Origin of the sequence: Paenibacillus sp. LK1, from assembly GCF_002750415.1 — a bacterium.
GTDB classification, from domain to species: domain Bacteria; phylum Bacillota; class Bacilli; order Paenibacillales; family Paenibacillaceae; genus Paenibacillus; species Paenibacillus taichungensis.
On the sequence record NZ_PEII01000002.1, the window covers coordinates 1 to 57,671 of the forward strand.

Annotated in this window: 58 protein-coding genes and 3 pseudogenes (1 of these 61 running past the window's edge); 55 read left to right on the top strand and 6 right to left on the bottom strand. The window is 37.8% G+C overall.

Annotation, left to right across the window (positions count from 1 at the left end; genetic code table 11):
- The first annotated feature begins 278 nt into the window (after window positions 1-278).
- The 18 genes and pseudogenes from CS562_RS03780 to CS562_RS03860 all read left to right on the top strand — a co-directional run bounded on the left by CS562_RS03780 (window position 279) and on the right by CS562_RS03860 (window position 14,029).
- Entirely contained in the window at window positions 279-515 is a 237-nt protein-coding gene (locus CS562_RS03780) for a hypothetical protein (protein WP_099853728.1), read from the top strand.
- A 41-nt stretch (window positions 516-556) separates the two neighbouring features.
- A complete protein-coding gene (locus CS562_RS03785) occupies window positions 557-2,215 on the top strand; it encodes an AI-2E family transporter (RefSeq protein ID WP_099853729.1) in 1,659 nt (552 codons plus the stop codon).
- Window positions 2,216-2,226: 11 nt separating this feature from the next.
- On the top strand, window positions 2,227-3,390 hold the full coding sequence (locus CS562_RS03790) for a hypothetical protein (RefSeq protein WP_099853730.1): 1,164 nt from the start codon (window positions 2,227-2,229) through the stop codon (window positions 3,388-3,390).
- Window positions 3,387-4,505, top strand: a complete 1,119-nt coding sequence (locus tag CS562_RS03795; RefSeq protein WP_217504800.1) for an AAA family ATPase — start codon at window positions 3,387-3,389, stop codon at window positions 4,503-4,505. Before CS562_RS03790 ends, CS562_RS03795 begins: the two co-directional genes overlap by 4 nt.
- Before the next feature lie 20 nt (window positions 4,506-4,525).
- Window positions 4,526-5,194 (top strand): hypothetical protein, encoded by a 669-nt coding sequence (locus CS562_RS03800; protein ID WP_099853731.1) that lies wholly within the window; start codon window positions 4,526-4,528, stop codon window positions 5,192-5,194.
- A gap of 213 nt (window positions 5,195-5,407) precedes the next feature.
- Complete coding sequence (locus CS562_RS03805; RefSeq protein WP_099853732.1) at window positions 5,408-5,533, top strand: AAA family ATPase; 126 nt, start codon at window positions 5,408-5,410, stop codon at window positions 5,531-5,533.
- Between the two features lie 15 nt (window positions 5,534-5,548).
- Complete coding sequence (locus CS562_RS03810; protein ID WP_099853733.1) at window positions 5,549-5,809, top strand: hypothetical protein; 261 nt, start codon at window positions 5,549-5,551, stop codon at window positions 5,807-5,809.
- A 343-nt stretch (window positions 5,810-6,152) separates the two neighbouring features.
- The gene (locus CS562_RS03815; protein ID WP_099853735.1) at window positions 6,153-6,551 is read left to right on the top strand and encodes a hypothetical protein; all 399 of its coding nucleotides are present in this window, start codon (window positions 6,153-6,155) and stop codon (window positions 6,549-6,551) included.
- Between the two features lie 76 nt (window positions 6,552-6,627).
- Window positions 6,628-6,819 carry a hypothetical protein gene (locus tag CS562_RS32825; protein WP_125477234.1) on the top strand — a complete coding sequence of 64 codons (192 nt, stop codon included), beginning with the start codon at window positions 6,628-6,630 and terminating at the stop codon, window positions 6,817-6,819.
- 682 nt (window positions 6,820-7,501) lie between these two features.
- Window positions 7,502-8,272, top strand: coding sequence for an SDR family NAD(P)-dependent oxidoreductase (locus tag CS562_RS03820; RefSeq protein ID WP_099853737.1), 771 nt, complete (start codon window positions 7,502-7,504; stop codon window positions 8,270-8,272).
- A gap of 175 nt (window positions 8,273-8,447) precedes the next feature.
- Window positions 8,448-8,766, top strand: a pseudogene (gene trxA, locus CS562_RS03825) (thioredoxin).
- Window positions 8,767-8,835: 69 nt separating this feature from the next.
- A complete protein-coding gene (locus CS562_RS03830; protein ID WP_099853741.1) occupies window positions 8,836-9,492 on the top strand; it encodes an ArsR/SmtB family transcription factor in 657 nt (218 codons plus the stop codon).
- 526 nt (window positions 9,493-10,018) lie between these two features.
- Window positions 10,019-10,156, top strand: a complete 138-nt coding sequence (locus CS562_RS03835) for a thioredoxin family protein (protein WP_217504803.1) — start codon at window positions 10,019-10,021, stop codon at window positions 10,154-10,156.
- 201 nt (window positions 10,157-10,357) lie between these two features.
- Window positions 10,358-10,810, top strand: a complete 453-nt coding sequence (locus tag CS562_RS03840; protein ID WP_099853743.1) for a rhodanese-like domain-containing protein — start codon at window positions 10,358-10,360, stop codon at window positions 10,808-10,810.
- Between the two features lie 2 nt (window positions 10,811-10,812).
- Complete coding sequence (locus CS562_RS03845) at window positions 10,813-11,151, top strand: thioredoxin family protein (RefSeq protein ID WP_099853745.1); 339 nt, start codon at window positions 10,813-10,815, stop codon at window positions 11,149-11,151.
- A 104-nt stretch (window positions 11,152-11,255) separates the two neighbouring features.
- Window positions 11,256-12,350, top strand: a complete 1,095-nt coding sequence (locus CS562_RS03850) for a flavin monoamine oxidase family protein (RefSeq protein ID WP_099853747.1) — start codon at window positions 11,256-11,258, stop codon at window positions 12,348-12,350.
- A 224-nt stretch (window positions 12,351-12,574) separates the two neighbouring features.
- A complete protein-coding gene (locus CS562_RS03855) occupies window positions 12,575-13,345 on the top strand; it encodes an SDR family NAD(P)-dependent oxidoreductase (protein ID WP_099853749.1) in 771 nt (256 codons plus the stop codon).
- Between the two features lie 105 nt (window positions 13,346-13,450).
- Entirely contained in the window at window positions 13,451-14,029 is a 579-nt protein-coding gene (locus tag CS562_RS03860) for a TetR/AcrR family transcriptional regulator (RefSeq protein ID WP_099853751.1), read from the top strand.
- Between the two features lie 220 nt (window positions 14,030-14,249).
- On the opposite strand, the gene CS562_RS03865 is transcribed toward CS562_RS03860, so the two are convergent.
- Window positions 14,250-14,918, bottom strand: coding sequence for an ArsR/SmtB family transcription factor (locus tag CS562_RS03865; RefSeq protein WP_099853753.1), 669 nt, complete (start codon window positions 14,916-14,918; stop codon window positions 14,250-14,252).
- 410 nt (window positions 14,919-15,328) lie between these two features.
- Here CS562_RS03865 and CS562_RS03870 point away from each other — a divergent pair, with 410 nt between their 5' ends.
- The 17 genes and pseudogenes from CS562_RS03870 to CS562_RS03955 all read left to right on the top strand — a co-directional run bounded on the left by CS562_RS03870 (window position 15,329) and on the right by CS562_RS03955 (window position 30,792).
- Entirely contained in the window at window positions 15,329-15,616 is a 288-nt protein-coding gene (locus CS562_RS03870; RefSeq protein WP_099853754.1) for a hypothetical protein, read from the top strand.
- A gap of 108 nt (window positions 15,617-15,724) precedes the next feature.
- A pseudogene (locus CS562_RS33315) lies at window positions 15,725-16,076 on the top strand (FAD-dependent oxidoreductase); the annotation flags it as partial.
- 389 nt (window positions 16,077-16,465) lie between these two features.
- Window positions 16,466-16,807: a thioredoxin family protein gene (locus CS562_RS03880; RefSeq protein WP_099853758.1), complete on the top strand. Its 342-nt coding sequence runs from the start codon at window positions 16,466-16,468 to the stop codon at window positions 16,805-16,807.
- A gap of 256 nt (window positions 16,808-17,063) precedes the next feature.
- On the top strand, window positions 17,064-17,402 hold the full coding sequence (ytxJ, locus tag CS562_RS03885) for a bacillithiol system redox-active protein YtxJ (protein ID WP_099853760.1): 339 nt from the start codon (window positions 17,064-17,066) through the stop codon (window positions 17,400-17,402).
- Between the two features lie 114 nt (window positions 17,403-17,516).
- A complete protein-coding gene (locus tag CS562_RS03890) occupies window positions 17,517-18,074 on the top strand; it encodes an OsmC family protein (protein WP_099853763.1) in 558 nt (185 codons plus the stop codon).
- Window positions 18,075-18,229: 155 nt separating this feature from the next.
- Complete coding sequence (locus tag CS562_RS03895) at window positions 18,230-18,904, top strand: SDR family NAD(P)-dependent oxidoreductase (protein WP_099853765.1); 675 nt, start codon at window positions 18,230-18,232, stop codon at window positions 18,902-18,904.
- A gap of 125 nt (window positions 18,905-19,029) precedes the next feature.
- Window positions 19,030-19,761 (top strand): DsbA family oxidoreductase, encoded by a 732-nt coding sequence (locus tag CS562_RS03900; protein WP_099853767.1) that lies wholly within the window; start codon window positions 19,030-19,032, stop codon window positions 19,759-19,761.
- A gap of 27 nt (window positions 19,762-19,788) precedes the next feature.
- A complete protein-coding gene (locus CS562_RS03905) occupies window positions 19,789-20,841 on the top strand; it encodes an NADH:flavin oxidoreductase (protein ID WP_099853769.1) in 1,053 nt (350 codons plus the stop codon).
- Between the two features lie 166 nt (window positions 20,842-21,007).
- Window positions 21,008-21,274: a hypothetical protein gene (locus CS562_RS03910; protein ID WP_099853771.1), complete on the top strand. Its 267-nt coding sequence runs from the start codon at window positions 21,008-21,010 to the stop codon at window positions 21,272-21,274.
- Between the two features lie 830 nt (window positions 21,275-22,104).
- Window positions 22,105-23,067: a zinc-binding dehydrogenase gene (locus CS562_RS03915; RefSeq protein ID WP_099853773.1), complete on the top strand. Its 963-nt coding sequence runs from the start codon at window positions 22,105-22,107 to the stop codon at window positions 23,065-23,067.
- A gap of 149 nt (window positions 23,068-23,216) precedes the next feature.
- Window positions 23,217-24,350 carry an N-acetyl-alpha-D-glucosaminyl L-malate synthase BshA gene (gene bshA / locus CS562_RS03920; RefSeq protein WP_099853775.1) on the top strand — a complete coding sequence of 378 codons (1,134 nt, stop codon included), beginning with the start codon at window positions 23,217-23,219 and terminating at the stop codon, window positions 24,348-24,350.
- Between the two features lie 146 nt (window positions 24,351-24,496).
- A complete protein-coding gene (gene trxA / locus CS562_RS03925) occupies window positions 24,497-24,814 on the top strand; it encodes a thioredoxin (RefSeq protein ID WP_099853777.1) in 318 nt (105 codons plus the stop codon).
- A 140-nt stretch (window positions 24,815-24,954) separates the two neighbouring features.
- Entirely contained in the window at window positions 24,955-25,725 is a 771-nt protein-coding gene (locus tag CS562_RS03930) for an SDR family NAD(P)-dependent oxidoreductase (protein ID WP_099853779.1), read from the top strand.
- Between the two features lie 98 nt (window positions 25,726-25,823).
- On the top strand, window positions 25,824-26,924 hold the full coding sequence (locus tag CS562_RS03935) for a flavin monoamine oxidase family protein (RefSeq protein ID WP_099853780.1): 1,101 nt from the start codon (window positions 25,824-25,826) through the stop codon (window positions 26,922-26,924).
- Between the two features lie 36 nt (window positions 26,925-26,960).
- The gene (locus CS562_RS03940; RefSeq protein WP_099853782.1) at window positions 26,961-27,626 is read left to right on the top strand and encodes a carboxymuconolactone decarboxylase family protein; all 666 of its coding nucleotides are present in this window, start codon (window positions 26,961-26,963) and stop codon (window positions 27,624-27,626) included.
- A 640-nt stretch (window positions 27,627-28,266) separates the two neighbouring features.
- Complete coding sequence (locus tag CS562_RS03950) at window positions 28,267-28,722, top strand: rhodanese-like domain-containing protein (protein WP_306553644.1); 456 nt, start codon at window positions 28,267-28,269, stop codon at window positions 28,720-28,722.
- 633 nt (window positions 28,723-29,355) lie between these two features.
- Window positions 29,356-30,792 (top strand): MFS transporter, encoded by a 1,437-nt coding sequence (locus tag CS562_RS03955; protein ID WP_218966721.1) that lies wholly within the window; start codon window positions 29,356-29,358, stop codon window positions 30,790-30,792.
- A gap of 96 nt (window positions 30,793-30,888) precedes the next feature.
- On the opposite strand, the gene CS562_RS03960 is transcribed toward CS562_RS03955, so the two are convergent.
- A complete protein-coding gene (locus tag CS562_RS03960) occupies window positions 30,889-31,857 on the bottom strand; it encodes a LacI family DNA-binding transcriptional regulator (RefSeq protein ID WP_099853784.1) in 969 nt (322 codons plus the stop codon).
- A gap of 163 nt (window positions 31,858-32,020) precedes the next feature.
- Here CS562_RS03960 and CS562_RS03965 point away from each other — a divergent pair, with 163 nt between their 5' ends.
- The 9 genes and pseudogenes from CS562_RS03965 to CS562_RS04005 all read left to right on the top strand — a co-directional run bounded on the left by CS562_RS03965 (window position 32,021) and on the right by CS562_RS04005 (window position 42,684).
- Complete coding sequence (locus CS562_RS03965) at window positions 32,021-33,361, top strand: 6-phospho-beta-glucosidase (RefSeq protein ID WP_099853786.1); 1,341 nt, start codon at window positions 32,021-32,023, stop codon at window positions 33,359-33,361.
- 307 nt (window positions 33,362-33,668) lie between these two features.
- Entirely contained in the window at window positions 33,669-33,956 is a 288-nt protein-coding gene (locus CS562_RS03970) for a hypothetical protein (protein WP_099853788.1), read from the top strand.
- 255 nt (window positions 33,957-34,211) lie between these two features.
- Window positions 34,212-35,135, top strand: coding sequence for a thioredoxin-disulfide reductase (gene trxB / locus CS562_RS03975; protein WP_099853790.1), 924 nt, complete (start codon window positions 34,212-34,214; stop codon window positions 35,133-35,135).
- A gap of 53 nt (window positions 35,136-35,188) precedes the next feature.
- Window positions 35,189-35,677, top strand: coding sequence for an OsmC family protein (locus tag CS562_RS03980; protein ID WP_099853792.1), 489 nt, complete (start codon window positions 35,189-35,191; stop codon window positions 35,675-35,677).
- Between the two features lie 12 nt (window positions 35,678-35,689).
- Window positions 35,690-35,830: pseudogene (locus CS562_RS33785) on the top strand (thioredoxin); the annotation flags it as partial.
- 717 nt (window positions 35,831-36,547) lie between these two features.
- Window positions 36,548-37,837: an MFS transporter gene (locus CS562_RS03990; RefSeq protein ID WP_099853794.1), complete on the top strand. Its 1,290-nt coding sequence runs from the start codon at window positions 36,548-36,550 to the stop codon at window positions 37,835-37,837.
- 396 nt (window positions 37,838-38,233) lie between these two features.
- Window positions 38,234-40,093 (top strand): beta-glucoside-specific PTS transporter subunit IIABC, encoded by a 1,860-nt coding sequence (locus CS562_RS03995; RefSeq protein WP_099853796.1) that lies wholly within the window; start codon window positions 38,234-38,236, stop codon window positions 40,091-40,093.
- Between the two features lie 14 nt (window positions 40,094-40,107).
- Window positions 40,108-41,544 (top strand): 6-phospho-beta-glucosidase, encoded by a 1,437-nt coding sequence (locus CS562_RS04000; RefSeq protein WP_099853798.1) that lies wholly within the window; start codon window positions 40,108-40,110, stop codon window positions 41,542-41,544.
- 267 nt (window positions 41,545-41,811) lie between these two features.
- Window positions 41,812-42,684, top strand: coding sequence for a MurR/RpiR family transcriptional regulator (locus tag CS562_RS04005; protein ID WP_099853800.1), 873 nt, complete (start codon window positions 41,812-41,814; stop codon window positions 42,682-42,684).
- 122 nt (window positions 42,685-42,806) lie between these two features.
- Here CS562_RS04005 and CS562_RS04010 read toward each other — a convergent pair whose 3' ends face one another.
- Window positions 42,807-43,268 carry a hypothetical protein gene (locus CS562_RS04010; protein ID WP_099853802.1) on the bottom strand — a complete coding sequence of 154 codons (462 nt, stop codon included), beginning with the start codon at window positions 43,266-43,268 and terminating at the stop codon, window positions 42,807-42,809.
- A 531-nt stretch (window positions 43,269-43,799) separates the two neighbouring features.
- Here CS562_RS04010 and CS562_RS04015 point away from each other — a divergent pair.
- From CS562_RS04015 to CS562_RS04050, 8 genes are all read left to right on the top strand, one after another.
- A complete protein-coding gene (locus CS562_RS04015) occupies window positions 43,800-44,855 on the top strand; it encodes a TOPRIM nucleotidyl transferase/hydrolase domain-containing protein (RefSeq protein ID WP_099853804.1) in 1,056 nt (351 codons plus the stop codon).
- A 156-nt stretch (window positions 44,856-45,011) separates the two neighbouring features.
- Complete coding sequence (locus CS562_RS04020; RefSeq protein WP_099853806.1) at window positions 45,012-46,766, top strand: ATP-dependent nuclease; 1,755 nt, start codon at window positions 45,012-45,014, stop codon at window positions 46,764-46,766.
- On the top strand, window positions 46,763-48,154 hold the full coding sequence (locus tag CS562_RS04025; protein WP_099853808.1) for a UvrD-helicase domain-containing protein: 1,392 nt from the start codon (window positions 46,763-46,765) through the stop codon (window positions 48,152-48,154). The genes CS562_RS04020 and CS562_RS04025 overlap by 4 nt, the downstream gene beginning before the upstream one ends.
- A gap of 64 nt (window positions 48,155-48,218) precedes the next feature.
- The gene (locus CS562_RS04030) at window positions 48,219-49,364 is read left to right on the top strand and encodes an FRG domain-containing protein (RefSeq protein WP_180287020.1); all 1,146 of its coding nucleotides are present in this window, start codon (window positions 48,219-48,221) and stop codon (window positions 49,362-49,364) included.
- 926 nt (window positions 49,365-50,290) lie between these two features.
- Complete coding sequence (locus CS562_RS04035; RefSeq protein ID WP_099853812.1) at window positions 50,291-51,532, top strand: DNA polymerase IV; 1,242 nt, start codon at window positions 50,291-50,293, stop codon at window positions 51,530-51,532.
- Entirely contained in the window at window positions 51,529-51,894 is a 366-nt protein-coding gene (locus CS562_RS04040) for a YolD-like family protein (protein WP_099853814.1), read from the top strand. The genes CS562_RS04035 and CS562_RS04040 overlap by 4 nt, the downstream gene beginning before the upstream one ends.
- Window positions 51,878-52,246 carry a YhjD family protein gene (locus tag CS562_RS04045; RefSeq protein ID WP_099853816.1) on the top strand — a complete coding sequence of 123 codons (369 nt, stop codon included), beginning with the start codon at window positions 51,878-51,880 and terminating at the stop codon, window positions 52,244-52,246. Before CS562_RS04040 ends, CS562_RS04045 begins: the two co-directional genes overlap by 17 nt.
- Before the next feature lie 1,079 nt (window positions 52,247-53,325).
- On the top strand, window positions 53,326-54,165 hold the full coding sequence (locus CS562_RS04050) for a hypothetical protein (RefSeq protein ID WP_099853818.1): 840 nt from the start codon (window positions 53,326-53,328) through the stop codon (window positions 54,163-54,165).
- Window positions 54,166-54,212: 47 nt separating this feature from the next.
- On the opposite strand, the gene CS562_RS04055 is transcribed toward CS562_RS04050, so the two are convergent.
- Window positions 54,213-54,554 carry a helix-turn-helix domain-containing protein gene (locus CS562_RS04055; protein ID WP_099853820.1) on the bottom strand — a complete coding sequence of 114 codons (342 nt, stop codon included), beginning with the start codon at window positions 54,552-54,554 and terminating at the stop codon, window positions 54,213-54,215.
- Window positions 54,555-54,684: 130 nt separating this feature from the next.
- Between CS562_RS04055 and CS562_RS04060 the strand changes: the two genes are divergently transcribed.
- Window positions 54,685-55,011 carry a hypothetical protein gene (locus tag CS562_RS04060; protein ID WP_099853822.1) on the top strand — a complete coding sequence of 109 codons (327 nt, stop codon included), beginning with the start codon at window positions 54,685-54,687 and terminating at the stop codon, window positions 55,009-55,011.
- 61 nt (window positions 55,012-55,072) lie between these two features.
- Here CS562_RS04060 and CS562_RS04065 read toward each other — a convergent pair whose 3' ends face one another.
- The gene (locus CS562_RS04065; RefSeq protein ID WP_180287021.1) at window positions 55,073-56,110 is read right to left on the bottom strand and encodes a tyrosine-type recombinase/integrase; all 1,038 of its coding nucleotides are present in this window, start codon (window positions 56,108-56,110) and stop codon (window positions 55,073-55,075) included.
- Window positions 56,111-56,175: 65 nt separating this feature from the next.
- A complete protein-coding gene (locus CS562_RS04070; RefSeq protein ID WP_099853826.1) occupies window positions 56,176-56,430 on the bottom strand; it encodes a helix-turn-helix domain-containing protein in 255 nt (84 codons plus the stop codon).
- 132 nt (window positions 56,431-56,562) lie between these two features.
- Here CS562_RS04070 and CS562_RS04075 point away from each other — a divergent pair, with 132 nt between their 5' ends.
- The gene (locus CS562_RS04075) at window positions 56,563-57,237 is read left to right on the top strand and encodes a TnsA endonuclease N-terminal domain-containing protein (protein WP_180287022.1); all 675 of its coding nucleotides are present in this window, start codon (window positions 56,563-56,565) and stop codon (window positions 57,235-57,237) included.
- A protein-coding gene (locus CS562_RS04080) for a hypothetical protein (RefSeq protein ID WP_099853830.1) crosses the window boundary here: on the top strand, window positions 57,234-57,671 show its start. Its footprint extends 1,539 nt past the window's final position; only the first 438 of its 1,977 coding nucleotides appear in the window; it begins with the start codon at window positions 57,234-57,236; its stop codon lies off the right edge, out of view. The genes CS562_RS04075 and CS562_RS04080 overlap by 4 nt, the downstream gene beginning before the upstream one ends.

Genomic DNA, 57,671 nt, shown 5'->3' on the forward strand with positions numbered 1-57,671 from the left:
GTGAACGAATGTTAACTAAAAAGTAACTGCTAAAACAATGGCTCGTTAACCATCAACTGTATATATTTCTTTTCCGCCAGGAAACATGAATCTAGATAAAGCAATTATTCTTAAAACAAATAGAACAATTAGCAGTTAAAGGTAGCTTTAAAGATACTAATTATATCTTATATATTGTTTCTGAAATAGAAGGCATCGTACCAGTGTGTGTTGGGCGAAGTAATAACCCTCTCAATCTCTGGAAAGTTCATTTAAAAGGCCTAGCTAGGAGACAAGGCTTGTATAAAGAGTGGCGTACTCTGCTACTTGATGATGCTGGTATATTCAAATATAAAGTTGGCTTATTTATTGTTGCAGATTCCGTTTTATCTCATCTTCCAATCCCTGGGTTTCCTTGCACCATTGGTTCGGTTGAATATCAGCATATGAGTTTGATATCCGACACTTATCCAAATGGTCTTTTAAATCAATGGTTTAAATCATCGATCAGCCTGATTCGTGAGAAACCGATTTAATAAATTAATAAATATCTTATTTGGAAGGATTGTTTGAACCTGTGGCTAATAAAAATGCAAATCAAAATATTGAAATCGATATTACTGGAACTGACTTTGATCTTAAAGAAGTTGAAAGTTTCTTGTCAAAACAGTTAGAAGAAAGCTTTTCTGATTTAGATTTACTGGAGAAAGATAGAGAGAACATATCCGATCCCGATTCTTTAGGGGAAATAATTCTTGATGAAGTTTGGAAACAATTCGGAAATCAAATTGGTCTCGACATGACTAATGAGACATTAATTCAAAAATATGATAGAGAGCATTCTGTACAGTATAAGGATATTGCTGACTCAGTTATGCAAGATCAACGATACAAAGATGCCAATAAAGCAATGAAAGAGCAGCAACTAGCTGGGAATTTAAAGGATGAATACACAGGAAAACACTTTAAACATGGAGAAAAAGCGAATTTAGATCATGTTATTCCAAGAAAAGAGTTGTTTGAAAATCAAAGAAGGAAACAAGCTAATTTAGATGTAGCTGACATTGCTAATAAAGGAGAAAATCTAAAACCGACAAACGAATCATTAAATAAAAGCAAAGGTGCAAAGAGCAATAAAGAGTATTTAGAAACCCGTGAAACTAGGGAAAAGTCACTTATTGAACAAAACGAAAAGACAAATAAAAAGGTTGATGAGTCAAATAAGTCAGAAGCTGAAAAACGTTGGCAAAAAGAAGAAAATAATAAACGCTTGAACGATAAACTTGCTGCTGATAGCGATCGTATGATGAAATCTGATAAAGAAGCAAGGAAAGCAATTAATAAAGATATTCAAATGAATGCAACAAAAGAGGTTGGAAAAAAAGCTGGAAAAGATGCTTTGAAGACAATGGCTATCTCAGCACTTTTTACATTATTGAAAGAAATCATGAACGGTTTAATCCGTTTCTTCAAAGTGAAATCTAAGTCATTTAATAGATTTTTAACTGAAATGAGGCAATCGATGAAATCTTTCTTTTCCAAAATTCTAAGTATTTTTCAAACAGGAGCTTCAACATTAATTGGCACAATTATATCTGAATTTTTTGGTCCTATAGTAAGTGTTTTCAAGAAATTGGCAAGTTTAATCAAGCAGGGGATCTCTTCTGTGATTGATGCGATTCATTATCTTCGTGATAAAGAGAATAAGGACAAACCATTTAGTGTAAAGGTTGCACAAGTCGGAAAAATAGTAACAGTCGGAATAGTTGGCGGCAGTGCGATTTTCTTAGGAGAGATCTTTGAAAAAATCCTGTTAACAATTCCTGGAATGCAAATTGAGTTACCATTGATTGGTTCTCTTGCAAATATGATAGCACTATTTTTCTCAAGTTTAGTTTTTGGATTAGTTGGTGCAATAGTTTTAAATTTGATCGATAAGTTTATCTCCAAAAAGTTAAAAGAAGAGAATGACCAACGAATCATAGAGAGCAAAAATGAAATTATAAATCTTCAACATATGCAACTTTTTGTAGCTGAAAACCATGTACAAGTATTGAAAGAAAATGTTATGAGCGGAATTTCAGAGAACCATGCTTTAGCGAAAGACACAATGCAAACATCGCTTCTTAAGATATTTGGAGATAATAAGGGTAAAGATTCTAAAAACCATGACAATATTAGTAATAATCAGAGTGCTTTAGTGCAAATGCAAAATGATTTAGAAGATTTACTTTGAGGTGATGAGGTGTGTCGAATATAAAGCATAAAGAGCAAAGTTCAAATAAAGAACTTACAGGAGCCTTGACTAACAAAACCAATATTTTCAATGAAAAGAAAAATAGATTGAAGGCATTTAGCAAGAGTTTTCCTAATTCAGAAAGTTTGCCCAGTGTCCCGACTTCGAAAGGGTTATTCGGGTTGTTTGATTATAAGGTAACTGGTAGTGATCTAAATTCGCTCACTGAAAAAATTCAGGATAAAATGATTAAACAGAATCAAATTCTTGTTAAAACGATTCAAGAGTTTAACACTATTTATGACACATTTTCCGCATTAGATAAAGAGTATATTCGGGGGATTTTAATTTCACTGAAATCAGCTGAAGAGGCTAATGCAAAAGCTTTAAAAGGAATAAACGGCGTTAAAGAAAATCAAATAGAGATAACACAAATCATAGAGCAACAAAAACAAGTAATTCAAGTTCTGAAAAAATTTAAGGAAAAGATCGAGAAGATAGAACATTTAACTGATGTTGATACAATTTTTGGTGAACTTTCGACAATGCAAAGTAACCTTAAAGTCAATGAGACCAAGATTGAAACTCAAGACCTGAGATTAGTTGATTTGAACGATGAAATGAAATCATTGTTGTCTTCACTGTCAGTTTTTCAAGAAAATTTTAATTACTTTAAAGAAATTCAAGTTGAAAAATTTCAAACCGTTAAACAGCTCGTTTCAAATCAAAATGAAAATATATCTGAAATCGAATTAATAATTACTGATAATAAGACTAACATCGCAGCTCTAAATAAAGAAATTGTTATTCATGGAGAGAAACTTGGTGATTTAAAACAATTAATTCAAAATGATATCCAGATCTTATCTGAAAAAGTCACTCGAAACAATTCTGAGCTTGTTGCCAGACTGGTCTCAACTACTAACGAAGTTTCAACCAATAAGTTAAATTTTGAAAATGCTATTAAGGAACTGAACACTGGAATCGATCAAAAAGCAGAAAGCATGTCTGCATATCTTAAATCTGAATTATCAAAGGCCAATAACGAAATTGCAGAGCTTAGTCTCTTCACAAAAAGCTTATCAAAAGTGTTGAAGATTACCCAAGCTATTTCATTTACTAGTATTGCTATACTATGTATTCTAGTACTTTTGATAATAAGTGGGGTGTTATGATGATTTCAGAGAATTATAAGCACCAACTGATTAAAGAAACTAAGCAAGTAGATGTTTTATTAGGACAAACATCTACGTTTGAACAATTAGTTCGAGAAATAATTTATGAACAAAATGATAAAGCAATTCTAGAACTAATCAAAAACTTAGGCGTCTTAACTAAAATACAATCATTTCCTAACATGGAAAAAAAGCAAGAACAAATTTTTGAGTTGTTATATAAATATCTTGGAGCATCAAAAATTGATGAGCTCTTTCAGGATTTAAAAGAGTCATCCAATGTTTCATTAAATGCGTTCCTTAACCAATTAAATGAATTGGTCGGTCTTGAGAATGTGAAACAACAAGTTCGTGATTTGATTGATTATAATCAAATACAACATTTACGTGTGAAAAACGGATTGAAGAAGTCTAACAAAACTTTGCATATGGCTTTTCTTGGGAATCCTGGTACAGCTAAAACTACAGTAGCTCGTATTTTTGGGAGAATGTATAAAGCTATCGGATTACTAAGTAAAGGTCACTTCATTGAAGCGAGCAGGACTGATTTAATTGCTGAGTATCAAGGACAAACAGCAATGAAGGTGAAAAGGTTAATTAATCGTGCAAAGGGCGGAGTGCTATTTATTGATGAAGCTTATAGTATTACAGAGAATGATCATAGCGATAGTTACGGTAGAGAAAGTCTTACTGAGTTAACAAAAGCTCTTGAAGATTATCGCAATGATCTAGTTGTAATCGTAGCTGGATATACCAGTTTGATGGAGAAGTTTTTTGAATCCAACCCAGGTTTAAAGTCAAGATTCAATACTTTTATTTCATTTAGTGATTATTCACTTGATGAGCTTGTTCGAATATTCATTTATACGTGCAACCAAAATGATTATATTGTCCAAGAGGAGGCTATGGAAGAAGTCCGTAATGTGTTACAAACTATCATAAATGAAAAAGATGATCAATTTGCAAATGGCCGTCTTGTTCGGAATCTGTTTGATGATATAACGCTGCATCAATCGAAAAGGCTGTCTAAGTTGACGGAACATATAACTAAAGAATCCTTGATGTTAATTACCAAAGAAGATGTTCCTAAAAATTATACACTTAAAATTTTTTAACAGAAGGAGATAGTTCATTCATGTATACAATTAATTTGTTTGAATCTTCTATGCATTCTAATCATCTGAACAACAATACATACATAAAGTTTGATTTCGACTTAAGAATCTCAGAAAGCATCCAGTTTATTGACATTCAGATGTCGGATCAAACACACAGACTTCAAAACATCTTGGATATTCAGGTATCAGCAAAGGTTAACTCTACTTTCCTAAAGAAAGCTGTGGGTCAAGTCCAACCTAATATTCGTGTGTTCAATCAAGGCTCTGGTTATAGAGAATGGGATTGGATATTTGACTCAAACGATATCTCTACCATAGAAGGGGTTCGTTCTGGTGACCTGTATTTCACAATTGATGTAAAGGCGATTGTAGAAGTCATGGAGAACGGAAACAAAATCATTCCGATAACCGGCAACCAACAAATAAAGATATCAGAGTCTGATTGGATTCGGTTCATACATTATTACGGTTATTCCACTAAATACGGAGTAAGCCTTCCAGCAGCATTGTTAAACGACACAAGTTGGATTCAAGCCTATGAACAGCTTGATGATGCTCGTGAGCATATGAAACGAGGAAAGACCTACGATGCCCTTCGGCAATGTCTCTCAGTAATAGAATCTTATACTGACGTTGGCAATGGAAGAGGGGGACCATACAGCTCGAAAGTCTGGGAGGGTTCCTAAGTGATATTACGGAGCAGAAAAGAGATGGAATTACTGGATTATTAACCGGAGTATCGACCTACCTAAATAAGGTTGGGCATCATCGCAACTCAAAATTAAAAGACAACGGAAATCTACCTGCTGTTCCTGTTGACCAGTATGAAGCTGAGCTAATGATAAGCATATCTCATTTGGTAGTAGCTTATTTAGAACGGTTAAGTGGGGGAAATTCAAATGAAAATTAAAAAGGTGAAAATCCAAAACTTTAAGAGTTTTTACGGGGAATTCGTCTTAGAACTTAGTGAAGGAATGAACATCCTAGTTGGCAGCAACGAGGCAGGGAAAAGTACCATGATTTAGCAGAGGAGCGATCATATGAACAATGGCGATCAGTACGATATTCAAGAGGATTTATGCTACGCTCACATCGTGAACCGGCATGGTAAGGGAATGACAGCTACGGCAATGGTTCCGCTTGTCCTTGCTAAGCTTCAATCGGCAAACATTGTAACGAAACGAACACCGAATGCCGCTGCGCTTCACGTTAGCTTCATAAGACGCTTATTGGCAGGAAAGTGTTTGAAGTATCCTGCCAAGTATACCGACACAGTCATCGCTCAACTGAAATACGCATAATGATTAAAGCCCTAAGTCTCCAACTGGAGTTACTTGGGGCTTCTTTTCGGTTAGCCGCTCGTTGCAAACATCACGAAAAACAGCAGTTTTTTGAACAATCCGTATGAAGTCTTATTCTCTTTTCATATGGCAAACCGACAAAGAAAATGTTGTTAGAAAGCAACAGACAATCAGACCAAATGGGACGGAGATATTATAGATGACTGATTCAAATATACCATCAGGTAAAGTTCCTGTTGTAAACGCATGGCTTCATAAGCTCTGTATGGAACGAGCGAAGTAGTCGCTAAAAGATAACGGCGCGAAAAATCCAAAGGATGATGATGAAGGTCAGACCCACTTCGTGCATGGTGATAATGATGAATCAATTAAGATTATCGTCCGTTGGCATGATGAAGATAATGATGAAGAAATCGATGGAGCTACAGTTAATCCATCGAAGAATCTCCCTGCTAAAGTAAGCCATTTCTTATTGATTCGAACGTATTACACCCAAAAGGGATATGTTCCTGAATTCTGTTACTTTACTTTTATCCCGAGAGCATTAGCTGATAAACAACAAGTTGTGTCTTATGTAGAGTTAAAGAAGGATTTCAGTTATGAACTGATCCCGCAGAAGAGGTTTGAAACCTACCCCTACAGTAATCAAAGGTTGCAACAGGATACGATAATTGAAATGGAAGATACGGCTAAAGAAGTTGAGTCAGTTATCCGCTACTGTAAAGGAACAGCTTATCAATGAAGCTCGTAGCGGACAAGGCAAGTTCAAGCGAGACCTGTTGAAGTTGAGCGACAAATGCAGACTATGGAGTATTCGGATGAGCGGTTCCTTATTGGCAGCCTTATTAGACCTTGGAGTAAGTGTGATCTTTCGGACTAGCGGGTCGATCCGTATAACGGCTTCTTGCCCGACGTCCTCCGACACCTTTCATGTCAAGGGACAAGAACTTGTACCGATTGCCGGAATGGACAAGAACCTGTTCCTATTCCCGATTAGGGTGTATATCTAATCGCCATTTGACAGTTAATTCATTAAGCTAACGGCAGGTTAGTTTAATATCAAGGAGGTGCTTACTAAGTATATTGATATTTATATAGCGACACTACAGCCATTTATCGAGATGCAATATATAGGTGAGAGGAATTACCAGTATTAAGTGGTCATTTGCTTCTGTAGGCTGTAAACCTGACTTGAGTCGGGTGATTTGATCGAGGATGAAGAGTTGGAGGACAACTTGCGCATTTTGGAAATTTTCAGCCAAAGTAAAAGAACTTGTAGCGAATACCGTGAAACGTTCCACTTTTCATTCTCAACTTAATTCGGGATTTCGTATAAACCAAAAGTAACTTGCGAGCAGATTCAACAAAGATGCTACCAATATTGATTGCACTTAAGGATACTTTGTTACAGATCGCCGTGATGTCGTAAAACGCTCAAAATATGATATGGAGAGATGATTCAAAACACCTTCAAGAAAATGAGACCACGCCTTATGATATGGGACTATCTTGGAAGTGTTTTCAATTTGGCACGCCAAAAGTACATACTCAATGAGAGAATTCACGCTAATGATATAAAATAGCTCTTTTCCGATTTTCCTTCTTGAATGATTTGTTATTTAGATGCACATCCTTAGTAGGTATTTTGAAACAATACAAATGAAAATTAATGAGGCCGAGGAGATGCGTAAGATGAAATTTGAGAACAAAACCGTTATTGTTACAGGCGGAGGAACTGGGATCGGAAAAACGACAGCGAAAAGATTTTTTGAAGAAGGAGCCCATGTCATTATTAATGGCCGTCGTGAAGATGTTCTGAAAAAAACTGCTTTAGAGATTGATCCCTCAGGTAAAAAAGTGTTGCCCGTTGTTGGTGACATCAGTTTGCCGGAAACTTCGAAGAAAATAGTTCAAGTGGCCATTGAGACTTTTGGAGGGATTGATGTGCTGGTAAACAACACAGGTAAATTTAACCCGACTCCTTTTTTGGAACATACACCAGAGGATTTACAATCTTATCTGGATACCATAGTTAAAGGGACATTTTACCCTTCTCAAGCTGTTATTCCCGAAATGAAAAGAAGAGGGGGAGGGGCGATTGTCAATACAGGCTCGATGTGGGCAATTCAAGCGGTAGAAGCTACACCGTCTTCTGCATACTCGGCCGCCATGGCAGGCCGTCACGCTCTCACTCGAAATTTGGCAATTGAATTCGCTAGCGATCACATTCGAGTGAATACTGTAGCACCTGCCGTTGTAGAGACACCAATATACAACACCTTTATGAGTGAAGAGGAAGTAGCTAAAGTCCTTCCTGGTTTTAATGCATTTCATCCGATCGGACGGAACGGTACCCCGCGGGATGTAGCAGATGCTATCCTATTTCTTGCCAGTGACTCAGCTTCTTGGATCACAGGTATTATTATGCCATTAGATGGCGGAGTTACGGCTCGTTTGAGATAAGTTATTTGGGGCAATCACACTAAGATTGTTCCTATTTTTATATTGAGATGAATTAAACAACCTTTAAAAGTGTATTGGTCTCACACTTCATAAGAAAATAGACTTGACGAAACAGTTGAATTACAATATAGTTCAATCAATCAATTGAATACTTAATTAAAGGAAGGCCGTTCAACTGGGTGCAATAACACTAACAAAAGAAACATTTCTTAATGAAATTCAATCAGGGGTAACGTTGGTTGATTCCTGGGCACCTTGGTGTGGTCCGTGTAAAATACAGCTTCCGATCGTTGAGGAATTAGCTGGCGAGTTGAAGGGCCAAGCAACATTGCTAAAATCAATGTCGAGGAAGAAACCGAACTTGCCTCGCCATTTGACATTAGAAGCATTCCTACACTTCTTTTGTTTAGAAAAGGTTAATTAGTGGACACGATGGTGCGCATTAACCAAAAAACACACTCAAAGAAAAAATTGTGAAACTGACAGGAGAATAAAACGAATTAAATAGATTAAAAATCGGTAATGCTTTGATTTTTAATAATCTTTGGAAAGAAGGGTCTATTATGCTATCCCATTCGGAAGCGTCTATTAAAGAAAGACTGTATCAGCAGTATGCCCGGATCGGGAAATGTTTGTCCAGTGACAAACGGCTCGAACTCCTGGATTTACTTTCAAACGGTCCTAAATCAGTTGAAATCTTGGCACAACAGACGGGTATGAGTGTTGCTAACGTATCACGGCATCTTCAGGTTATGTTGGACTCGAGATTAGTCAAATTTCGAAAAGAGGGAACCTACGCCATCTATAACCTGGGAGATCCCGTTGTGTCCGAGTTTTTAATGGTCTTATGGAAGCTTTGTGAGAACAGGCTATCCGATATACCACGGATTAAAGAAGATCTGTTACAACAATATGAAGGTATGCAGACGATTGCAAAAGAAGAATTACTAGAAAGAATGGCTGCAAACAAAATTGTTGTTCTGGATATTCGGCCTAAAGACGAATATGAAGCAGGGCATATTGAAGGTGCAATCTCGGTACCGTTGGAGGAACTCGATACGTACCTTCAGACCCTGCCTTCGCATATCGAACTTGCAGCCTATTGTCGGGGCCCATACTGCGTGAATACAACGGAAGCTGTGGAACGCATACTGAAGAAGGGCTTTACTGCTTATCGAATTGATGAAGGGGTGCACGCGTGGAATTTGAAGCATGTGTGATTATCGGTACAGATAATAGAAGAAGAGTCCAGCATGAGGTAAAGAGATGCTTCAATAAGAGGTAGGCATACCTAACCTCTGCGTTCAATTAGATTTATGCCTCAGTATTAGAACGATCACAAGGTTTTGAAATTCTGCAGGTAAGCAAAAACCCAAACTTGACTTAGGGAATAGTCCGTTTTATTATTCAATTATTAGTTTGAATAATAAAACGGGAGAATGGAACTTGTATATGTCGGTTATTTTAGGATTAGGTCCTGCAGGAATGAACGCTTTTTATCAAGGGACCTTCAACATCACAAATGAACTGTCAAACCAAGAAAATGAAAACAATTTTAACACTAGCTTATAAATCGGTGGTGCGATTTCCCTAGCGATTATTACAGCAGGTCTTATCAGTTCGCTTGAATATTTAAATATAAATGAGGAGGATTAAATAGGGGGGCTGTATCTATAAAAATGTAAACTTTTGAAACAAATATGACGTTAGTCGATTTTTGGGATCAAACTTCCGATTGTAGATGAGCTGACGGATGAGTTAGCAGGTCAAGCAACAGTTGGTAAAGTTAACGTTGATGATGAACCACAATTGGCTGGAAAGTATGGAGTTAGAAGTATCCCTACACTACTGTTATTTAAGATGGTAGATTGGCAGAGACCATGATTACCATGATTGGAGTTACTCCATAAGATAGCCTTAGAGAAAAAAAATCTGGGATTGATAAATAATTAGCATTCATTATTTTATTTGTCAAATGAAGGATGGAGTAGATGATGAATAAATTAAAATTCCCCCTCATTTTCTTTGAAGGAAGATGCATCACTCAACTTTCAGGTTGCTTTGAACAACTGGAGGCAATAATCGATGTTTAGTATATTATTAGCATTTCTGCTGATTTACTGGCTTATCCAACATCTTCGGTTCCTACGAAGTGTTACAGTGTTATCTTTAAAATCAAACCAAAAGCAGTTTTCTGATGCTATTAAATGGCTTGATATTAGAGATGTATCCGACTTTGATAAAGAGCATGTTCCCGAATCCATTAATATATCCTTAGGTCGATTACCTTTTCTTTGGCAAAAGGAACTATCACAAGACGACTGTGTAGTCATATTAAGCGATCAATATTTAAAAGGAAAAAAGGCGACACGTATTTTACAAAAGAATGGATTTCATCACTTATATTTAGTAATAGGCCCAGTTTCTCAGCTAGTCGATTGGGTTCATATAAGTTCTTCAGAAGAACCTGATATTGAAAATTATGGGACCTGTAGACATACAGCTCCCTTTACCACATACAGTAAGGCAGGTGATTAGAGATGAATGTCCAAGAAATAACTTCTATAAAAGAAATAGATACGTTTATTCAAAATAATCGAATGAGCATGTTATATGTTTCGCAAGAGAATTGTAATGTATGCCATGCTATTTATCCTAAACTAAAAGAGTTGGTCAGTCAGTATCCAGAAATAAAACTTGCGCATATTGATGCTAGAAAGGTAAAAGAGGTTGCAGGAAAGTTTTTGATTTTTACAGTTCCCACGATTATGTTGTTTCAGGATCAGCAAGAATATCTACGCGAAGATCGCTTTGTTCAATTTGCACAATTAGAGCTAGGATTACAACAACTATACAATGCGATGTACCCAACGGATTAACAGAGAGTATGAAATATGACCTTAGTTCAATTTAGTTATCCTGTGTACCAAGGTTCAGTTTTGTCACGATATCTAAAATTTTTCTAAATGAATGGAGTACAGAAATGGAACATCCGGTGATTATTATTGGTGCGGGTTTAAGTGGTTTGCGAGCTGCCACTTTACTTACAGCACAAGGTATTGATTGTAAGATTTTGGATTCAAGAAGCAGAATTGGTGGTAGGGCTTTAAGTAGTTTGAATCCAAATGAACCTGAGCTGGGGAAATTCGATCTTGGACCCACATGGTTCTGGCCGAGATATGAGCGTACTATTGCGAAACTTGTTCAGGAGTTGCACCTCGAAACTTTCGATCAACACACGGAGGGAGCGATGTTATTTGAGCGGTATGATAACCAGGCACCTGAACGCCATATCCTTCCGGCTCACTCCCTGGAGAGATCTGTGCGATTTACAGGTGGCGTGCAATCTTTAATTGACGCATTGGCCCGTAAATTACCCTCTAATCTCTTTGAATTAGAAACACGTGTAACCACAATTAAATTAAACGATCAAAGATCCATCATTATAAGTGCAGATCTTGCAGATGGAAAAACAAAAGATTTTATGGCTCGTGCTGTTATTCTGGCGCTCCCGCCTCGTCTTGTTGCACGAGATATGACTTTTATCCCTACATTCTCTCCCGAAATGAACCTAAACCTAACCAACAAACCAACCTGGATGGCGGGACAAGCCAAAGCTATTGTTGTCTACGACGATCCTTTTTGGAGAAAAGATGGGCTTTCGGGATTTGCATCAAGTTGGGTGGGCCCTTTGCAGGAAATTCATGATGCATCTCCCCATACAGGTTCAGGTGCATTATTTGGTTTCTTTGGAATGTTACCGAAAGACCGCCAGCAGTTAGGGGAAAAGCAGGTTTTAGAGCAGGTGAAGGAACAATTAATTAGGCTTTTCGGCTCTCAGGCAAAAAAAGTAAGGACTATTCTTTATAAAGATTGGTCTGTCGATTTGGATACAGCTATTTCTGAGGATAGCATTCAACTTCAAAATTTCCCTAATTATGGTGAAATACCTGTAGTTGGTGAATGGGAAAACAAAATTGTATTCGCTGGGACGGAAACAAATTCAGAGTTTGGTGGGCATCTGGAAGGCGCCCTTCAGTCGGCTGAACTTGCAGTATCCATAATCGTAAATCGGTGAATAAATGAAGGTTATGGTCTCAGTAATCGAATGCATCTACACTCCAAATGCAAAATCGGCAATGACAATCGCTTGGTGTTGTTGGTTTTGTAGTGATGTAATGCCCATGCCTTAATTAATGATTATAAATAATCTTGACATCCTACCTTCTAGTAGGTAGGATTGAATTAATCCAGTAAGACACTTCTGGAATTAAAATAAAATGGATAAAGGAGATCTACACAATGAAATTTGAAAATAAAACAGTAATCGTCACTGGCGGAGGAACAGGTATTGGCAAGAAAACAGCACAACGATTTTTTGAAGAAGGCGCAAACGTGATCATCAACGGCCGCCGGGAAGATGTATTGAATCAAACTGCTTTGGAAATTGACCCTTCAGGTAAAAGAGTGCTGGCCGTATCCGGTGATATTAGTTTGCCTGAAACCTCGAAGAAACTGGTTCAGGCTGCTGTGGAAGCATTTGGCGGAGTTGATGTTCTTGTGAACAACACAGGTAAGTTTGTTCCAGCCCCTATGCTTGAGCACACACCTGAAGATTTGCAATCCTACTTGGATACGATCGTGAAGGGAACGTTCTATCCATCCCAAGCTGTTGTTCCGGAAATGAAAAAAAAAGGAGGAGGGGCTATCGTAAATACAGGTTCAATGTGGGCACTCCAAGCGGTTGAATCGACGCCTTCTTCTGCTTATTCCGCTGCAATGGCAGGACGCCACGCTTTAACTCGCAACATGGCCGTGGAGCTCGCTGGAGATAACATCCGGGTAAATGCTGTTGCACCTGCTGTAGTTGAAACACCAATCTACAACAGCTTTATGACAGAGAAAGAAGTAGCTGAAGTGCTACCAACCTTTAATGCATTCCATCCGATTGGACGTAACGGAACGCCTGCAGACGTAGCAGAAGCCATTTTGTTCCTTGCCAGTGACTCGGCTACTTGGGTAACAGGTATCGTAATGCCATTAGATGGCGGAGTTACAGCACGCTTGAGATAAGGCGTTTCTTATGGGTCAGTCACATCATGTGATTGGCCCTTTCTTAAACTGTAAAAAGGAGGTAGCTACCTTGACAGTATATTTACTGAATGGTAGATTGCTTTTATGAATACAAAAAAAAACACAATGCAAGATATTATGGATGTTGGGCTAACATTAGTCCAGGAAAGAGGCTATAACGGTTTTAGTTATGCAGATATTGCGGAAGCTATCGGTATTCGCAAAGCAAGTATCCATTATCACTTTCCCACTAAACAAGATTTAGTACAGGCTGTCCTTCTCCGATACCGCAAAGATTTTGTGGGCAGGCTTCAGGAAGTTAATGAACAACCATTTAGTTCATTGAAGAAAATTCAACACTTTTTTGGGTTATATCGAGAAACGTTGGAGAATAACACCAAGCTTTGTTTATGTTCAATGATGGCAGCCGAATTAAATTCTTTTCCACTGGAGATCCGCGAGGAACTTAATTTATTTTTTGATGCCAATACGGCTTGGTTAGAGCATGTTCTTGATGAAGGAAAGCAATCTGGAGCATTCACTTTTTCTAATGAGGCACTTGAACAAGCCAAAACCCTTATTGCATTCGTTCAGGGGGCGCAGTTACTATCTAGATCCTCAGGTGATATTGGGTATTATGACTCGCTCGTTACGAACTACATGTCGATTCTGCGCATGGGCTAATCTTTTATTCAAAGAATAGAACTTGTTCGAAATGAACAGGTTGTTTTTTAGGTGAATCCCTGCTGAGTGCGCTGCAATGGGTATACAGTAAAAAGACGACTTCAAAGCCATATAAAACCGGCCACGAAGTCGTCTTTTTTTAGCACTGAATTTAAAAGATGAATTGTGCTTTGTCTGAATGAGTATTTTAGAATCGAAATTGAGTTCTTGGTAATCAATATTAATGCAATTGAAAATGTTCCTGCCACTCGTTTATGCCTTCCTCCATGCGATAAGCGTTGAACCCCTCAGATTGTAATTTTTGTGCTGCCAGGGCTGAATATACACATAGTGGACCTCTGCAATAGGCTATAATTTCTGCGTCTTTGGGCAGTTCACGCATCAAAACGTCTAACTTTTCCATCGGCATGGAAATTGCTCCTTCAATATGGTCCATTTCATACTCTTCTTTAGGACGTAAATCGATGAGAACCATAGAGGAATTATTAAGTTTCTCCATTACCTCATCCATCGTAAGCGTTTGGACATCATCGAGATTGTTCAAGAAATCCTCTTTCATTCTACCGATGTCCGGAAGTTGCTTCTCACTGATTCGCCATAAGGACGAAAGAAATTCTATAATTTCAGGATCAGCCAATGAGTAAATCACGTATGTCCCTTTTTTGGTAAATTTAACGAGTTTTGCATCGAGTAGAACCTGAAGATGACGAGATACATTCGCAATATTCATCTCAGTGCAAGTGGCTATTTTTTCTACGGTTTTAGACCCATTGGATAACACATTCAAAATTTCAAGACGCTTGTCACTGGATAAACATTTTCCAATTCTGGCTAATTGTTTATACAAATCTTCCTTAAAGATCTTTGCAGAGTTCAGCATTCCCTCCATTAAGATCAACCTCAATTCTTTTTCATATTTTAAAGAAAGAAATTCTATTTGAATAGGTTTCTGTATAGCACTCTGCGTTCAATGATATGACCTAACTATATATTCAAAAGTTGACATTGCTAAGCAAAAAAAAGAATTTTAAGTGATTCAATTGATTACTAGAATTTTAACATGTACAGAAGCATAGTCAAGTAGAAAAAATGTAATTTGATGAAGTTACTAGGAATAGCTCGGGTTGCAAGGTGTCAACAAATTTCATTCTGTTGAACATTAGGACATCCGGTACTGACTTGACGAGCCCAAGAAGATTGTTTATAATTCAATTTATCGATTGATTATTTGATTTTATTGATCGATTATTTGATTTTATTGATCGATACATGATTTAAATAACTGGAGGTGCACATCTTATGCAAAAAGCTTATCTTCAAATTACATTGAAAGTGAATGTATCCGAACGCGAGGCAGCAGCTAATGTTTATACAACCTTTAAAGAGCCTTTCCTTTCCGGCATCTCTGGTGCTTTGTCAAAAGAATTACTGGTACGTGATGAAGACGTTCAAGTTCTCCACGGCTTCAGTAGTGAATCCGACGCTAAAGCCTACCTGGAAAGCGATCTATTCAACAAGGATGTCGTCGTAGGTCTGAAAGATTTGCTTCAAGCTGAACCCGAAATTCGTATCTATAGCGCATTCTAAGAAGTAAGTATTATGTAAAAGTTGCATTTCAAAATGCAATACAACTCATACGAAAAATCAACTCTCTTGAGAAAGTCGACACTGCAATATTGCTTTGTCGACTTTTTTACCAAACTTGAGTGGGCGTTGAACAAGTCTCCCGTTGAAGTTGTTGCAGAACCAAGTGGCATGACCAGATTGAAAGTCCGAAACTATGGTCTCGGGCGAAGAGGAAATCCTCCCTGCACATGGTGTATTTGTAGCTATTGGTCACTATCCGAATACCAAATTTTTGAAAGGCCGAATTGAAACGGATAAAGACGGCTATATTGTGACCGTTCCGGGTACATCCATGGCAAACATTTTCAGGGTGTTTGCTTATGGAGATGTACAGGATCCTCGCTATCGTCAAGCCATTACTGGTGCTGGAAGTGAAGTTATGGTAGCCATAGATAGTGAGAAGTTCATTGAGAAGGAGGAAGTGGAGGTGAACCCCAGCAACACCTCATATCCTCAGCTGTCGCTTGTTATACGACGACACTGGCATACATGCTCGATCGCAAAAGGTACCCGTTGCCGGATCCTTTATGGCTAAAACGGGCAATATAGCCAAAGGGATCATTTAAGTATCACACATCGTCCGCACGTTTTGTTGTCTTGGGGATCATCCACGATTGTCATTAGGGCAGAAGTCTTGATTCTACAAGTTGAAAAAGACTGCCATATAGGTCAAACGCTTGTAAAAGATGGTGTTCCTGTTGGCATCTAGGGTAAGTGACGATTGATTCCGGAGATGATATGACAAGCAATTATACTGAAGAACATCAACTGCAATGGTAACTAGATCATTTCTAAAAAGGAGATAATAACATGGAAAAAGTTTCATCAAAAGCAGAATTTGATGCTGCAATTAACTCTTCCAAACTCACAGTCGCTGTTTTTAAAGCAGACTGGTGTGGTGACTGCAAGTTCATTGATCCATTTATGCCAGAAGTTGAAGAAAAATTTGCAAAAGATTTGAATCTGATCGAAGTCGATGTAGATCATGTTGGTACAGTGAGTGAAGAACAAAACATTATGGGTATTCCAAGCTTTGTTGCTTTCGCTGGGGGTGAAGAACTTACCCGCTATGTCAATAAGATGCGTAAATCTCAGGAAGAGATTGAACAATTTCTTCAACGTGCAGTGGAGATTCACAATACACGTTCTTAAAAAAATGAAACAATTCTTTTCAGAGAACGGGCTTTTTACCCAAACGATCTGTTTAACATGATACGCAATAGAGTTCCCTACTCTATTGCGTATCATGTTTAAAATATTCGATAGTTAAATACAAGAAAGAAAGCTGTTAACAATAAAAAAAGTCCTTGACTGAATGAAAAAACTACTTTAATATTCAAATCATCAATTGAATAATGATGCAGGACATTGTAATTGATAATACACTTTGGAAGGAGGGAAACCAGAAATGCAATGGAAAGAAGTTACGACCTTGGAAGAGTGGGACACTATTTTTGAACAATCCATGGAACGAGGTCAGGTTATTTTAAAACACAGTACAACATGCCCCGTGAGCGCTAATGCTTTTAAGGAATATGAACAATATTTAAAAGCGACGCCCAATGGTAAACTGGATTATTTTCTTGTTAAAGTGATCGAGTCCCGTCCTATATCGAATAAGATTGCAGATGATTTAAACTTTAAACATGAATCGCCACAAATCATTTTAATAAAGGATAAGGAAAAATACTGGGCGGCATCACACTGGGCAGTCACAAGCCAACATATAAGAGCAGTTTTGGACTAAATGGATTTGATATAGATAAAGGCTTATAAATTATAAAACTACCTTCTAGTAGGTAGTTTTAATTCGTAATCCATTGTAATTTAAATATTAGGAAGAAAGATGAGGAGATATTAAATGAACACAAATTCTCAACTTATTAACGGAATCAACGTAGACGCCCTGAAGCAGTTTGCAGGAGCTGTAGTGCAGAACTCAAATAATGGGATAGCGAAATTTCAAGTGACAACGGAGTGGAATGGAGGCACAAAGTCAGCTTCGTCCATTAAGAAAATGAAGCTTGGAGAGCAGAAGCTTGAGAGAGATTTTGAGATTTTAATTGATGAACCAGCCGAATTATTAGGTGAGAATCTCGCTGCTAACCCACAAGAGTATCTTTTGGCAGCGCTTAACGCATGTATGATTGTTGGTTATGTGGCAGCAGCTTCATTAGAGAATGTCCATCTGAAATCGTTGAGGATTGAAACTAAAGGCCAATTGGATCTTCGCGGATTCCTTGGACTGGATGAGAACATTAAACCTGGATATGAAGAACTACAATATACAGTGGTTGTATCTGGCGACGGGACTCAAGAAAAATGGAATCGAATTCATGAAACCGTCAAACGTACATCTCCTAACCGTTGGAACATTGCAAATGCGATCCAGCTCAATAGTGAATTTGTTGTTGAATAATTATAATTAATAATCAGCAGCCTATAAGCCGCTAAAGAATCAGTTGTTTGTAGAGCCTTATTCGGCAATAATGATAAGCTTATTTATATTATGATTTTGGTTTCAGCATTCTCACCAAGCCACATGGTAACGCGTCTCAGAGGAGAAAGATAATTATGAAAACAATGGTTATAGTTGGTGCTGGGCCTGGCCTTGGTTTCTCACTGGCCAAGACTTTTGGAAAGCGCGGGTTTCGAATTGCTCTGGTTTCAAGAACACAGGAAAAGCTGAATCAATATGCTGAGCAGTTAAACCAAATGGGGATTGAAGCTCAGGGTTTTGCTGCCGATATCACAAACAAAATGCAACTTTCCATGGCATTTCAGCAAATTAAAAATACGTATGGCACAATAGATGTTTTGGAGTTTAGTCCCCATAATGGAAATGTCTCTGTATTCCCTGTGCTGGAAACAACAGATGAGAGCGTTATTCAACTTTTCAATAATGTAGTCATCGGAGCTATTAATTCTGCAAGACAAGTCATCCCAGAAATGACTGAACGAGGCGAAGGGGCAATACTTTTCACAAGCGACCTTTCAGCAATGAGTCCAAGTCCCATGTTTGGAAATTCAGGTATAGCCATGTCAGGATTGCGAAACTATATTCTTAATTTGCACGAACGTTTACTTCCTATGGGGGTATTTGTTGGTCATTTATCCATCAGTCCTTTGATCAAGAAGGGTACAGGTTTTGATCCGGATCAGGTAGCGGAGGCTTGGTACAGTCTATATGAGAAAAGAGCAGAGGCAGAAGAAACGTTCCCTAAGGGTATTATGCAAGTATTGTATTGAATTAAATTAATATTCCTAATAGATCAATTTACTCCGATATGATTCCTTCTACAGTCGATCTCAGATTAGGGTGGATGATTTGGTTCTAATCGACGAATAATTATTATCTGAAAGGGATGGGGAAAATGAAAATTCAAATCTGGTCTGACATTGCATGCCCATTTTGCTATATTGCAAAACAGAATTTAGAGCAGGCACTGATTCAATTGCCAAGTAAAGATCAAGTGAGAATTGAATATAAAAGTTTTGAACTTGATCCATCAGCTTCTTTGTACGATGGGAAAAGCTATATGGAAAAATTAGCGCCTAAGTTTGGCGGGATGGAACAAGCAAAACAGTTCTTGAACCACTTAACGCAGCAAGCCGAAAACGTAGGACTATCCTTTAATTTAGATCGTCTGAAGTCAACGAATACATTGGATGCTCATCGCTTACTGAAATGGGCAAAAACACAAGGAGAAGAAGAAGCAACATTGAATGACAAGTTGCTCAATGCCCATTTTACAGAGTCTAAGGATGTAGGGGACATCGAAACATTGGCGGATATTGCCCAAGCATCAGGTTTCAACAGGGAAGAGGCATTGGAAGCATTACGCGATAAAGCTGGGTTTACGGATCAAGTAAGAGAAGATCAGCAGCAAGCTCGTGAATACGGCATAAGTGGGGTACCCTTCTTCATCTTCAATGAAAAATATGCCCTTTCAGGCGCGCAACCGGCAGAAGTCTTCTCTCAAGTGCTGGAAAAAATACTGGAAGAAGGGCGTCCGGCAACCAGATTTGAAGTGTTATCGAATGAAACAGCCGGTGAAGGGTTATGTACGGATGAGGGTTGTGCAATTCCACCCAGAAAAAAATGATAAACGAATGAATGACTGGAGGTCTTTATGAATAATTTTCAATCCGTTGAAGCTCTGTTTAAACCGTTCGAAATGGGAAATCTGAAGCTCTCTAATCGGATCATAATGGCACCTATGACTCGAAACTTTTCTCCAAATGGAGCACCTGGAGAGGATGTTGCTGCCTATTACCGTCGTAGAGCTGAAAATGGTGTTGGACTTATCATAACAGAGGGTACGTTTATCAATCATCGTGATGTGGTATCCAATCAGGAGAACGTACCCCACTTATATGGAGAAGATGCACTCAACGGTTGGTCAAAAGTGGTTGAAGGGGTACACGAGGCCGATGGAAAAATTTTCTCTCAAATATGGCATATGGGCGTACGAGGGAACGTTAATGATTACTCCAAACAGGAAATTTCGGAACTTGTTGCAGCCTTCGAACAGGCAGCAGCCAATGCTAAAAAGGTTGGTTTCGATGGCATCGAGATTATGGCAGCACATGGATTCTTAATCGATCAGTTCTTCTGGGAGAAAACAAACACGCGTACTGATGAATACGGTGGGGACCTCGTCAAACGCACTCGATTTGCCAGTGAGGTCATCCAAGCTTGCCGGCGTGCTGTTGGACCCGAATTTCCAATTGGGCTGCGGATTTCACAGTGGAAATATGCTTTCTATACTGCAAAATTAGTTGAAACTCCGGAACAACTCAAACGTTTCTTAACACCATTAGTTGATGCAGGCGTTGACATCTTTCATGCCTCTATTCGTCGCTTTTGGGAGCCCGCATTTGGAGGCTCGGAACTAAATCTCTCCGGATGGATTAAAAAATGGACAGGAAAGCCGACAATTACAATTGGATCTGTTGGTCTTGAGGGCGCTGATTTCGTGGATTTCTTTGCTACCGGGGAACATTCTAATGGTAAAGCCACCTCGATTAACGCCTTGATCGAGAGATTAGAACGTGGAGAATTTGACTTGATCGCAGTGGGGCGCGCATTATTGGCTGACCCTAACTGGGTAAACAAGATTCGTGATGGACGGACAGAAGAATTACTTCCGTTTACGCGTGAGGCACTCGACACTTTGTATTAAATGGAGTATTAAATTTGTCAAAATCAATCGATATGTTATCTATTTACGAAGAGCTTCTCTCACAACTTCTCTTAAATGAAATCGCCCATAAGAATGGATTATGGGCGATTTTCCTATAATATGGTTGGAAATGGAGAGGTTATCTTAAACTCCTGCACAAATGTGCATGTACCAAAGTACAAACGGCAACCAACACCTGGTCGGACAGTCTGGAGTTCAATGGACAGCGAATTCTGTTGCCGGTTCAGCAACCAAACGTATGCAGCTTAATCGGCATGTGCGCAAGGTCAAGAACGGCAATTTCCATATCACTCCGCTTCCGGCCTATCAAGATGCGATCGGTGAACTCTCGATTCAGGATATGCGATTTAATAACGCAATCACGCTGATCCTGAAGGTTCCACTGGAGCTGCTAGTTATGAGGTACCCATAATCATTCTTCAGCTTCTGATTGAGAATGCGATCTTGCATGGCATTTTGGAGCAGGATTCGGAGAAGGGCGTGATCCGTGTACCGCTGTAGAAGAGAAGGGAGATTTACTCGTAGATATCAGTGATCACGGTATCGGTATGGAAAAAGAGGTGTTGGAGAATGTGCTAAACAGGCAAATGAGCAAAGGCACGGGTGGCTTTGGCATCTGGAACATTCAAGAGCGGATTCAGTTGAATTATGGGCCACAATACGGATTGTCATTCACAAGCCTTCTTGGCTGAGGAGCCACCGTACAGATACGTGTTCCATAGAAAAGTAAGCGATACCAAAGGATTTCAAATTAGATCGAAACTTTCCCCCGTAGGTTAACATTTGGATCAGCCTTCCTTCGTGGATGCAATCCCACCATATTCTTGTATAGGCAAAGAAGAAAAATCTCATTTTTGCCTGGTCCAACTTGTTTTCCCGTAGAACATAAAAATCATCATATTCGGTTAACGTTTTCTTTTGTGATAGAGGAGCTGCTCCGGGAAGGGTATTGGGTTAATGCCAGATTCTTCATTCCAAAATAAAAAAAATAAAAGCTCTTAGTATTCTCCCGGTTTCATCACCACTTGATTAGTATCGATAGAATATCAGCAACCTTAGAAGCCGCTGTCCTAAGGGGATTAATAATAATGCTCGTTCATGCATTTCTTGACTTGGGTTGGAATTTAATTACTGACACTACGGCATTAGCTAAAATTCAAATATACAATTATATAATTGAATATTTATTGATCCTCATCTATACTAAGGAAGTCCCATACAAATCTCAAGGAGGCAACTGAAATGAAAATGATGCGTGCAATACAGGTTCCTGCTAAAGGTGAACCGATGAAGTTAGTTGAGATTCCTGTACCTGTTCCTGGTGAAGGACAAGTACTTTTACGGATAGAAGCGTGTGGAGTATGTAACGGAGACTCTATGGCGATTAATGGAGGAGCATCTGAATATCCACGAATTCCTGGACATGAAATCGTTGGTAGCGTGGAGCAACTAGGCCATGGATCAACAAAATGGGATATTGGACAACGTGTAGGCATTGGCTTCCACGGTGGACATAATCATGTAACAGGTTTAACCATGGACGGTGGATATGCTGAGTACGTGGTTGTTTTCGAAGACGCTTTAATTCAAATTCCCGATGAGGTTTCCTCTGAAGAGGCTTCACCGCTAATGTGTGCAGGTGAAACAACATTTAGTGCATTGCGGAATAGTTCTGCACGTCCTGGGGATTTGGTTGCGGTCTCTGGTATTGGTGGTCTCGGTCACCTTGCAGTTCAATATGCCAAAAAAGCTGGGTACCAAACGGTGGCTATTTCTCGTGGAAGTGATAAAGAAAAACTTGCAAGAGAGCTTGGTGCTCATCATTACATCGATTCCGATAAAGAAGATCCTGCGGAAGTTTTGAAGGTTCTGGGCGGGGCTAAAGTCATTCTTGCTACGGCACCAAATCCTAAAGTAATCTCTTCATTGGTAAATGGTTTGAAAAAAAATGGTGAACTCATTATCGTAGCTGGTTCCGGAGAACGTTTGGAATTGTCAGCTATGGATTTCTTGAAAGGACCTTATACTGTGAAAGGTTCATTTACTGCACAGGCTAAGGAAATTGATGATGCAGTTCGCTTCAGCGTTCTAACTGACGTTCGTCCTATGATTGAGGTGTTCCCATTGGAAAAGGCCAGCGAAGCCTATGAAAAAATGATGTCAGCAAAAACTCGTTTCCGGGCAGTATTGAGTATGTCTACATGATAACAAAGCAGTTTAAAAACTGACCCATTGAGGCAAGTGTTTTGCATATGTTGCTTTATGGACCTCGAGTGATTTTAACTCTGAGGTTCTTTATTTTCACAAAAAAATTAAGGGCATTCACAAAACCTATTATTTGGAGGAAATCTATCGTGGTAACACCCTTGAAAATTGGTATAGTCTGCCATCCAACACTTGGAGGCTCAGGAATACTAGCAACCGAATTAGGGAAATTACTTGCTGAAAAAGGTCATGAGATACACATGATAAGCTTTGGTCTTCCATTTCGCTTAAATCAACCGTATAACCATTTGTTTTATCATAAAGTAGAAGTTAGTAATTATTATGTATTTCGTTCTCCACCATATGAGATTGCACTAGCCAGTAAAATTGCACAAGTAGCTATAGAGCATCGACTAGATTTAGTTCACGTACATTATGCATACCCTCATGCCATCAGTGCCTTTTTAGCGAAACAAATCCTAGGAGGGAACTTACGTGTGGTGACTACTCTCCATGGAACAGATATCACCGTTCTGGCTAGGAGCGAAATAAATAAAGACCTCATTCGGTTAGCGCTAAACTCGAGTGACGCTATAACGGCAGTTTCTAAAGACTTGATAAATGAAACTAGCGAGTTACTCCATATTTCTCAAGATAAATTTAATCTAATATATAATTTTGTTGATCAGCGAATTTTTTATCCTCAATCACTAAACGGCTTGCGTAAAGAGTTTGCTGATACCAGAGAAAAAATACTAATCCATGTGTCCAATTTTAGACCGATTAAAAGAGTAACAGACGTCCTTGGCATTTTCAAAAAAGTAAATGAGGAAGTTCCAAGCCGGTTATTGCTAGTAGGTGAAGGGCCGGAACTATCTAATATTCAGAACAGAGTTCAAATCGAGGGGCTTGAGAGTCGAGTCAATTTTCTTGGCAAAATAGAAAACATTGCAAGAATAATCTCGATCGCTGATTTGCTGCTTCTCCCTTCAGAGATGGAAAGCTTCGGATTAACTGCATTAGAAGCTATGTCTTGTGGTGTTCCTACTATTGGCTCACACATTGGCGGGCTACCTGAACTGATTATTAATGGGGAAACGGGTTATCTCGCTTCGGTAGGTAATATTAGTGAAATGGAAAAAAAAGCAATCGAGTTACTTGTTGATAAGAAAAAGTACAATGAATTTAAAAATGCATGTGTGAATAGAGCTCATTTGAAATTTAGTACAGATCGGATTTTGGCTGAGTATGAATATATTTATTACATTGTTATAGGTAAATGAGAAACAATAAATTTAATCCAGAGCAAAGCGTTTTTAATTCATTCAAGATATACTTGACACGGATACTTGCTTGATTTATAATTCAATTATTCAATTGAACATTAAACAATTGAGTGAGACTTATCAATATGAGGAGGTATTCTTTTATGGGTGCAACTGCATTAACAAAAAAAACATTCAATAATCAAATTCAGTCTGGTGTTACATTGGTTGATTTCTGGGCACCTTGGTGTGGGCCATGTAAAATTCAGCTGCCAATCGTAGAGGCGCTAGCTGACGAAATGAAAGGAACGGCAACTCTGGCGAAAGTCAATGTGGATGAAGAAACCGAGTTGGCTGGACAATTTGGTATCCGAAGCATTCCAACATTGCTCTTGTTTAAGGATGGGGCATTGGTCGACACTATGGTTGGTGTTAATCAAAAAGATGTTCTAAAGGAGAAAATCCTTAAACTAACGGTGTAATAACCGATCATATATAGATAATCGGCATCACTCCAAAAATGTGTTGCCGATTATCGTTAATCCAATTATAATTACAATATCTGAAAATATCCTACCTATCAGTAGGTAAAATAACAAAACACTACAAGGAGATGTACAAAATGAAATTTGAAAACAAAACGGTTATTGTCACTGGCGGAGGAACAGGGATTGGAAAAACAACAGCACAACGTTTTTTTGAAGAAGGAGCAAATGTGGTTATTAATGGTCGACGCGAAGACGTTCTAAAAGAAACGGCTTTGGAGATTGACCCAAGTGGCAAGAAAGTCATTGCAGTAGCTGGGGATATCAGCTTGCAAGAAACATCAAAAAAACTGGTCCAAGCTGCAGTGGAGGCTTTTGGTGGAGTAGACATACTGATCAATAACACTGGGAAATTTAATCCAACGCCGTTCATGGATCATACTGCGGATGATCTGCAATCGTATCTGGATATTATCGTGAAAGGAACGTTTTATCCTTCGCAAGCAGTGATTCCCGAAATGAGAAAAAGAGGTGGTGGAGCGATTGTGAATACCGGCTCCATGTGGGCGATCCAAGCGGTCGAAGCTACACCATCATCCGCATACTCGGCAGCGATGGCAGGAAGACATGCCCTGACTAGAAACCTGGCGGTTGAATTGGCTGGAGATCACATCCGAGTGAATGCTGTAGCCCCTGCAGTGGTTGAAACGCCGATTTACAATACCTTCATGACAGAAGAACAAGTCGCAGAAGTACTACCAAGCTTTAATGCCTTTCATCCCATCGGACGAAATGGCACAACAAAAGATGTAGCAGAAGCTATCTTGTTCCTGGCTAGTGATTCGGCTTCCTGGATCACCGGTGTAGTTATGCCTTTGGATGGCGGCATCACTGCGCGTCTACGATAAAATCTTTTTTTGGGGGTAATCACGATAAGTGGTTAGCCCCGATCTTTCATTAGCGATCGGGTTTCAAGAGCCATGGAAAACAATAAAGGAGCAAACGCATGGAAAAACAAATAAATAGGGATGATCCTGTAATCATCGTGGGTGCAGGATTAAGTGGACTGCGAGCAGCTTCCTTACTCAGTGCACAAGGAATAAAGTTCATCGTATTGGAAGCACGAGATCGTATTGGAGGACGAGTCTTAAGTGTTGAGGTCGAGGACAAACCTGAACTTGGGAAATTTGATCTTGGACCAACGTGGTACTGGCCGCGATATGAAATGGCCATGAACCGACTCGTCGATGAATTCGGTTTACAGACATTTGAGCAGTTTAATGAAGGTAGCATGCTTTTTGAACGATCCAGAAACGAACCTCCGCAAAAACATGACTTATCGACAGAATCAATGGAGTATTCACTTCGATTAGTAGGCGGAGTCCAGTCTCTCGTTGATGCTCTGGCTTCAAAATTGCCACAAGAAGCACTTCATTTAAATACCAAAGTAACTTCGATCCAACAGGACAATAACAGGGTAAAGGTTCAAACGGATGGAAGGAGCATTTATGCCAGTTCGGTTATCATTGCTTTACCACCACGTATCGTTGAGCAGGATATCACTTTTATACCCCAAATTCCATCTGACTTAAAATCGAATTTTATTGACAAACCAACATGGATGGCAGGTCATGCAAAGGTCATTGCTGTTTATGACAGCCCATTCTGGCGTAATCAAGGTCTCTCCGGGTTTGTTTCAAGTCGTGTGGGTCCATTGCAAGAAATTCATGACGCTTCACCTTCTACAGGTTCTGGGGCGCTATTTGGTTTCTTTGGCATTCCTGCAGAAGTGCGTATAAGTGTAGGAAAAGAACAATTACTTGAACTTGTGTTGGAACAATTGACCCGCCTCTTTGGCCCGCTTGCCAAGGAAGTAAGAGCCATTCTCTACAAGGATTGGTCCCTTGACACACATACATCCGTTAAGAAAGATGGGGAGCCGCTTCGAGAATATCCTAATTACGGGCCTTTGCTTGGAGGGAAACCCTGGTTGCAAAATATCTATTTTGCTGGTACTGAGACGGCTTATGGGCATGGAGGACATCTTGAAGGTGCGCTACAGTCCGCCGAAAGTGTTGTCAACGAAGTGATTAGACGTTATCACTAAATGTTGAAAATAAATTAAACAAAGGGGAATTTAATTATGAGTAATGATAGTTTGTACAAAAAATCAAATATTAATCGGCTAGGGGAATATGGAGAACTGTCGGGGGATGCTTTTCGAGCATTCGTAGACTTTGACCAAAAGGCTTTGGCGGCAGGCCTATTAACAAATAAGTTAAAAGAATTGATAGCTGTTGCAGTAGCACACGTCACAGGTTGCCCGTACTGTATTGAAATTCATGTTAATAAAGTTAAAAAGGAAGCTACAAAAGAAGAAATGGCTGAAGCCATTATGGTTGCTACGGCGTTAAAGGCCGGTTCTGCAATGGCGCATGGGGTCAATGCTTTGAATGCTTACGATGGGAACGAGAGTGATGATGAGCTTTACAAAGTCTCTTATTTTGATCGGATTAAAGAATACTCTAACTTAGCTGGAGATGCTTTTAAAGCCTTTGTCAGCTTCGATATACAAGCAATGAAAGCAGGCCTACTCAGTGTAAAAGAAAAGGAGCTTATTGCAATTGCAATTGCGCATGTAACGGGTTGCCCATATTGTATTGAAGCTCACGTTAACGCAGCTAAAAAAGCTCAAGTGTCCAAGGAAGAAATGGCTGAAGCCATCATGGTTGCAACTGCATTGAAGGCGGGATCTGCCATGGCACATGGTGTTAATGCTTTAAATGCTTACGATGAATCTTTGAATTAGGCTAGTCCGTATTTAAAAAGTGTAAATTCGAGAGCTCCAATCCAGAGATTGGGGTTTTTGTACTGAGGTTTATTCTATTGCATAAAATGTTTTTTTTTATATTATTCAATTAATAAATAGAATTATTGATATTGCTGTTTTAAAAGAATATTCATTTATAGAAGTATGTTAGTACAAATAAGAAATTGATAATGAAGGGGAGAACATGATGAACATTGAGATTTGGTCTGATATCGCTTGTCCATTCTGTTATATCGGAAAAAAGAATCTAGAGATGAAGCGATAGCCGTAGTGCAAGACAAGAATCGGTACCAAGACCAAGTCAGAGGCGACCAACGCGAAGCAGAACAAAGACATACTTTTGTTTTTGTGGGAGCACTTATTAATCTTCTGTAACTTATGCTAATTTTAGGAAGGATATTCCGTGAAACGGGTTTAATATATGAAAGTTCAAAATCCACAATACAGATATCAAAGACCGTCTGTATCATCAGTTTTCAAGAATTAGAAAATGTTTGTCCAGTGATAAAACGATTGGAAATTATGGATCTCTTGTCGAACGGTCCAAAATCTATTGAAAGTTTAGCAAATCAAACAGGCTGTTTCACGCCATTTGCAGATTTTATTGGAAGCAAAATTGGTGAAATGCCATAAAAAAGGAACCTACGTAATTTATAGTATCAGTGATCCGTCAGTTACTCAGTTTTTATTATCTTTGTGGAATCTAAGTGAAGACAGGCTATATGACATCAAACAAATAAAAGAAGATTTGGAGAAACAGTTCCCAGACGTTAAAAGTATTACTAAAAAAGAACTCTTAGCCAAAATGAAGAAAGATAACATCGTTCTATTAGACATTCGACCAACGGATGAGTACGAAGTTTCTCACATCCCTAACGCAATCTCTGTACCATTAGAGCAGCTGGATGAATATCTAAAAACGTTAAATAAATCGGATGTAGAAATGGTTGCTTACTGTAGAGGGCCTTATTGTTCTTTCACATCTCAAGCTGTTGATCACATACAAAAACTGGGTTTTAGAGCTTATCGAATTGAAGAAGGGGTTCGAGAGTGGAACGCTTGTGATGAAGCATAACTACTCAATGAAATAAAATAAAATCCCATGGAACAAAAAATACAGTATTAATGATACTGTATTTTTTTGTGACCTACATCATGACAACTATTAAAAATCAGTTTAAGTTCAATAATTCATTTGAATATTTTATTAACGTGTTCAACATCATTTAAGGAAGTTGGATAGGGCCATTATAAGTAAGGAATCCTTATTGCATCTCTTCGATCAGGGCAGAAACAAGTTCAGAGCAGGGAAGTCATTTGGAAGGTGTTCTTGACTCAGCTGAAAGAGCTGCTAAAAAAAAATCAAAGTCATAAATAATTCTCTCCATGAAATACTACAAACAAAAGATAAAATTATATTCAAATAAACAATTGAATAATTGTATAAATTGATATATACTGATGTAATTCCAAAGGAAGGGCAATGAAATTGAAAAAATAAAGGCTACACAATATAGTTGAACGTTTATAAAACTGGGAATGTTAAGCTTAAAGTCGCTTAACCCTCACAAAAAAGATTGTCATTTCACTTTGGTTAGGAGGCGATTTTTCACGTTCATATATTCAATTGATATTGTTAACACTTGAATTATTTGCATATGTTTTTTTATTCACCTTGCTGTGCTTTATCAAATAAAGGAGTGATATTGTGTCAAATAATACAGTAGTGTCTAATACTCATGAAGGCAAATGGAGTCTTGGTATGTGGGGCCTTTTGCTTGTTGTTTCAGGAGCTTTATTTCTAGATGGTGTGGATCTTTCCATGGTAAACATTGCATTGCCTTCCATGGGGAGTGAACTTCACCTTAGTACAGGTTCATTGCAATGGATCGTGAATGCCTACATTTTGGGCTATGGTGGATTTCTCTTATTAGGAGGTCGTGTTGCCGACTTGCTTGGTAGGCGTCAAGTGTTTTTGACAGCTGTTGCAGTTTTTGGTATAGCTTCAATCGTGAGTTCTTTTATTAGTAATGAAGTAGTATTGATTGTTCTACGATTACTGAAGGGGATTTCTGCAGGTTTTACTGTGCCGGCAGGTATGTCTATCGTGGCAACAGCATTTGCTGCTGGCCCAGATCGAATGAAGGCACTTAGCATTTATTCGGTAATTGGAATGACTGGTTTTGCACTTGGTCTCGTTTTCGGTGGGTTGTTGACTGAAGTAAGCTGGAGGGCTACCTTATTTGCCCCAGGTCCAGTTGCAATACTCATATTTCTTTTTGGACTGAGATTGGTTCCTCAAGCATCTCGTAAACCAGTGACATTAAAGCAATTTGATCTATGGGGTGCGCTAACCATTACAGTTGGGTTATTGATACTTGTTTATGCACTTGTTGAAGCTCCAACCATCGGATGGACCAGCAGCACAACTATCATTTTGTTGGTTCTCAGCATCTTGTTGTTTATAAGTTTCGTGATTATAGAGAGTAAGCATTCTTCTCCGTTGGTGAGGTTAGGGATTTTCAGTTCGATGTCTTTGGTGAGTGCCAATTTTGCCGCAATGGTGCTATTGGGAAGCTTTATGGCATTTCAATTTATCGCTACACTATATTTGCAAGACTCGCTTAGTTGGTCTCCGATCTGGGTCGCATTAGCTTTCTTGCCATCAAGCTTGTTTCAAGTCGTTTTTGGGCCACAAATTGATCGGGTAATGAAACGGGTTGGAACACCAATGGCCATATTGCTTGGTATGGTGCTGGTATCCGTTGCATACCTATTATTTTTCAGAGTAGATCCTGCATTGCCATATTGGAATTTTCTATTACCAACTATGATTCTAATTGGTATCGGGTTTGTCTTCGCATTTCCAGGTGTTAATGTCCAAGCAACACATGATGTCGTCCCTGAAGAACAAGGGCTAGCTTCTGGTTTGGTTAACACAAGTTTGCAAATCGGTGGTGCAATTTCTTTGGCTGTTATCACGGCTGTTTTGAATAGTACCCATAAGGCAATCGAACATAATCAATTACTACCCAATATGCACACTGCTATTGCCATTGTAGCTGGGTTAGCAATTGCTGGCGTTTTGTCTTCACTGATTAATTATATTTCATCCAGGCGTTCTCAACAAAAGGCTACGAAATAAAGTAAATAGATTCCTTCTTTAGTAAAAAGCACTTATTCGTTTAAACAATGAATAAGTGCTTTTTACTTTGTAGGCACTTAACTACAGAATCTAATCTTATGTTGAGGAACGCTCAATTAGTTGGTACTCCAGTGAATGTAGATTACAATTGGATTTGATAAGTTGATTTTGAAGAATAATAAATGCATTCTCAGCTTGCTGATCGATAGGATAGTGAATCGTTGTTAAATCAAGCAAATGAGCCAGGATGGAATTGTCAAACCCCATAACACCGAGGTCCCCTGGAACTGAGACCCCCGAACGACGCAGTACCGTTGTAATTCCTGAGGCCACTTCATCGTTGGCACAGAAAATAGCGTCTGGCCGATCTTGTTGTTGCATCCACCATTCCGCAATTTCTTCGCCCTCATGTACAGAGATTTTGTCCTCAAAGTGGGGGAAATTAGTTTCAGCGAGGCCATATTGCTTAAAAAATTTGGTATGAGCACGGAATCGTTCTTTGGTGTTTAATCCTACTGACATAGGGTATATGCTCAGAATTTTTCGATAACCTTTATTATAAAGGTGCTCAAGCCCATTCCAGTACGCCTGGAACTGATCCATAAACACCGATGGAAGTTTTTCGCTATGAAGCCTTTGCCATGTTACGATCGGGCCATAATGGGTATAGGATTCAATGACATTCCACTCATTGGATCTAATTAAACAAACAAGGGCGTCCAGTTGCTTTCGTTTTAACATTTCAAGGGCAATCAGTTCTCTCTCTGGTTGACCATTAGTAATGAAGAGACTTATTGTAAAGCCATTTTTCTCAGCAATCATCGTAAACGCACGAACAAAGTTAACAATGATTGGACTGAAAGCAATAGTAATAATCCCAATAAGATGAGTTTCTCCCTTTTTTAGCGAGATTGCATTGGCATTCGGAACATAGTCCAACTGTTTCATAATCTCCAATACCCTTTTCCTAGTGGTATCGTTTACATTTTTTTTACTATTTAATACGCGTGATACCGTTGCTGTAGATACTCCAGCCAAACGGGCGATATCCTGAATATTCGCCAACTCTAACCACCTCAGTTGTCAGCATAGCATAATTTAATTCCAGGTACAAAGACAGGTTGAATCTGAAAAATAAAGATAAAAATGAATGCTTGACATGTAATGCATTACATAACTTACAGTTCAACTATAAGCAATCACAATACATCTTTAGGAGGTACTCAGCATGAAAAAAGGACTAAAAGTCGTTACCATTGGTGGAGGTTCAAGTTATACACCAGAGTTAGTCGAAGGGTTTATAAAACGGTATCACGAATTAGCGATTAAAGAATTATGGCTGGTTGATATTGAGGCAGGGAAAGAAAAACTCGAGATCGTTGGAGCGATGGCCAAACGTATGGTAAAGGCAGCAGGAATTGATTGTGAAATCCATCTGACACTGGACCGTAGACAAGCTTTGCAAGGAGCAGATTTTGTAACTACCCAACTTCGCGTCGGCTTGATGGATGCACGTATTAAAGACGAGACCATTCCGAATAAATACGGCCTCATCGGGCAAGAGACAAATGGAGCTGGAGGAATGTTAAAAGCATTTCGGACTATTCCAGTTATTTTGAGTATCGTTGAGGATATGAAAGAACTGTGTCCAAACGCATGGCTGATTAATTTTACAAATCCAGCTGGGATGGTTACTGAAGCTGTTTTGCGGTATGGACAGTGGGAGAAGGTTATTGGTTTGTGTAATGTGCCAATTATGGCGGTGAAAAACGAGTCAGCTGTTCTCGACAAAACTGAAGATGAACTGTTCTTCAAATTTGCTGGAATTAATCATTTGCATTGGCACAGAATTTACTCGAATGACGGAAAAGACCTCACCCGTGAAGCTATTGAGAAAGTATATGGTCCTGATGCAAAACCTGAAAAAATGGTTCAAAATATTAAAAACATGCGTTTCCTTTATGAACAAATCATTCAATTAGACATGTTACCTTGTCCTTATCATCGGTATTATTACATGACGGATGCCATGATTAAAGAGGAATTAGAAGAAGCACAAGGGGAAGGCACAAGAGGTCAAGTCGTTAAGCAGTTAGAAGAGAGACTTTTTGAACTTTACAAAAATCCGAATTTGGATCATAAACCTGAAGAACTTGAGAAACGTGGCGGCGCTTATTACAGTGATGCAGCTTGTGAAATCATCAACTCCATTTATAATAATAAAGGAACACAAATGGTGGTAAGCACACGCAATAATGGTGCAATCAACGATCTGCCTAGCGAAAGTGCTATTGAAATCACAAGTATCATTACTTCGCATGGTGCAGAACCCATTCATTTTGGATCGTTTCCATCGGCTCAGCGAGGATTGTTACAAGTCATGAAATCAATGGAGGAATTAACAATTGAAGCTGCGGTAACAGGGGACTATGCTACAGCCCTTCAAGCCTTCACGTCAAATCCACTTGTTCAAAGCGGAGATATAGCAAAAGCATTGTTGGATGAAATGTTGGAAGCACATAAGGAATACTTACCTCAATTTCATCATAATGAGATCGTTAGAGCATAACAATTCTAACAATAAAAAGACTTCAAGCCTTCATAATTGGCATTGAAGTTTTTTTTGTTGAAAAGAAATTATGAGAGAAATTAATAAAATTGTATCCCGACCATGCAAGTAAGCAAATGAAAATATGGTAATGGGATAAAACTTGTAGGTTTACTCATGTTACAAAAGTGTGAACATTTTTTGGTATTTTTGTCTATGTAATGCTCGTTTACTTGACGCAAGGAACGAATATGAAATATAATTCAATTGATCGATTGACTAGTTGATTTTGTCAGTCGATACACTAATCAGTGGAGGTTCGATTTCAATGGCAAAGGCTTATCTTCAAATCACTCTGAAAATTAATGCATCAGAACGTGAGGCTGCTACAAAAGTGTATACAACGTATAAAGAGCCTTTTCTCTCTGGGATTACTGGAGCCGTTTCCAAAGAATTGCTAGTACGTGACGAGGATGTTCAAGTTATGCATGGCTTTAATAGCGATGCTGATGCAAAGGCGTATCTCGAAAGTGATCTTTTCAATAATGACGTCGTAGTTGGACTTAAAGACCTGCTTCAAGCTGAACCGGAAATTCGTATTTATAGCACTTTTTAATAACACGGTGCTAAGGGCTACTCGCTCATAAGAATTTTCTTAGCTTCATAAAAAAGAAACCGACATTGCATTTTTGCTTTGTGGGTTTCTTTTCTTAATAAAAACCAGTCGAGAAACGGTAAGTCAGATAACAAAGCTATATCGAATGTGTTGACAAAGATCTATTCCAATGTTATTATTCAATTATTCAATTGAACATTTGATTCTGAATGTTAATTCTTAATGAAAGTGAATATAACATTGGAGGGATTAATTATGTATAAATCACTCATTATTGGAACCGGTCCAGCAGGACTGACTGCTGCAATCTACTTAGCTAGAGCAAATATGAACCCTTTGGTTATTGAAGGTCCTGAACCAGGAGGACAATTAACAACAACGACAGAAGTGGAAAACTATCCTGGTTTCCCTGATGGAATTATGGGCCCCGAACTCATGGGTAATATGCGAAAACAAGCCGAACGATTTGGAGCAACATTTCTCACTGGTTGGGTGGAAAATGTAGATCTTTCAGAGCGACCTTTTAAACTGACTGTAATGGGTAAAGGTGAAATGGTTACAGAGACTTTAATCATCTCGACTGGTGCAAGTGCAAAATATCTAGGGATCCCTGGTGAAACTGAAAATGTTGGACGTGGTGTTAGTACATGCGCCACTTGTGATGGATTCTTCTTCCGAAACAAAGAACTCATCGTTGTTGGTGGAGGAGATACAGCACTTGAAGAAGCTAACTTCTTAACGAAATTTGCCAATAAGGTTACAGTAGTGCATCGCCGTGACGAATTGCGGGCCTCTAAAATAATGCAAGATCGTGCGCGTGCAAATCCCAAAATTGATTGGGCACTGAACAAAACTCCGATTGAAGTTATTGCTGATTCAATCGGAGTCAACGGATTGAAAGTACGAAACAATTTAACGAATGAAGAAGAGATTCTAAGTGCAAACGGTGTATTTGTCGCGATTGGTCACCATCCGAATGCAGAATTCTTAAAAGGTCAAATTGATACAGACGAACACGGCTATATTGTAACAGTTCCGGGCACTTCGTTAACCAATATTCCAGGTGTCTTTGCATGTGGAGACGTACAGGATAATCGTTATCGTCAAGCGATTACAGCTGCAGGAAGTGGAGCAATGGCTGCTATGGATAGCGAAAAATTTATTGAGTCTCAAGAATAAACAATACAAAACAAACAAAAAAATAATAATCGAATTATAAAGGAGAACTTGATATGGCAAACCAGAAAATTAATATGAATACAGTTTGGTTTAAAGATGCTAAAGGTGAGGGACGCATAAAAAGTGATAATCTCCAAACTCAAATTGCTATTCCTGCTCCTAAAGGAGGAAGTGGGGATGGTGCTGAACCACAGCAACTACTTATCTCTTCTGCTGTAGCTTGTTACACGATGACTTTGGCGTATATGCTGGATAAAAGTAAAGTTCCGGTTTCTGGATTCTTTATGGATACCGAAGGAGACGTCGCTCCTGGAGACCAATTAAGTATTACTCATCGCCCGCATGTTGTTTTGAAATCTGATGCAACAAAAGATCATGTGAATCTGGTAGAAAATTTAGTACTAAAAGCCGAAGAAAATTGTCACATCGGTCAACTTCTGATAAAAGCAGGAGTTCCTGTGGCAACTCAAGGTACGGTATCTATCGATAATGAAGATGACTTGACAAGTAATTATATTGAAGAAAATGGATTCGAATGGTAAATGAACGTTCTCCAAAATATTAAGGGAATCCCAAGTTTCGTGGCTTACGCTGACGGTAGAGAAATCATTCGATTTGTTAACAAATTGCGTATATCTCAGAATGAAATCGAACAATTTTTGGAACTTTCCATTGAAGGGTACAATACACGTTAAACCACTTAAGCGCCATTTCGCATAAAAGAAATGGCGCTTAATTTTTATCCTCTCGAGAGGTAATTTCACACAAAAAGATAATTTTTTTTAAAATGAAATTATTTTTTTGGGAATACATTCAGAGGAAGCAAAACACCTCCACTTGGTACTGCATATCAGTGGGACATCAGTACCAGCCACCCCCATGTCATAAGAATACATGTTGGTATTATTTATAAATAGAGTTTTCCAGTGGAACGGGTATATAGCATATGACAATCTCACACCAGCACTAAATATGTTTTGATTGAAGTTTAGTTATTGATTAAACAATGGTTTAATAGGCGTTTTAGTATCTTACTTCCCTTTTTCAATAAAGCAATTTATAACAAAATAGGATATTAATTGTATACACTTCTTTTTTACATTTCCTTTAATATGAGAACAATAAAAATCACATAATTGCAGGTGTGTTTACTTGTTTGAAATCACCAACTTAATACATTTAATTAGCATTTATTTAAATCTTATTTTATTTATGAGATTTTATTCGCGAATAATAAGGCTTGTCAGAAAAAAGGTATTTCATTATAATTCGATTAATAAATTGAATACTATGTTAATAATCGATCGAACGCTTTAACAGCATATTAAGCTTATGTATCGTTAAATTACCACAAACGAAGGCATGTTGCTTATATCTAATCAGTGGTCATCGAAAAATTAAGGAGATTGAGAATGGCAGAAAGAACGTTAGAACACAAACAGGTATTATCACATCTTCCAGCATCCATTGTTGAATATGTGGATTCAGCAGAGAAGCAGCGTCAGTTACATTCTAAAACGATGAAAGTTGTCATTGCTTCTCAAATTTTTGGTGGAGCTGGCTTAGCTGCAGGTATTACTGTAGGGGCGTTACTCGCCCAAGACATGCTGGGAACGGACAGCTTTGCCGGCGTCCCTACAGGTCTATTTACATTAGGTTCTGCTGGAGCTGCGTTAGTGGTGGGACGCCTTTCTCAGCGATTGGGAAGACGGGTAGGACTTGCTACAGGATTCCTAGTAGGAGGTTTGGGAGCTATTGGGGTTGTTCTTGCAGCATTGTTCAACAGCGTGCCCTTACTTTTTATTTCCATGTTGATCTATGGCTCAGGCACGGCAACAAATTTACAGGCACGCTATGCAGGGACAGATTTAGCTTTGCCCTCTCAGAGGGCAAAAGCAATAAGTATGGCAATGGTATTCACAACATTTGGAGCCGTAGCTGGCCCCAATCTTGTGAATCTGACAGGGGATTTGGCTACTTCGATTGGCGCTCCCCCGTTATCGGGGCCATTTATGCTTGGAGCTATTGCGTATATACTAGCAGGTTTGATACTTCTTATCTTTTTAAGACCCGATCCTTTCATTGTGGCCAAAGCTATTGCTGAAATACAGCATAAAAAAACAAGTGGAATCACTTCAGAAAAGGACAGTAGTAATAAAAAAGGAATCTTTATTGGTACATCAGTGATGGTGCTTACCCAAATTGTCATGATAGCGATCATGACAATGACTCCTGTTCATATGCTACATCATGGTCATGGTTTAGGCCAAGTTGGTATTGTCATCGGAATTCATGTTGCATCCATGTATTTACCATCTTTAATCACCGGGATACTTGTTGATAAATTCGGATACATTTTTATGGCTTACATGTCAGGATTTACTTTATTGTTATCGGGCTTGTTAGCTGCATTTGCACCAGGCTCATCGATGGGATTGCTTATTGTTGCTCTAGCTCTTCTTGGCTTGGGATGGAACTTTGGATTAATCAGTGGAACAGCGGCTATTGTTGATGCGACACCTCCGAATGTTCGGGCGAAGACTCAAGGAACAGTCGATGTTTTAATTGCTTTATCTGGAGCATCTGGAGGAGCATTGTCTGGAATGATTGTAGCCCATTCAGGCTATTCCACACTTTCTTTGATTGGTGCTTTCTTGTCATTATTACTTATTCCAGTTGTAGTATGGTTTCGTAGAAAGTAATAAAAGATCCATCATCGCTTTGAAATGAGAACTGAAAAAACCTCAGTCTGCGTCTGCGGGCTGAGGTTTTTTGCATGTAATAGATCCAACAAACGGAACAATACACTATTTTCAAGTAGTAAAATTATAGATCTGAAATCCATAAGAATACACTTCTGATGTACAAAAGCAATGTTTAATAGGCCATTATTCGTAAATTTGAAAACCGCATTTACTAAATTTAATCGGAATCCAATCAAAGTTTGTAAACGCTATTACTATTTCCGTAAAGTCATTGAAAACGTGATTAATATATATAAAATAAAACTGTGAGAGGGGAAGAGAAAGCGCTTAATTTTAAATAAAATCAAACCCTTTTACTTTTTTTAACACTATGAACTCATCAAGGGGGGCACCATGAATCAACTAGAATTAGGAAAAGAAATCATTAAAAATATCGGCGGAGAAGAAAATATTAAAGACTTTTATCATTGTGCTACTCGATTACGTTTCATTCTTGTGGATACCAATAAAGCGGACAAAAAGAAGATTGAAAATCTAGAAGGGGTTATAAGCGTCGTAATTAGCGGCGGTCAGTTCCAAGTGATAATCGGAAATAAAGTTAAAGATGTTTATACCGTGATTACTCAAAATATACTAAACAATTTCGGACAATCTGAAGAGAAGGTGGCCGATAATAGAAGTCCAGTTAGTAAACTGATTGATTTAATATCAGGTATCTTTTCACCCGCTTTTGGACTACTAGCCGGAACAGGCTTATTAAAGGGAATCCTCTTACTTGCAACTTTAGCAGGGTTGTCGCAAGAGTCCGGTGCATACATCATTTTAAACGCTGCTTCAGACAGTCTGTTCTATTTTCTTCCAATTGTCTTAGCGATCTCTGCGGCAAGAAAATTTAAGACCGATCAATTTTTGTCGGTCGTTATAGCAGGAGCGCTAGTATACCCAACAATAGTAAGTGCATTTAACGAAGGGAAGAACTTGGATTTCTTTGGTATTCCAGTAGTTCTGGCGCAATACAGCAGTTCAGTAATTCCTATTATATTGGCAGTGTGGATTCTTTCTAAAGTCGAACCTGTTGTTAAGAAGTTTTTACATGAAACTATACAGACTTTTATTACTCCAATGATCTGTTTGGTAATCATGGTGCCATTAACCCTAATTGTAGTTGGCCCCATTTCAACGTTGGTTGGGGATATCCTTGCACAAGGATATTTGTGGATTTATGAGCTGAGCCCTATTGTTTCAGGCATTATTATTGGTGCGTTGTGGCAGGTATTCGTTATCTTCGGATTACATTGGGCATTCATCCCTATTATGATCAATAACTTGTCTAATATGGGCTATGACACTTTAATGGCGATGTGTACACCGGCTGTTGTTGCTCAAGCGGGCGCTGCATTAGGAGTATTTTTACGAAGTAAAGATAAAAAATTCAGGTCATTATCGTTCTCGGCTTTTGTTAGTGGACTCTTTGGAGTTACTGAACCTGCCATTTATGGAGTTACACTAAAATTAAAGAAACCATTTATTATGGGCGTAATTAGTGGTGCCGTTGGCGGAGCGATCATTGGTCTGGCAGGATCCAGGTCGACGATTTTCGGTACGTTGAGTTTTATCACTTTTCCAGCATACTTTGGTAAAGGATTTGCAGCATTTGCGTTTAGTTACTTTTTATCTTTGATCTTAGCCTGTGTTTTAACATATTTCTTTGGCGGGGTCAAAAAATACGATCAAGATAACCAAGTTCATAACAGCAATGCAGAATCTGAATTGAAGCTTGAACCTGTTAATGTTGGGATTGAGAAGGTCATGGCACCAAGTATGGGGGAATTGATCCGATTAGAAGATATTTCGGACGAATCCTTTGCTAGTGGTGCTCTTGGTAAAGGCTTTGGGGTTAAGTCTGATGATGGACTGGTAGTTTCACCTGTAGAAGGAGAGATTTCAACGATTGTTAAATCTCAGCATGCTCTGGTTATTACTTCAACATGCGGTTCTGAGATTTTAATTCATGTGGGTATAAACACGGTTTCGTTGAAGGGTCAAGGTTTCAATGTGATGGTGAAAGAAGGGCAAAAAGTACATGTAGGGGACTCACTTATTTCGTTTGATAAAGATTTCATCACTGAAAAAGGGCTAGATCCTACAGTTATTCTGATTATTACGAACTCATATGATTATCAGAACATTACAGTAAAACACGATCGCAAAAAGGTTAATCCAACCGATGAAATTATACTACTAGATAAATAAGGAGCTAAAAAGATATGAAAAACACATTTCCGAATCATTTTTTATGGGGTGGGGCGATTGCAGCCCATCAAGCTGAGGGTGCATGGAACGTCGATGGTAAAGGGATTAGCGTTGCAGATGTCATAACGGCAGGATCACATCAGAAGAATAGAGAAATTACAGAAGGTATCATCAGTGGTAAATACTATCCTAATCATGAAGGTATCGATCTTTATCATAAATATAAGGAAGATATTTCATTCTTCAAAGAGATGGGTTTTAACTGTCTTAGAACCTCGATCGCTTGGGCTAGAATTTTCCCTAATGGGGATGAGGAGTCTCCTAATGAAAAAGGACTATTGTTTTATGACAACTTGTTCGACGAATTAATAGCAAATGGTATAACTCCTATTATCACCTTATCTCACTTTGAAATGCCGTATCATTTAGTAACGGAGTATGGAGGCTGGCGGAACAAAAAAGTAATCGATTTTTTTGTTAGATATGCTGAAACCGTTTTAAATAGATATAAAAGTAAAGTGAAATACTGGATGACATTTAATGAAATCAACAATATTTACGGTACAGAGAATGAATTTTTCAGCTTTGTGACCGGCGGCTTAAAATATTCAGAAGATGAAAACAAAAAAGAAGTAATGTTTCAGTCAGCTATGAATCAATTAGTTGCAAGTGCTCGAACCGTAAGCATTGCTAAAAAGATTAATCCTGAATTTGAGATGGGGTGCATGCTTGCTTATGTTCCAGTGTATCCATACTCAAGCAAACCGGATGATGTCCTCTTAGCACAACAAGAAATGCAAAGCAGACATTTCTTTTTAGATGTACACTGTCACGGTAATATCCCGAATTACATTGAACTGTCATGGGAGAGAGAAAACATTACAGTAGATGTGTCCGATGAAGAACTGCGTGATCTAAAAAATGGAACGGTCGATTATATCGCAATAAGTTACTATATGTCGAATACAGTTACTACAGAAACTTTGAATAGCGAAACTACATCCTACCAAACAAGCAGTGTAGTAGTCGATAATCCTCACTTATTAGCTAATGAATGGGGATGGCAAATTGATCCGGTAGGATTGCGTTACTCTTTAAATGAATTATATAATCGGTATAGAAAACCGATTATGATTGTTGAAAATGGACTTGGAGCAGAAGATACAGTTATTCCTAACGAAAAAATTATCGATGACTACCGTATTGAATATCTTGCTAATCATATTACAGAGTTGAAAAAGGCAATCCTCATTGATGGGGTTGATGTACTGGGTTACACTACCTGGGGACCTATTGATATTGTGAGTGCAGGAACCGGGGAAATGAAGAAAAGGTATGGTTTTATCTATGTGGATCGAGATGATCAGGGAAACGGATCTCTCTCTAGATCCAAGAAAAAGTCGTTTGATTGGTACTCCAATGTGATAAAAACGAACGGAAAAGACCTTTAATTGAATACGACAGAGATAAGCGTCATATCTCTGTCGTATTTTTGTTTTTAACAAGTAAGGCGTAAAATTACTATATTTCATATGATAAACAAAAAAACAATCCCATTTCCAAGTATTAAATATATGTGTTGAATAATGTGGTAAAGTTTGATTTACTCCCTAGATGGTAATGCTTTTAACAGCAAAATACATTGAAGAATGGTTAATAATTGAACCATCAAGATAAGCCTTATCTTCTTGCAGAGATTATTTAATAGGAGGAAGTTCATGTTAATTTCTGATCGATTAGAACAAACCAAATTTTCACCTTCAGAACAAGCGGTTGTGAAATATTTAAAGGAAAAAAAGCACGCTATTAAACAACAAACAATCAAAGAAGCTGCCAATCAGACCTATACGAATCCAGCTACCTTTATTAAAGTCGCGAAAAAACTGGGATTTAATGGATGGGCCTCTTTAATCGATTCGTACTTGGCTGAGATAGATTATTTAAACTCAAACCTGGATCATATTGATGCTAATATACCCTTTACTGTTAATGACTCAATTATGACAATAGCAAGTAAACTTACACAGCTTTCTGTAGAAACCGTTCAAGATACTCAAAAGCTGATAAACAACGAATCGTTATTAAAAGCAGTACACTTAATGGATCAAGCTTCAGAAATAAAAATATTTACAAACAATAATAACAATTTGATCATACAAGATTTTTGTTTGAAAATGAATCGAATAAAAAAACGTGTAGGCGTGAGTATTTTAAAAGGTGAAGAGAAGTTCGAGGCTGCAAACTGCGACAAAAATGATTGTGCATTACTGATCTCCTATACTGGAGACTCGCCTACACTGATTGATTTAATTCCTATACTGCGCGAGAATCAAGTCCCCATTGTGGCGATCACAAGTATTGGAAATAATATTCTGTCTGAGCTTTCAGACTGCGTGTTAAACATCACAACAAGGGAAAAACTCTACACCAAAATAGGGAATTTTACGACGAATACGGCCATTATCCATTTATTGAACATTATTTATGCAGCTTACTTCTCACTTAGATATGAATCCAATTTAGAGCATTTGATAAAGATATCAAAACTTGCAGATTTTAGACAGTCTTCGCTAGATATCATTAATGAATAGTATGGGCCACTACTCCTAACTCAAATGTAGCCATTTATTGAAAGATCATTTTTAATAATGAAGAAAAAAAGCAGAAATATAGCACCATAAAATGCTGTATTTCTGCTTTTACTTATCACTTCTTAAATAAACTCACGAACTTTATATGCAAGAGCAGGGAAGATAGGCATAAATTCTTTTTTCCATGAGCGTGTTTCGATATTCAGTCCAATTACGCTAACAGAATTGTTAATGTCATCGGCAGCGGTCTGACTGACTTCAGATGCCCCAACCAATGTATTCGTTTTATCAAAAACCAGTGTTAATTTTGCATTATAATCATTCGTTCCAGTATAGAAGAAATCTGGAGTTAGATCATATGTGTTTACAATATAATCAGGGTTATTCAGAGCATCATTCACATTGACGCCAACTTGAGCAATTTGCGGGAAAGTAAATGAAGCTGAAGCGATGACCGGATATTTAATTGGCATTGGGTTTTCGGATTCTAAGTTCTCGCTGAGATATTCACCTTCAAAATGAGCTGTAGAAGTCAATTTTGGGGCAATACGGGGGATCCTTGCTAACGACGTCTCCAGCAGCATATACACCGCTCACATTGGTCTCTAAATAATCACTGACGATAACCGTTAATCTGAAAAGATCGACGGTTTTTGTGTTTAATTCGTTAAACGAACCCTGAGAAGGGAACGGCAATCGGTACATGTTCTTGTCCTCCGACACGCCAATTAGAAGTGTAAAGATGAATGAATAACTTGAGATAAAACATAAATGAACATAAAAGTTAAAAAAATACGCCAATCTTGTCGAGGGACAAGAACATGGTCGCATTGAAGTCGCTATTTAAGCGGCTATTTTATTTTATCGGTACAAGTTCTTGTCCTAAGTCGAGGACACGAACTTGTACCGATTGCCGGAATGGAAAAGAACTTAGTCCGATTACTGTTATATGTTTATCTAACTAAATGTAGTTAAAACCTGAATTCTTCAACATAGAATGCTACTGTTGGCGTGAATTTTTCAAGATGAACTTGAAGTTCAATTTTCCTTTTACTGAATCATGATAAAATAGATTTGTAGAGGAATTTGTTAGACTACGACTTGAGGGGGATAAAATGGAGACAGAGTTGATTTCCATAAGAGAAGAATACGAAGAACTTATTGGCCTAGATTCCAACGCAACAGGGGTTGATAAAAGGCGCAGAGGATTTGCATTCGAGCGATTACTGTATAAGCTTTTTAGTTTTGAACAACTTGAACCGCGCACAGGATACAGACCTTTGGGTGAGCAAATTGATGGCTCCATTTATCTTGACGGACGTATATATCTCCTGGAAGCCAAATGGCATGCAGAGCCACTACCAGCTTCAACCCTATACCAATTCAAAGGTAAGGTCGAAGGTAAGTTGGCAGGTACAATTGGAATATTTATTTCAATGTCAGGATATGCGGAAGACGCCGTTGATGCACTAGTTTTAGGTAAGACGCTGAATATTATTTTACTCGACCAAAGAGACTTAGATGCTGCTATCGCTCGTAGTCTTGGATTTACAAATGTTCTCAAACGTAAGCTTCGTATGGCTGCTGAGGAAGGAGCTATTTATTTCCCTTCTGAAGGTGAGATCGTGACCGCTGAAAAGAAAAAACTCGTAGAGATCGATCTTCTTCATTATGACCCTGTCTCAGGTGGGGTAGTGACTACCCAAGCTATTGATGCAACTACAGCTGATTTATTAATTGTATGCGAAGGTGATACTGACCGTGAAATAATTGCCCTACTATCTGAAAGGATTCTAGGTAAAGCGGGCTCAAATCGGTCAATTAAAATTACTGTTGCAAGGGGCAAGATCACAATTCCCCGTGTAGCGAATGCTTTGTGGAATACTTTTTATTCAGAATCTAAGGTCTTAATCGTGACCGATGGTGATGATGATCCTGTTAGAACAAAAGAAATGTTGCAGAAAGGGCTCGAATTTAACGAGTGGATTGCTGCTATTCCTAATCCTTCTATTGAAGTATGGCTTGACCTCGACGTTAGTCTAATGAAAAAATGTAAATTAGAGCATCGCCTTGAGCAATGTCGACAAGCAGCGAGTAATTTAGAAATTGAAGAATTGCTGAATAGAGATGAGCAGTTTGCTTTATTCTACGATGCAATCCTTGGTAAATGAGAGATATTACTAGGTGATAGAAATACGGAAATACAGCTGCTGTTATCAAACCTTTATAATTTATTCAGATAATAAGAGACGATAATTGAAGGCTGATGCAAAGATGTTCTCAATGCATGTATCTCGCTAATTTTATATTTAAAGGAGTAATACATAATGAAACTATCAAAAGTCAAAGTTCTTAATTTCCGTAACTTAAAATGTATTGATATCAGTTTAAATAGAATTACGATTCTAATCGGTGAAAATAATAGTGGAAAAAGTAATTTACTTAAAGCCATCACACTTCCATTTTTAAACGACGAGGTAGGGAATTTAAGTAAAAAACTAGGATGGCATGACATAAATAATTCAGCTAAGGAAATGTATTTTAACTTTTTAAAGACAAACAAAGAACGAATAGCGAACCAAGAAATAAACTTAGAAGAGTTTATTAAGATTGTGCCCATAGTTACAGTAGATGTATCATTTTCTCCTGATGGATCAGACGAATATTACATTCATAAATGGATTACTGCTATAGATGAAGAAGTGCCACAATACAGTATTCAATATAAGTATGCTGTACAAGATCACCAAAAACTATTAGAACTAGTTACCAATATTCTGATAACGAACTCATCCATTGATAATATAAAAATGAACCTTTTACCCATTGAGTTTTACAAATATACGATACAAGTACCTCTTACAGAAGATCCAGTATCTTTTAGTGATCTTAATAATTTCAAATATAACTCCCTTGCTGCGGAGAGAGACGATTTTTCAATTAAGAATAACCAGTTAGGTTCTAGAGCTTTAGTGAATTTATTACAAAACAAGCTTAGTGATGAGCAGAAGGTAGCTGTAGAAAAATCTTATGAGGACTTTTTCTCAGATCTCAAGCACATCAGTAAATTAGAGGGAGTTTTTAATTGGCAAGAAGATTCTGCCTTAGAGAACGCAAAAGACTTTTTCAAAGAAATTACATTGCTCCCGAATATGCCAAGTATGGGTTCATTATTGAACAATCTAAGACTCGGTTTTGGCGAAGAATATTTGAATACTCAAGGATTAGGTTACCGCAACTTAATTTATTTGCTGGTGATGATAAATTCTTTAAAAGTACATACCGACAGTGCTTTAAATATATTAACAATTGAGGAGCCTGAGGCACATTTATGTGTCAGTAATGAGCATCTCCTTGCCAGTTTTTTTAATTCGATTTTGAATTCGAGTAGTGACTTACAGTTGTTTCTCTCAACACATAGCACAGAATTTATTAATAAACTTGAACTACAAAACGTTGTTGTTTTAGCAAATGGATCTGCATTTTCTTTAAAGGACACAATTACCCTGCAAGAATTGAACTATTTAGCCAAAAAGCCTAACTTAGATTTTCTAAAGTTTCTTTTCTCTAGAAATTGCATTTTAGTAGAGGGGCCAACTGAAGAGATGCTTATAAAGGCATATCTGAGTTCTAATGCTAATTCCTTGTACGATATAGAGGTTATAGCGTTGCATAAAGGGTTCACTAAGATGTTGGACATTTGGCTTAAAATAAACCAGTGTACTACCAGTAGAATAGGAATTATTAGGGATTTTGATGACCAGCCAAATGCACAAATAAATCATGAAAGATATAATGAATATTCAAACATATATGTAACGACAACAACTGAATATACTCTAGAACCAGAGTTCGTAAAAACGAGCACTAATTTTAAGAAAATGAATGAGTATTTCACCCAAAATCACGGGTGGGAGAAGTGCACAACCCCTGAGGAGTTATCAGAACTTTGGAGATCGGCAAAGGCTTCTACTATGTTGAGGTTTTGTAGGGATTTCGGTAAAAATGAGCTTACCAATATAGTGCTACCTAAGCACATAGCTAATGTTCTTGAATTCTTAAAAAGTGGAGAGAAAAAATGAATATAATAGTTGCTGGAGCTGGGGCTGGGAAAACAACCTCTATGGCTAGTCATATTCTGAACCGGTTAGAAGAAGTTGAGGATGGCATGATACTCTACGTAATTACTTACACTAATTCTGCAAAGAATAAAATTAGAGAATTAATTATTGAGAATAAAGGAATCATCCCAAAACAATTACGAATTGAAACCATCCATGCTTTCCTTCTCCATGAAGTCATTTACCCATTTCATCATTTACTATTCGAAGGACATTTTAATAGTGTTTCATATATAAATTTACCTACAAATAGAGCATTCTCTGCTGGGAAATTAAAGGAACTGAAACAAAATAATTCTATCCACGTAGAGAAAGTGACGGAAACGGCTAAATGGATTCTGTGCAAAAAGACTGGTGACAATAAGTTAATTAAAGAGAAACGAGAAAAAATCATCAATACCATTTCAAGATATTTAGATTGTGTTTATATTGATGAGGCTCAAGACATGGATGAACATATGACTCAGATCGTCAAACTTTTAGATAATAAAGGGTTATATATATTCTTAATTGGAGATCCGAAGCAAGACTTACGTGGTCGTAATTTTTTCTCAAATTTGCTCATACAACATCAAGAAGCGGTGGTCTATGAACCTACGAATCATAGAAGTCCAATATCACATGTTAATTTCTCGAATCATTACATTCCTTTTGAACAAAAGCAAATTCCACTATCTAAAATAGAAGGGGAAATTAATTTTGTGTTCGAAAAAGAGATTATATCAAGCGAAGATTTCTTTAATAACCAAAATTGGGATAGGATTTATATATATCAAAAAAACAATCGATTTAACACTCATGAAAAAGATAAAGCTAACAATCATAATTTGATTTTTGAACTCGATAAACTAATTTCTAGAACAACTGATAATGAGAAAGACAGAAAATTAATTCAGTATGAATTGCTAAAAGACATTTTCTCTAGACTAAAAGATTCCAACAATTACGAAATATTATTACTTATAGAGAAAGTTTTAAATTTGAAATTGAACTCACAAGACAAAGCCAAAATACATGATTCATTGAAGATTGCTAATGAAAACTCCCATTCACCAGGTATTTTGGTAAACTCAATTGACTCTGTAAAAGGACTAGAAGGAGAAAAGTGTTTATTCATTGTAACTACAGAAGTTGCAGAGTATTTGCTTGGTATAAAAAAAGATCAGAATAAAATGATGAATTATCTATATGTAGCTCTCACAAGATCAAAGAGAGATCTTGTACTATTTATTACCCTAGAGGTACATCTGAAATATACAATCCAAAACTGGGAGGCCTTTTTTTCTTGTAAAAAAATAAGTAAATACATCTCAGTTCCATTAGTCCCCTTGGAAGATCACTTTAAATAACATGAAGGGAAAAATACAAGGGTTAATTGTACGATCAAAAAAATCATACAGAGGAAGTGTTAATTTGATTAAAGAATACATAATACCCAATATTTCTATATATCTGGATTTGATAAGAACTAATGATTTTAACAATTATATATTCAGAGGACAAAACGAAGCTTACAATGGAATTCAAGCAAGTGGTTTAAGATCATATTCAGGTGGCGCTGAAGTAAGTAAATATTATGATATTGAGGGTATGAAAAGGCAATTCTATAATAAAGTGGTTAGAAAAATATCAGAAGACGAGAAACAATATTTTTTAGCATTTTGCCAACATCATGGTTTACCTACAAATTTGGTTGACTTCACTACCTCTCCTTTGGTCGCTCTATTCTTTGCTTGTTACGGAAAAAACCAACTTACTAGTAATGAAGCAGAGATCTATCTTATTAATAAGAAAAAGTTAATTGATATTACTCCATTACTACTGCAGAATGAAAATTTCTTTGAATTGTTAATTCAAAATAAAGATGCCCAATTAAAGTTGTTTTCCAATTTACAAAAAATGTTTGCGAATCAAGCTCATGAATTACCAAATTATATTAACAAACTGATCGAATGCTATGAATTAAACAATATAGATATCGATGGTGAGGAGCTGACTGAGAGTGAAGATATGGATGAAGAATTCTTAGAGGATGATTATGACAATCTAATAAAACTCACTGATTTAAAAGGGAAAAATGACGTTATTGAACTTTATTACTTTCTCGCTAATGAGATTTATGACGAAAATATTACTCATGGGGAAGTATATTACTTAAATAATCCAGAGTATTATTCTAATGAGGAACTGGGTATAAGAGTCTTTTTTGCTTTACTAATTAATTTGCTTCAGCTCCAATATAGAAACATTGATAAGCCTCTTAAGCTGGATCTTAATGTTTACTTCACTTATCAGCCTCCAGATCTTTTTGATAGAATTGTTAATCAAAAGGGAATGTTCATTTACCAATTATATTTGTCAAAATCGGATGAACATAATAAACATAGAACGCTACGTTTTCAATCTATAAAACCGGATTTTATAATTAAGATTCAGAATCATCAGGCAATTTTAAATGAACTTAACTTATTAGGAATAAATATCGAAAGTATTTATGGAGATTTTGATAACATTGCTAATTCGATTAAATTTAATCAACAGTATACTTTGAATACTTAAAACGAAATTTGTTTTTTCTGTAACCAGATGATGAATAAATTTTGAACCGTCAATAACACTCACTATCTTAAAAAAAGGAGTTAAAACTAGTGAGCATAGATAATATAAGTCAGGTAAATATTAGGCTTCTCTTGGGATTCAACGATTTGAGTGGATTGAGCAGAATGTAGTCGGCAAGTTCGTTGCAACTAAACAGTTCAATATGAAAAACCATGAACTGTATGAGCTACTAGATAGTCCTGGTGTGCTCCCTAAGACTGTCCAAATTAAGTGGAATAGGTTAAATGAGTTGGAACAGCACTCACTGTCTCACGATACTTTCAGAGGAAATCGTCGTTTAGTTACAAACTCAAAAAGTTGTTGTCAAAGACAAGCGCATATTCCTGTCAAAAGTCGCTATTTTAGCGGCTTTTTTATGTTATCGGTCTTAAAAGCTGAAGGGTGGATTATTTTCAAGAGACCAGCTTTACTGACTGCAGATGGAACTAATAAACTATAGTTCCAATTCATGAGTGAGTACCTTCACCTTAGCGGCTTGTTCTGATAGCAACAACCCAGAAAATTAGAAATCGGGTGCTAATGGCGGTTCTACTACATTAAATAATGATGGGGGAAACCTGGTCGGTCTGAACAAAAAGTACTTGCTAAGTTTGAAAAGAGAACAAAAGATACTCTGGGTACAAAGATGAATATTAGAACTCAACTCTTCTGACGATCACAAACAAAAGCTAACTGAAATTGTCTGCCGGAGAAGGAGTTGTTACTGTTGGGAGTTCAAATGATGGAGAAGCTGATATAACTTTGTATGATTTGAATGCATCACTACATCATTTGCCTAATATAAATATTTACCTCTTGCATAAAGAACGTATGTTCGATTTATAATATATACAAACATACGTTCTTAAAGTACAGGAGTGATTTCAATGTTGGCTAAGCAGCGAACCATTATGCTGATCGATATGCAGTCGTTTTATGCTTCAGTCGAAAAGGCAAAAATGCCTCAATACAAAAATAGACCACTCGCAGTCGCAGGCGATTCAGCAAGGCGTTCTGGTATTATTCTTGCCGCTTGTCCACTGGCCAAAGCTAAAGGTGTATCTACCGCGGAACAACTTTGGCAGTCTCTTCAGAAGTGTCTGGAACTGATCATTGTGAAACCACACATGCAAGAATACATCGAAGTATCCACTCAAATCATGTCCATTATTGAGGAGTTCACCGATCTGGTTGAACCGTACAGCATAGACGAATTATTCGCTGATTTTACAGGGTCTATACATCTATTCGGTAATGATCCAATCGATTTAGCCAAGCAAATTCAAGACAATATCTATAATGAAACAGGTGTTTACGCGAGAGCTGGCATTGGTGAAAACAAAATCATCAGTAAATTGTGCTGCGATATGATTGCTAAAAAAGCAGAGGGGGGCATTTTCCACTTAAAGAAAGAGGAGTTACACCTTCACATTGGAGATAAGCCCATCCGCGATATGTGGGGGATTGGCTCCAGAATGGAAAAACATTTGTGGAAAATGGGCATCCGAACCATTAGAGACCTGGCGAATACACCTCTTTCCAAACTAAGAAGTAAGTGGGGCGTTAATGGAGAGGTCATCTGGCGAGTCGCAAATGGACTGGACCACTCGCCAGTGACCGTCAACACACACAGTACACAAAAGGATATTGGAAATGGTATGACGCTGCCTAAAGACTACACAGAAGCATGGGAGATCGAAGTGGTCATCCTCGATATCTGTACAGAAGTGTGTAGAAGAGCCCGCAAAAAGGGGCTGATGGGTAGTGTCGTTTCCGTGAGTGTGTCTGGAGCTGATTTTGACCATCCAACGGGTTTTCACAGGCAGTTTAAACTATCTGATCCTACAAACATAACTGTTGATGTGTGCAAGATAGCCAAACGCATATTTCATCAACACTGGGATGGGCAACCTGTACGCCGTGTAGGCGTTTCCCTTTCTCAATTATCCAACGCGGATACATTTCAACTATCGTTTTTTGATGATCAAGAGCAGAAACGCGCAATTGATCAGGTGATGGACGACATTAAGGATCGATTTGGCGATATTGCCATTCTACGAGCGAGCTCTATTACGGCTGCCGGTCAAGCGATAGATAGAGCATCTAAAATTGGGGGGCATTACAAATGAGTAAAAAACTGGAAGCCAATGGATTATGGGAATCGAGCCGCATGATGCTTCCACAACATAAAGAACGAATTATACAGCATCGTACTCAAATTCATTATCAAGTAAGACCTATAGTCCTTGAAGATGAGTGGGAGATTATTGCACAAAATATAGATATGTCGCTTAACTATACGTTGCAAGCCACCATTGAAGTGTTTAATGAGTCGGACAATCGGTATTTACACGGGATCGTCACTTCAGTCAGTACCTTTGGAAAGAAAATCAAAATTGAAATGGATAATGGATTTGAATGGGTCGATTTTGATCAATTGGTCACTGTAAAGCTTGAAGAAGGAGGGGTGTACGGTGAGACAGACTTCTGAGGAACTTGCACTCGTGAAGAGGCTGGTAGAGCTCCCGTATCTTTTAGGTGCTCTGGAGGTAGATAAGCATAAAATATACGCTTCAAACTTTAAGATGAAATCTGTGTACGTTGACTACCTGGACGGTACCCAAAAGAAAATTGCCTTAGAGATGTACAAATCAAAACAAAGATTAAATGAACAGCATATTAAAATCATTGATGAAAAGAGATCCGAGCTGAGTTTAACAGTTAATTATTCCGTAAGAGGTTACATTCATAAAATGACACTATTGTGGAGCAAAGTAAAAGTGGATGTAACCTTAATGCTTACTGAACATATGAACGTTGATATTACTGATATGCCCAGTTAAACATGGAGTTAGAGCAGAATACGGTATATAACGACATAGGGTGGATATAATACAATTATAACCATTGTTTTCTTCTCCCCATTGAGTAGACCGACCTTTGAAGTTGAAAGGGTCGGTATTTTTTGTTTAATTTGACATTCAATTATTATGGAAGTGTGTCATTTGCATATGAACTGTGTTATTCTTTGGGTAAATTGCCTCCCTTCATATCTGAGGTCAGGAAGAAGTTTCGAATGAAGAGTTTGCTACTTTAGATGAAGAAAATCAAGAACTGATTACCACATTAAATTATCTCTATGGGGGAGATTAAAATTAGTAAAACGAATGAAGAGTTTATTAAACAACAGCGAGTTGGCGACCTCCCGAAAGTGAAACTCATGGCTCCTTCGTCAGATGGTGGTCCTGATCGCGAAGTGACCGTTGTTTACCAGCGAAAGGCAAACTATGGTACGCCGTCATTCCTCAAACATAAATAAACGATTTCTAATGAAAAGCCAGCGCTTAAATGCTGGCTTTATTCTTTATATGTGACAAAAAAATGTATCAACAGTCTTGTTAATGTTTGCCTCAACCAATCTCACTTTGAAATAGAAAGCTTTTCAACATAACAATTCTTAATTACAGAATAATAGTTTAATACATGATGAATTAGTATAGAACGTAAACAAAATTAGAAGTTTTGAATGAATTTGTAACGTTCAAGCAGGTGTGGACCACCTAATTTCAGGACTCATTTAGCTTGATAAAATAATGCTAGGTGAAAGGCAACAACAATTGCTTAGTTGAATTGAATTCTACAAGTTAAAATGAATAATTTAGTACGCTTAAAAACGTTGGATTGGATGTTCTGCTCAATAATGGGGGATTAGATTATCAGCCAGTACTCCATAGCAGAAATATCTTCATACAGTTGGCATATTAAACCATATGAAATGAGAGGAATTACGTAGATACAGATAGACGCATTTATCCATATATTGAAACCAACTTCCGATACTCACTACTATTTACTTTGAATAAAATATACAGAAATAGTCAATACCACTCACTAATCTGCTAAGGCAAAGGAGAATAGATTAGTGAGCATAGAAAAAATCGTTCATTTTGTTCAATCATCAAACTATGAGCAAATGCACAGTTCAGGTGAAAAAGTACAATTGCTGAGACAAGCGATTGGTGAATATCAATCATCCCTTGGACTTCAGAGACTTGAGTGGACAGAACAAAATGTTGTTGGCAAATTTATTGTAACTAAAGAGTACGATCTGAAAAATCATCAATTGTTTGATTTATTTGATAATCATGGTGTTCTAACTAAGGTGGTCCGAATTAAATTTAACAAACTAAATGAGTCAGAGAAATTATCACTTCAAGAATTTTGTACAGCTAGCAACCAATACTTAAGATTTTCTCCGATTAGAGCTAATAGTGGCCACAGAGAAGAGGAACTCTGTGCTTATAGGAAGAACATCACAAAAAACAACATATACTGGCTTTTAGATCAATGGAAACATTATAAAAGGATTTACTCTAGCTTTGTTGAACAGTGGGAATCCATACGTAATCTCGTACTTAAGGAAATGCTACGAAAGGACCAGCACAAAGTAACCTTACCTATAGGGAGGCTAAGTGTAGTAACTCCAAATCCATACATTGATGCTGATGCTGCATATAGGCTAGGAGGGAAGAATCTGATACAACGAAGTGGAAAGATTGATATGGAGCAAGTAAAATTATATGCAGCTAGAAGATACTTCTCATTATCACAAGTGTATGAGCTTCTATATGTTCAGAACATTCAAACGAAATATTTGCTTTTAACACTAACGAGTGAGCGTAATATGATGGAGGGACTAGTACAGCAGAATAGTCGATACTCATGGATTAATTTACAAAGTGAAGCATCGTGGAAGGAATAAATTTGAAACACAAAAAAGCCGATGTCAGAGACATCGGTTTTTCTGTGTTAACTATCGAAAAATTCAGATAAGAGCATGTTAACCTTTTTTAAATCGGAAGATTTCATAGGCCAAAGCTTCTCATTGATCTCGTTTAGCAATTTCTCTTTATCATTGTTTCCAATCTTAACATACTTGCTGTAATAAAAAAGTTCATGGACATTGACTTGAAGAGCGTCCGCAATTTTTTGAAGATTTAACAAGGTGATATTTTTCTCTGCACGTTCAACGCCCCCAATGTAGGAGAAGTGAAAACCAGCCATTTCGCCTAATTCTTCCTGAGAATATCCTTGTTTTTTCCGTAATTCGCGAACACGTTGTCCTACTAATCTTAAAACAGGTTCGTTCATTGCCACACCTCTAAATTCAGTCTAAACAATGGGAAACCTTCGATACATTAATGTATATAGATTATTTTTGTAAAATGATAAGTTTATATATTAATTTGAGTGGGCATAAATAATAAGGGAGGTGGAGAGGATGGATGAAAGACTCAAAGCAGGGATTGAAATTGCTATGGTAACTGCAGAAGGAATTTTGTTTGACGGAAGAATGTATACCAATCGAGAAGTGATCAAAAAGAAGTGGTTTGTTTTGGCTAGAGAACAAGGAGAGTGGAAGATTCCTATTGTTCATATCAAAGACTATCACGAAGCAATTCTAATCATTTCGTTAAAATATCAAGAAGTCAGTGTCGCTACATGGGTGAGCTTAGAAAAGAGAAACGTAAAGGATGTGGATGATTACCATGATCAATTGAACCAACTAAAGCAACTTAAGAAAAACATTACAAAACAGATTAACTAATCATACCAAAACAAAAAAAGGTCTTGTTCAAAGAGAACAAGACGTAAGTAATAAGTGTAAGTCAATCAATTAGACTCGACAATATAAAGTACTTCTCTAGTGAATCCATATTACGTTGAGCCAATTGTTGTTTCATATTGCGGACAGTATTCGTTGCTGCGTATTGAACTCCAAATGAATGGGTGAGCTGGCGTACAGTAACTTCTGAGGCACCAAATTTCAAAGCATACTTCTTAACCATAGCTTGAATCGCACGTTTTGAAATTCGTTTACCTTGTGTTTCACCGTTAGGTTTTGCCAAGAATAACGCTCGCTCACCTGACTGAGGAGAATACGTATCAATTCTAACTTTTAAGTAATCGTATAGATAGGTTTTGGCATTATTACCAAACATAATTCGGTGTTTCGTTCGTACGCTAGCTTGCTGCCTTGTCACGATAACGTAGCCGTCCTGAAGACTAATATCATCCAGATCCAAATTGACAATATCACTTACCATGACTCCAGACTCTAAGAGTAAGGTAACGATACTGACATCACGAGCTCGATTCTGGTTATGGAACCACTGGGCTTGTACATTATTTTGTTCTATTACGCCTTCCTGCACAAACTTAACAAATGCAGGAATTTCATTGAGACGTAAGACCTTGTTCTGTAACTGACGTGCGACCTCCATATTATTGCTAGGTCGTTCCATGATGAAAGTAGCGAAAACATTACGTTTCAAAATAGGAGTTTTGTTATGCTCAAATCTCAAATGAAGATAGGTAAACAATGATCGCAACGAATGAATTTTACGAACCAGGGACTTATATTGCAGATTTCTAGACGTTGTCAAGTAATCTGAGAATTCTTGCACGTGTTCACGCGTTATATCATTGAACATGTCTAGGGTAAGTTCTTTTTCGGTAGTAACGAACGGCCACAGATTTGGTGCGATCCAGCCAAAAAAAATACGAAAATCTCGGGTGTATTCTAACAAAGAAGAAGGAGACCGATCACAGTCTAGCTTATGTTCAATGAAACATTTTACGGCTAAAGGTAACTCGTCAATGAGCTCGGATAGCATGGCTAAATCTCTGGATTCTTGTACTTTCATAAATACGGACACCTTCCTTAGTCTCTTTTCAAGATGTGTGCCCAATACACCTTGGTTTAATACGTTCATGATGAAATTTCGTCGGTTAAATTACTGTTTTGAAGATTAATTTTTAGCAAGGATTCGAGAGGGGCATCCAAAACTTGTAACAGCAGATACAAGTTGTATGCACTGATCACATGCCTTCCCCGCTCAATATTGGCAAGGGACGAACGAGCAAGATGATAGTCCTGACATAACTCTTCTTGCGTTTGCTTTTTTAATTTGCGAAGATCCCGAAGCCGCTCACCTAACCATTTATAAAATTCTTCTTCTGACATATAGAATTCTCTCCCTCTATCATTCTATTACTTCTTAGTATGTTCATAGAAAGGCAAGTTTTATACATGCATGTGTATAAAAACTTGAATTTTTGTTTATACAGGAAAACAAATCTAAAGGGGTAACTTATGATGAGTAAAAACGAATTCATGAAGTACCAGCCCATCAAGGTACTTCGAAGTAAAAAATATGGAAACAACTATTGGACCCCGCGTGGAAATAAAGTCGATAAGCGCATCGTCGAACTATATAGTGATCTGGAATACGATCATTGGCTTCTGGTTGATGCGGACCCTGAAGTCATCACATATTGTGAGCAACCATTGGAAATTTCCTACGTTTTAAATGGCCAACTTCGTACTTCTATTTTTGATATGTGGATCTTAAAAAAGGGTGGGGCGGAAATTTTTGTGGAAGTCAAATACAAGATGGAACTGACATCTAAACTTCCAAAACATGCGAGAACTCAACGGCAAATTGAAGCACAACGAGAATGGTGCCGAATGAATAATAAACATTACGTGGTTCGTACAGAAGAGGATGTAAGAAAGGGCCGTCACTCAATTGAGAACAGAACATCCTTATGTATGGCAGTAGTCAATAGTAAGAAGCCCGTTTATTCAAATGAAGTACTTTATTTTATTCCGTTTAAAGGGATAACAATTAAAGAAATAGTACAAGAGTTGCCTCGTCTTCCTGTAGGGGAGATACTTTTAACCCTAAAATGGCTTCTATATGAGGGAAAGATCAAAGCAAACATGGAAGATCAACTTATCGGATTTGAAATGGAGGTTTGGAGACAATGAGCAGATCGAGAATATATGAGCAGGACGGATTAGAACCCGACCAAGCTAATCCTGAACTGTGGCCCTCTGTAGATGAGAATGTACTCAATGAAACTGCCCATACAGTGTATATACAACGTAAAAACGCGGTTTTAATGTATTTCCGGAGGGACAGTTTAGATAGTATTCAACATACGACCGGAGTTTCTCCTCGAAATTTGAGAAGATTAGTTCAAAGATGTATTCAATACGATCAAGATGGAGTTGTTTTAGGTTTCCGAGGTTTGATTCCTCAGAAAAATGTAAAAAAGTACGAGTTGGATTTATTAAGTCAAAAAAGAAATAAAGATCAGAAGACCGGGGAATTCAACCGTTTCTTGGAATTGCATCCGGATATTAAAGACATGGTAGAAGATTTATATTTAGGTAGAAAAACACGTTCACTAGAGCCTGTT

Coding starts and splice junctions, on each gene's coding strand:
- CS562_RS03795 (WP_217504800.1), top strand. CDS start 3,387: ATGATGATTTCAGAGAATTATAAGCACCAACTGATTAAAGAAACTAAG.
- CS562_RS03800 (WP_099853731.1), top strand. CDS start 4,526: ATGTATACAATTAATTTGTTTGAATCTTCTATGCATTCTAATCATCTG.
- CS562_RS03805 (WP_099853732.1), top strand. CDS start 5,408: ATGAAAATTAAAAAGGTGAAAATCCAAAACTTTAAGAGTTTTTACGGG.
- CS562_RS03810 (WP_099853733.1), top strand. CDS start 5,549: ATGAACAATGGCGATCAGTACGATATTCAAGAGGATTTATGCTACGCT.
- CS562_RS32825 (WP_125477234.1), top strand. CDS start 6,628: ATGAGCGGTTCCTTATTGGCAGCCTTATTAGACCTTGGAGTAAGTGTG.
- CS562_RS03820 (WP_099853737.1), top strand. CDS start 7,502: ATGAAATTTGAGAACAAAACCGTTATTGTTACAGGCGGAGGAACTGGG.
- CS562_RS03830 (WP_099853741.1), top strand. CDS start 8,836: ATGCTATCCCATTCGGAAGCGTCTATTAAAGAAAGACTGTATCAGCAG.
- CS562_RS03840 (WP_099853743.1), top strand. CDS start 10,358: ATGTTTAGTATATTATTAGCATTTCTGCTGATTTACTGGCTTATCCAA.
- CS562_RS03845 (WP_099853745.1), top strand. CDS start 10,813: ATGAATGTCCAAGAAATAACTTCTATAAAAGAAATAGATACGTTTATT.
- CS562_RS03850 (WP_099853747.1), top strand. CDS start 11,256: ATGGAACATCCGGTGATTATTATTGGTGCGGGTTTAAGTGGTTTGCGA.
- CS562_RS03855 (WP_099853749.1), top strand. CDS start 12,575: ATGAAATTTGAAAATAAAACAGTAATCGTCACTGGCGGAGGAACAGGT.
- CS562_RS03860 (WP_099853751.1), top strand. CDS start 13,451: ATGAATACAAAAAAAAACACAATGCAAGATATTATGGATGTTGGGCTA.
- CS562_RS03865 (WP_099853753.1), bottom strand. CDS start 14,918: ATGGAGGGAATGCTGAACTCTGCAAAGATCTTTAAGGAAGATTTGTAT.
- CS562_RS03870 (WP_099853754.1), top strand. CDS start 15,329: ATGCAAAAAGCTTATCTTCAAATTACATTGAAAGTGAATGTATCCGAA.
- CS562_RS03880 (WP_099853758.1), top strand. CDS start 16,466: ATGGAAAAAGTTTCATCAAAAGCAGAATTTGATGCTGCAATTAACTCT.
- ytxJ (WP_099853760.1), top strand. CDS start 17,064: ATGCAATGGAAAGAAGTTACGACCTTGGAAGAGTGGGACACTATTTTT.
- CS562_RS03890 (WP_099853763.1), top strand. CDS start 17,517: ATGAACACAAATTCTCAACTTATTAACGGAATCAACGTAGACGCCCTG.
- CS562_RS03895 (WP_099853765.1), top strand. CDS start 18,230: ATGAAAACAATGGTTATAGTTGGTGCTGGGCCTGGCCTTGGTTTCTCA.
- CS562_RS03900 (WP_099853767.1), top strand. CDS start 19,030: ATGAAAATTCAAATCTGGTCTGACATTGCATGCCCATTTTGCTATATT.
- CS562_RS03905 (WP_099853769.1), top strand. CDS start 19,789: ATGAATAATTTTCAATCCGTTGAAGCTCTGTTTAAACCGTTCGAAATG.
- CS562_RS03910 (WP_099853771.1), top strand. CDS start 21,008: ATGTACCAAAGTACAAACGGCAACCAACACCTGGTCGGACAGTCTGGA.
- CS562_RS03915 (WP_099853773.1), top strand. CDS start 22,105: ATGAAAATGATGCGTGCAATACAGGTTCCTGCTAAAGGTGAACCGATG.
- trxA (WP_099853777.1), top strand. CDS start 24,497: ATGGGTGCAACTGCATTAACAAAAAAAACATTCAATAATCAAATTCAG.
- CS562_RS03930 (WP_099853779.1), top strand. CDS start 24,955: ATGAAATTTGAAAACAAAACGGTTATTGTCACTGGCGGAGGAACAGGG.
- CS562_RS03935 (WP_099853780.1), top strand. CDS start 25,824: ATGGAAAAACAAATAAATAGGGATGATCCTGTAATCATCGTGGGTGCA.
- CS562_RS03940 (WP_099853782.1), top strand. CDS start 26,961: ATGAGTAATGATAGTTTGTACAAAAAATCAAATATTAATCGGCTAGGG.
- CS562_RS03965 (WP_099853786.1), top strand. CDS start 32,021: ATGAAAAAAGGACTAAAAGTCGTTACCATTGGTGGAGGTTCAAGTTAT.
- CS562_RS03970 (WP_099853788.1), top strand. CDS start 33,669: ATGGCAAAGGCTTATCTTCAAATCACTCTGAAAATTAATGCATCAGAA.
- trxB (WP_099853790.1), top strand. CDS start 34,212: ATGTATAAATCACTCATTATTGGAACCGGTCCAGCAGGACTGACTGCT.
- CS562_RS03980 (WP_099853792.1), top strand. CDS start 35,189: ATGGCAAACCAGAAAATTAATATGAATACAGTTTGGTTTAAAGATGCT.
- CS562_RS03990 (WP_099853794.1), top strand. CDS start 36,548: ATGGCAGAAAGAACGTTAGAACACAAACAGGTATTATCACATCTTCCA.
- CS562_RS03995 (WP_099853796.1), top strand. CDS start 38,234: ATGAATCAACTAGAATTAGGAAAAGAAATCATTAAAAATATCGGCGGA.
- CS562_RS04000 (WP_099853798.1), top strand. CDS start 40,108: ATGAAAAACACATTTCCGAATCATTTTTTATGGGGTGGGGCGATTGCA.
- CS562_RS04005 (WP_099853800.1), top strand. CDS start 41,812: ATGTTAATTTCTGATCGATTAGAACAAACCAAATTTTCACCTTCAGAA.
- CS562_RS04010 (WP_099853802.1), bottom strand. CDS start 43,268: ATGCTGCTGGAGACGTCGTTAGCAAGGATCCCCCGTATTGCCCCAAAA.
- CS562_RS04015 (WP_099853804.1), top strand. CDS start 43,800: ATGGAGACAGAGTTGATTTCCATAAGAGAAGAATACGAAGAACTTATT.
- CS562_RS04020 (WP_099853806.1), top strand. CDS start 45,012: ATGAAACTATCAAAAGTCAAAGTTCTTAATTTCCGTAACTTAAAATGT.
- CS562_RS04025 (WP_099853808.1), top strand. CDS start 46,763: ATGAATATAATAGTTGCTGGAGCTGGGGCTGGGAAAACAACCTCTATG.
- CS562_RS04035 (WP_099853812.1), top strand. CDS start 50,291: ATGTTGGCTAAGCAGCGAACCATTATGCTGATCGATATGCAGTCGTTT.
- CS562_RS04040 (WP_099853814.1), top strand. CDS start 51,529: ATGAGTAAAAAACTGGAAGCCAATGGATTATGGGAATCGAGCCGCATG.
- CS562_RS04055 (WP_099853820.1), bottom strand. CDS start 54,554: ATGAACGAACCTGTTTTAAGATTAGTAGGACAACGTGTTCGCGAATTA.
- CS562_RS04060 (WP_099853822.1), top strand. CDS start 54,685: ATGGATGAAAGACTCAAAGCAGGGATTGAAATTGCTATGGTAACTGCA.
- CS562_RS04065 (WP_180287021.1), bottom strand. CDS start 56,110: ATGAAAGTACAAGAATCCAGAGATTTAGCCATGCTATCCGAGCTCATT.
- CS562_RS04070 (WP_099853826.1), bottom strand. CDS start 56,430: ATGTCAGAAGAAGAATTTTATAAATGGTTAGGTGAGCGGCTTCGGGAT.
- CS562_RS04075 (WP_180287022.1), top strand. CDS start 56,563: ATGAGTAAAAACGAATTCATGAAGTACCAGCCCATCAAGGTACTTCGA.